This window comes from Nocardioides pini (assembly GCF_026712185.1).
Lineage (GTDB): Bacteria > Actinomycetota > Actinomycetes > Propionibacteriales > Nocardioidaceae > Nocardioides > Nocardioides pini.
This window is the reverse complement of sequence record NZ_JAPPUX010000002.1, coordinates 575546-632137: the sequence shown is the minus strand read 5'-3', so window position 1 is coordinate 632137 and position 56592 is coordinate 575546. Positions and strand designations below refer to the sequence as shown.

General features: G+C 72.2%; 55 protein-coding genes and 1 pseudogene (2 of these 56 only partly in view). 32 read left to right on the top strand and 24 right to left on the bottom strand.

Annotated elements, in window-relative coordinates; all coding sequences use genetic code 11:
* The 8 genes and pseudogenes from NYO98_RS09140 to NYO98_RS09105 all read left to right on the top strand — a co-directional run.
* Positions 1-793: the 3' end of a sensor histidine kinase gene (locus tag NYO98_RS09140; RefSeq protein ID WP_268111310.1), read on the top strand. The gene continues 1277 nt to the left of window position 1, outside the view; the window shows 793 of its 2070 coding nt (coding positions 1278-2070); its start codon lies off the left edge, out of view; its stop codon occupies positions 791-793.
* Entirely contained in the window at positions 790-1470 is a 681-nt protein-coding gene (locus NYO98_RS09135) for a response regulator transcription factor (protein ID WP_268111309.1), read from the top strand. The genes NYO98_RS09140 and NYO98_RS09135 overlap by 4 nt, the downstream gene beginning before the upstream one ends.
* A gap of 668 nt (positions 1471-2138) precedes the next feature.
* Positions 2139-2405, top strand: a complete 267-nt coding sequence (locus NYO98_RS09130) for a hypothetical protein (protein WP_268111308.1) — start codon at positions 2139-2141, stop codon at positions 2403-2405.
* Positions 2406-2619: 214 nt separating this feature from the next.
* Positions 2620-3865 (top strand): annotated as a pseudogene (locus NYO98_RS09125) (IS256 family transposase).
* A gap of 489 nt (positions 3866-4354) precedes the next feature.
* The gene (locus tag NYO98_RS09120) at positions 4355-4660 is read left to right on the top strand and encodes a hypothetical protein (RefSeq protein ID WP_268111307.1); all 306 of its coding nucleotides are present in this window, start codon (positions 4355-4357) and stop codon (positions 4658-4660) included.
* Complete coding sequence (locus tag NYO98_RS09115) at positions 4657-5781, top strand: adenylate/guanylate cyclase domain-containing protein (protein WP_268111306.1); 1125 nt, start codon at positions 4657-4659, stop codon at positions 5779-5781. Before NYO98_RS09120 ends, NYO98_RS09115 begins: the two co-directional genes overlap by 4 nt.
* A 4-nt stretch (positions 5782-5785) precedes the next feature.
* On the top strand, positions 5786-7348 hold the full coding sequence (locus NYO98_RS09110; protein ID WP_268111305.1) for a peptide ligase PGM1-related protein: 1563 nt from the start codon (positions 5786-5788) through the stop codon (positions 7346-7348).
* A 209-nt stretch (positions 7349-7557) separates the two neighbouring features.
* Positions 7558-7959, top strand: a complete 402-nt coding sequence (locus tag NYO98_RS09105; RefSeq protein ID WP_268111304.1) for a hypothetical protein — start codon at positions 7558-7560, stop codon at positions 7957-7959.
* 460 nt (positions 7960-8419) lie between these two features.
* On the opposite strand, the gene NYO98_RS09100 is transcribed toward NYO98_RS09105, so the two are convergent.
* From NYO98_RS09100 to NYO98_RS09080, 5 genes are all read right to left on the bottom strand, one after another.
* Entirely contained in the window at positions 8420-8611 is a 192-nt protein-coding gene (locus tag NYO98_RS09100; RefSeq protein WP_268111303.1) for a hypothetical protein, read from the bottom strand.
* Positions 8612-8705: 94 nt separating this feature from the next.
* Positions 8706-9356: a Crp/Fnr family transcriptional regulator gene (locus tag NYO98_RS09095; protein WP_268111302.1), complete on the bottom strand. Its 651-nt coding sequence runs from the start codon at positions 9354-9356 to the stop codon at positions 8706-8708.
* A gap of 33 nt (positions 9357-9389) precedes the next feature.
* Positions 9390-9776, bottom strand: coding sequence for a response regulator (locus NYO98_RS09090; RefSeq protein ID WP_268111301.1), 387 nt, complete (start codon positions 9774-9776; stop codon positions 9390-9392).
* Positions 9777-9780: 4 nt separating this feature from the next.
* Entirely contained in the window at positions 9781-11916 is a 2136-nt protein-coding gene (locus NYO98_RS09085; protein ID WP_268111300.1) for a hybrid sensor histidine kinase/response regulator, read from the bottom strand.
* 461 nt (positions 11917-12377) lie between these two features.
* A complete protein-coding gene (locus tag NYO98_RS09080; protein WP_268111299.1) occupies positions 12378-12527 on the bottom strand; it encodes a hypothetical protein in 150 nt (49 codons plus the stop codon).
* Positions 12528-12661: 134 nt separating this feature from the next.
* Here NYO98_RS09080 and NYO98_RS09075 point away from each other — a divergent pair, with 134 nt between their 5' ends.
* Positions 12662-13882: an RNA polymerase sigma factor gene (locus NYO98_RS09075; RefSeq protein ID WP_268111298.1), complete on the top strand. Its 1221-nt coding sequence runs from the start codon at positions 12662-12664 to the stop codon at positions 13880-13882.
* A gap of 4 nt (positions 13883-13886) precedes the next feature.
* Here NYO98_RS09075 and NYO98_RS09070 read toward each other — a convergent pair whose 3' ends face one another.
* Positions 13887-15392 (bottom strand): response regulator transcription factor, encoded by a 1506-nt coding sequence (locus tag NYO98_RS09070; protein WP_268111297.1) that lies wholly within the window; start codon positions 15390-15392, stop codon positions 13887-13889.
* A gap of 149 nt (positions 15393-15541) precedes the next feature.
* On the opposite strand from NYO98_RS09070, the gene NYO98_RS09065 reads away from it, so the two are divergent.
* On the top strand, positions 15542-16201 hold the full coding sequence (locus NYO98_RS09065; protein ID WP_268111296.1) for a hypothetical protein: 660 nt from the start codon (positions 15542-15544) through the stop codon (positions 16199-16201).
* On the top strand, positions 16198-16653 hold the full coding sequence (locus tag NYO98_RS09060) for a hypothetical protein (RefSeq protein WP_268111295.1): 456 nt from the start codon (positions 16198-16200) through the stop codon (positions 16651-16653). The genes NYO98_RS09065 and NYO98_RS09060 overlap by 4 nt, the downstream gene beginning before the upstream one ends.
* 107 nt (positions 16654-16760) lie before the next feature.
* Here NYO98_RS09060 and NYO98_RS09055 read toward each other — a convergent pair whose 3' ends face one another.
* A complete protein-coding gene (locus NYO98_RS09055; protein WP_268111294.1) occupies positions 16761-18227 on the bottom strand; it encodes a serine hydrolase domain-containing protein in 1467 nt (488 codons plus the stop codon).
* On the opposite strand from NYO98_RS09055, the gene NYO98_RS09050 reads away from it, so the two are divergent.
* The gene (locus NYO98_RS09050; RefSeq protein ID WP_268111293.1) at positions 18226-19185 is read left to right on the top strand and encodes a CPBP family intramembrane glutamic endopeptidase; all 960 of its coding nucleotides are present in this window, start codon (positions 18226-18228) and stop codon (positions 19183-19185) included. The genes NYO98_RS09055 and NYO98_RS09050 overlap by 2 nt on opposite strands.
* Before the next feature lie 282 nt (positions 19186-19467).
* Positions 19468-19911 (top strand): CPBP family intramembrane glutamic endopeptidase, encoded by a 444-nt coding sequence (locus NYO98_RS09045; protein WP_268111292.1) that lies wholly within the window; start codon positions 19468-19470, stop codon positions 19909-19911.
* 298 nt (positions 19912-20209) lie between these two features.
* Here the strand turns inward: NYO98_RS09045 and NYO98_RS09040 are convergent, their stop codons facing one another.
* Positions 20210-20809: a GNAT family N-acetyltransferase gene (locus tag NYO98_RS09040; protein WP_268111291.1), complete on the bottom strand. Its 600-nt coding sequence runs from the start codon at positions 20807-20809 to the stop codon at positions 20210-20212.
* A 447-nt stretch (positions 20810-21256) separates the two neighbouring features.
* Between NYO98_RS09040 and NYO98_RS09035 the strand changes: the two genes are divergently transcribed.
* The 4 genes from NYO98_RS09035 (at position 21257) to NYO98_RS09020 (ending at position 25751) form a co-directional block, all read left to right on the top strand.
* Positions 21257-22783 carry a calcium-binding protein gene (locus NYO98_RS09035; protein WP_268111289.1) on the top strand — a complete coding sequence of 509 codons (1527 nt, stop codon included), beginning with the start codon at positions 21257-21259 and terminating at the stop codon, positions 22781-22783.
* Positions 22784-22847: 64 nt separating this feature from the next.
* On the top strand, positions 22848-23438 hold the full coding sequence (locus NYO98_RS09030) for an AAA family ATPase (protein ID WP_268111288.1): 591 nt from the start codon (positions 22848-22850) through the stop codon (positions 23436-23438).
* Positions 23439-23760: 322 nt separating this feature from the next.
* A complete protein-coding gene (locus NYO98_RS09025) occupies positions 23761-25179 on the top strand; it encodes an HNH endonuclease signature motif containing protein (RefSeq protein ID WP_268111287.1) in 1419 nt (472 codons plus the stop codon).
* Between the two features lie 74 nt (positions 25180-25253).
* Positions 25254-25751, top strand: coding sequence for a GNAT family N-acetyltransferase (locus NYO98_RS09020; protein WP_268111286.1), 498 nt, complete (start codon positions 25254-25256; stop codon positions 25749-25751).
* 117 nt (positions 25752-25868) lie between these two features.
* Here NYO98_RS09020 and NYO98_RS09015 read toward each other — a convergent pair whose 3' ends face one another.
* Complete coding sequence (locus NYO98_RS09015) at positions 25869-26534, bottom strand: AMIN-like domain-containing (lipo)protein (RefSeq protein WP_268111285.1); 666 nt, start codon at positions 26532-26534, stop codon at positions 25869-25871.
* Between the two features lie 82 nt (positions 26535-26616).
* Positions 26617-27594, bottom strand: a complete 978-nt coding sequence (locus NYO98_RS09010; RefSeq protein ID WP_268111284.1) for a zinc-binding dehydrogenase — start codon at positions 27592-27594, stop codon at positions 26617-26619.
* Positions 27595-27739: 145 nt separating this feature from the next.
* On the opposite strand from NYO98_RS09010, the gene NYO98_RS09005 reads away from it, so the two are divergent.
* Positions 27740-28108: a DUF2256 and DUF3253 domain-containing protein gene (locus NYO98_RS09005; protein ID WP_268111283.1), complete on the top strand. Its 369-nt coding sequence runs from the start codon at positions 27740-27742 to the stop codon at positions 28106-28108.
* Between the two features lie 24 nt (positions 28109-28132).
* Here NYO98_RS09005 and NYO98_RS09000 read toward each other — a convergent pair whose 3' ends face one another.
* Together NYO98_RS09000 and NYO98_RS08995 are read right to left on the bottom strand one after the other, a co-directional pair.
* A complete protein-coding gene (locus NYO98_RS09000) occupies positions 28133-28762 on the bottom strand; it encodes a hypothetical protein (protein WP_268111282.1) in 630 nt (209 codons plus the stop codon).
* Between the two features lie 88 nt (positions 28763-28850).
* Positions 28851-29144 carry a hypothetical protein gene (locus tag NYO98_RS08995; RefSeq protein ID WP_268111281.1) on the bottom strand — a complete coding sequence of 98 codons (294 nt, stop codon included), beginning with the start codon at positions 29142-29144 and terminating at the stop codon, positions 28851-28853.
* A gap of 117 nt (positions 29145-29261) precedes the next feature.
* Between NYO98_RS08995 and NYO98_RS08990 the strand changes: the two genes are divergently transcribed.
* The 3 genes from NYO98_RS08990 to NYO98_RS08980 all read left to right on the top strand — a co-directional run bounded on the left by NYO98_RS08990 (position 29262) and on the right by NYO98_RS08980 (position 30968).
* Positions 29262-29669 (top strand): YybH family protein, encoded by a 408-nt coding sequence (locus tag NYO98_RS08990; protein WP_268111280.1) that lies wholly within the window; start codon positions 29262-29264, stop codon positions 29667-29669.
* A gap of 85 nt (positions 29670-29754) precedes the next feature.
* Positions 29755-30369 (top strand): ClpP family protease, encoded by a 615-nt coding sequence (locus tag NYO98_RS08985; protein ID WP_268111279.1) that lies wholly within the window; start codon positions 29755-29757, stop codon positions 30367-30369.
* Positions 30366-30968, top strand: a complete 603-nt coding sequence (locus tag NYO98_RS08980) for a ClpP family protease (RefSeq protein WP_268111277.1) — start codon at positions 30366-30368, stop codon at positions 30966-30968. The genes NYO98_RS08985 and NYO98_RS08980 overlap by 4 nt, the downstream gene beginning before the upstream one ends.
* Positions 30969-30981: 13 nt before the next feature.
* On the opposite strand, the gene NYO98_RS08975 is transcribed toward NYO98_RS08980, so the two are convergent.
* The 7 genes from NYO98_RS08975 to NYO98_RS08945 all read right to left on the bottom strand — a co-directional run bounded on the left by NYO98_RS08975 (position 30982) and on the right by NYO98_RS08945 (position 38034).
* On the bottom strand, positions 30982-31278 hold the full coding sequence (locus tag NYO98_RS08975; RefSeq protein ID WP_268111276.1) for a helix-turn-helix domain-containing protein: 297 nt from the start codon (positions 31276-31278) through the stop codon (positions 30982-30984).
* An 84-nt stretch (positions 31279-31362) separates the two neighbouring features.
* Positions 31363-31965, bottom strand: coding sequence for a hypothetical protein (locus NYO98_RS08970; RefSeq protein ID WP_268111275.1), 603 nt, complete (start codon positions 31963-31965; stop codon positions 31363-31365).
* Between the two features lie 105 nt (positions 31966-32070).
* A complete protein-coding gene (locus NYO98_RS08965) occupies positions 32071-33525 on the bottom strand; it encodes a protein adenylyltransferase SelO (protein WP_268111274.1) in 1455 nt (484 codons plus the stop codon).
* Positions 33526-33564: 39 nt separating this feature from the next.
* Positions 33565-35130 carry a peptide chain release factor 3 gene (locus NYO98_RS08960; RefSeq protein WP_268111273.1) on the bottom strand — a complete coding sequence of 522 codons (1566 nt, stop codon included), beginning with the start codon at positions 35128-35130 and terminating at the stop codon, positions 33565-33567.
* A gap of 67 nt (positions 35131-35197) precedes the next feature.
* A complete protein-coding gene (locus NYO98_RS08955; RefSeq protein WP_268111272.1) occupies positions 35198-35899 on the bottom strand; it encodes an ANTAR domain-containing protein in 702 nt (233 codons plus the stop codon).
* A 55-nt stretch (positions 35900-35954) separates the two neighbouring features.
* Positions 35955-36704 carry a GAF and ANTAR domain-containing protein gene (locus NYO98_RS08950; protein WP_268111270.1) on the bottom strand — a complete coding sequence of 250 codons (750 nt, stop codon included), beginning with the start codon at positions 36702-36704 and terminating at the stop codon, positions 35955-35957.
* 103 nt (positions 36705-36807) lie between these two features.
* A complete protein-coding gene (locus NYO98_RS08945; RefSeq protein ID WP_268111269.1) occupies positions 36808-38034 on the bottom strand; it encodes an ROK family transcriptional regulator in 1227 nt (408 codons plus the stop codon).
* A gap of 88 nt (positions 38035-38122) precedes the next feature.
* Here NYO98_RS08945 and zwf point away from each other — a divergent pair, with 88 nt between their 5' ends.
* Genes zwf through NYO98_RS08925 form a run of 4 tightly spaced genes read left to right on the top strand, consistent with a single transcriptional unit; the run spans position 38123 to position 43398 of the window.
* Positions 38123-39601 (top strand): glucose-6-phosphate dehydrogenase, encoded by a 1479-nt coding sequence (zwf, locus tag NYO98_RS08940; RefSeq protein ID WP_268111267.1) that lies wholly within the window; start codon positions 38123-38125, stop codon positions 39599-39601.
* Positions 39598-41484 (top strand): phosphogluconate dehydratase, encoded by a 1887-nt coding sequence (edd, locus tag NYO98_RS08935; RefSeq protein ID WP_268111266.1) that lies wholly within the window; start codon positions 39598-39600, stop codon positions 41482-41484. Before zwf ends, edd begins: the two co-directional genes overlap by 4 nt.
* On the top strand, positions 41468-42136 hold the full coding sequence (gene eda / locus NYO98_RS08930) for a bifunctional 4-hydroxy-2-oxoglutarate aldolase/2-dehydro-3-deoxy-phosphogluconate aldolase (protein WP_268111265.1): 669 nt from the start codon (positions 41468-41470) through the stop codon (positions 42134-42136). The genes edd and eda overlap by 17 nt, the downstream gene beginning before the upstream one ends.
* A 38-nt stretch (positions 42137-42174) precedes the next feature.
* Entirely contained in the window at positions 42175-43398 is a 1224-nt protein-coding gene (locus NYO98_RS08925) for a glycoside hydrolase family 16 protein (protein ID WP_268111264.1), read from the top strand.
* A gap of 1 nt (position 43399) precedes the next feature.
* Here the strand turns inward: NYO98_RS08925 and NYO98_RS08920 are convergent, their stop codons facing one another.
* Together NYO98_RS08920 and NYO98_RS08915 are read right to left on the bottom strand one after the other, a co-directional pair.
* A complete protein-coding gene (locus NYO98_RS08920) occupies positions 43400-43657 on the bottom strand; it encodes a hypothetical protein (RefSeq protein ID WP_268111262.1) in 258 nt (85 codons plus the stop codon).
* Positions 43658-43721: 64 nt separating this feature from the next.
* Positions 43722-44990, bottom strand: a complete 1269-nt coding sequence (locus tag NYO98_RS08915) for an MFS transporter (protein WP_268111260.1) — start codon at positions 44988-44990, stop codon at positions 43722-43724.
* Positions 44991-45175: 185 nt separating this feature from the next.
* Between NYO98_RS08915 and NYO98_RS08910 the strand changes: the two genes are divergently transcribed.
* From NYO98_RS08910 to NYO98_RS08880, 7 genes are all read left to right on the top strand, one after another.
* Positions 45176-46912, top strand: coding sequence for a sensor histidine kinase (locus NYO98_RS08910; protein ID WP_268111259.1), 1737 nt, complete (start codon positions 45176-45178; stop codon positions 46910-46912).
* Positions 46913-47185: 273 nt separating this feature from the next.
* Positions 47186-47497: a hypothetical protein gene (locus tag NYO98_RS08905; RefSeq protein WP_268111258.1), complete on the top strand. Its 312-nt coding sequence runs from the start codon at positions 47186-47188 to the stop codon at positions 47495-47497.
* A 224-nt stretch (positions 47498-47721) separates the two neighbouring features.
* Positions 47722-48420: a response regulator gene (locus NYO98_RS08900; protein WP_268111257.1), complete on the top strand. Its 699-nt coding sequence runs from the start codon at positions 47722-47724 to the stop codon at positions 48418-48420.
* 124 nt (positions 48421-48544) lie between these two features.
* Positions 48545-49480 (top strand): ABC transporter ATP-binding protein, encoded by a 936-nt coding sequence (locus tag NYO98_RS08895; protein WP_268111255.1) that lies wholly within the window; start codon positions 48545-48547, stop codon positions 49478-49480.
* A gap of 5 nt (positions 49481-49485) precedes the next feature.
* Entirely contained in the window at positions 49486-51102 is a 1617-nt protein-coding gene (locus NYO98_RS08890) for an ABC transporter permease (protein WP_268111254.1), read from the top strand.
* A gap of 35 nt (positions 51103-51137) precedes the next feature.
* Positions 51138-52709, top strand: coding sequence for a hypothetical protein (locus NYO98_RS08885; RefSeq protein ID WP_268111253.1), 1572 nt, complete (start codon positions 51138-51140; stop codon positions 52707-52709).
* On the top strand, positions 52706-53923 hold the full coding sequence (locus tag NYO98_RS08880) for a polysaccharide biosynthesis protein (protein ID WP_268111252.1): 1218 nt from the start codon (positions 52706-52708) through the stop codon (positions 53921-53923). The genes NYO98_RS08885 and NYO98_RS08880 overlap by 4 nt, the downstream gene beginning before the upstream one ends.
* Here NYO98_RS08880 and NYO98_RS08875 read toward each other — a convergent pair.
* The 3 genes in view from NYO98_RS08875 to NYO98_RS08865 are tightly spaced (at most 38 nt apart) and all read right to left on the bottom strand, a layout consistent with a single transcriptional unit that may run on beyond the window.
* A complete protein-coding gene (locus NYO98_RS08875) occupies positions 53898-54620 on the bottom strand; it encodes a class I SAM-dependent methyltransferase (protein WP_268111250.1) in 723 nt (240 codons plus the stop codon). The genes NYO98_RS08880 and NYO98_RS08875 overlap by 26 nt on opposite strands.
* Positions 54617-55813, bottom strand: a complete 1197-nt coding sequence (rffA, locus tag NYO98_RS08870; protein ID WP_268111249.1) for a dTDP-4-amino-4,6-dideoxygalactose transaminase — start codon at positions 55811-55813, stop codon at positions 54617-54619. Before rffA ends, NYO98_RS08875 begins: the two co-directional genes overlap by 4 nt.
* A gap of 38 nt (positions 55814-55851) precedes the next feature.
* On the bottom strand, positions 55852-56592 hold the 3' portion of the coding sequence (locus NYO98_RS08865) for a sulfotransferase family protein (protein WP_268111248.1). The gene runs 9 nt beyond the window's last position; 741 of the gene's 750 nt are visible here — the last part of the coding sequence; the start codon falls outside the window, past its right edge — the gene reads right to left on this strand; the stop codon is at positions 55852-55854.

Below are 56592 nucleotides of genomic sequence, written 5' to 3'. Positions count from 1 at the left end.
CCGCACCGGCGAACGGAGCGCGCGGCCCGGCGACCTCAGGCTGCTCCAGGAGCTGGCCCGACCGGTGGCCGTCGCGGCACATGCGGCACAGCTGCGCGACGCGCTGCAGGTGTCGCGCGAGCGGATCGTGGTCGCGCGGGAGGAGGAACGCCGCCGGCTCCGGCACGACCTGCACGACGACCTCGGCCCGCTGCTCGCCGCGGTCGCGCTGCACCTCGGCGAGGTCCGATCCCAGCTCGAGGAGCACCCGGCTGCGGCCATGGCGGGGCGCGCGGAGAGACTGATGACCGACTCCGTGGCGACCCTGCGCGGCATCGTCGACGGCCTTCGTCCCGCGGCGCTCGACGACCTGGGGCTCACCGAGGCGCTCAAGGCCGTGGGCGAGCGGTTCCGGGTCTCCGGGCTTGAGGTGGACGTCGCCCTCCGGGGGGATCTCGGCGGCCTCCCGGCCGCCGTCGAGGTCGCCACGCTACGGATCGCGACCGAAGCACTGTCGAACGCGGCGAGGCACGCCGGCGCGCACCGACTGAGGCTGGGCGTCGAGCGACTCGACCGGTCGGTCGAGGTGACGGTCGCCGACGACGGCACCGGGCTGGGTCCGGCTCGCGCTGCAGGCGTGGGGCTGCAGTCCATGCGGGAGCGCGCCGAGGAGATCGGCGGCTCGTGCACCGTGATCTCGGGCGCGTCCGGCGGCACCGTCGTGGCGGCCCGACTGCCCGTGCCGGTGGCGGAGCCGGCAGCCGTCGCGAACGCGACACCAGAGCGGGTGTCGGATGAGAAGGTGCTGCCATGAGCGAGCAGGACCGTCCGCTGCGTGTCGTAGTGGCCGACGACCACCCCGTCTACCGCGAAGGTCTCGCGATGGTTCTGGGGTCGCTGCCGGGCGTCGACGTGGTCGGTGAGGCCTCGGACGGCATCGAGGCCGTCAGGCTCGCCGGGCTCCTCAGCCCGGACGTGGTGCTGATGGACCTCTCCATGCCGGGGATGGGCGGGGTCGAGGCCACGCGGGCCATCGCCGCGGAGCACCCCGGGGTGGCGGTGCTGGTGCTCTCGATGCACGAAGGGGCCGACAGCGTCGTCGCCGCACTGCGAGCCGGCGCACGCGGCTACGTGGTGAAGGGTGCGACGAAGGACGAGATCGCGCGCGCCATGCACGAGGTGGCGTCGGGCGGCGCGGTCTTCGGCGGCCCGGTGGCCCAGCAGGTGCTCCTGCGTGTGCAGGACTCACCGCGGCCCGCCCGTCGGGGTGCCGAGGCGTTCCCGGACCTGACCGACCGCGAGCTCGAGGTCCTCGACCTCGTCGCGGGCGGTCTCTCCAACGCGGCGATCGGTTCCCGACTACACCTCTCCGACAAGACCGTGCGCAACGTCGTTTCCAACGCGGTGGCCAAAATCGGCGCTAGTGACCGGACCGATGCAATCCTGCTGGCCCGCAGGGCCGGCCTGGGAGAGCCCGTCAGTCGACCCTAGCCGGCGCTCGTAGGCTCAGCTGTTCTGCCGACCTCGAGACGCGCTCGCCGTTGGCTGGCGGGAGCCAACCCGTCGGGCTCGTCGAGACCGGGCGATCCTTGTGACCATCGGAGAGCCGGCTCTCGGCGCCCCGCGCGGAGGTCTCATGGCAAGTCCTAGCGGCCGCGACTCGAGAGGTAGCAAGTCGCCCACATTGCGAGCCGGAGCCGTCGGCGAAGTCCCACGGCGCTCGCATCCGGACATCGGCATGAGCGGATGCTCGTAGCCGACGCTACGCCGACCACCCGTGGGCAGGAAGACCCTCGCCCCAGCCGCTCCTTGACACAGAGGGGCGGCAGATCCGGTCGTTCGCCGCGCTCTCGGCGGGGCAGATCCGCGGTCTTGCGAGACAAGACCAGTCGACCATTGGCCGCAAGAGATCAGCCAGAACCTCCCAGTTGATGTGAGACAGTGCGCGGACATCCACCACCCGGGGGAGTGCGATGGTCCTCAACACAGATCGGCGAGCGCGACGCTTCGCCAACTGGATCTCCGGAGCCACGCTTGGGGTGGCTCTCGTGCTGGGCGGATGCTCCGACGAAGGAGGTTTGTCCACGCCGACGGCACAGGACGAAGCATCACCCGGGAAGGCGGGCAACCCCTCGGCGACAGCGTCTTCGACCCCAGGCATGCAGGTCATCGAACTTGATCTCTCAAGCGACACAACGGAGACGGACGACGGGGCCGTCGAGGTGCGGGCGGGCGAGACGTTTGCACTGCCGGTCACCGCGGGCGCCTCGATGAAGGGCTCGATCTGCGTGCGCTCTTCTCCCGAGCAGACGTTCAACTACCAAGGTGGCACGTCAGCTTTCGTGACGAGTATCGACCAACCGGGTCTGGTCGATGTGGTGGCGGACAACTCGGACGAAGTGATCGTCCAACTCAAGGTCGTTTGACGTCGTCCTTGATCGCTCCCACGAGCGACCCGGTCGAGAACGGATAGCCCTCATGTCGACAGATCCGGATGTCCGGTGCTACCCGGCCATCGGCAGAAGTTGCGTCCAGCAGAGTGGTGTACGAGGTGGTGACGGCCAGGGCGTAGACGTTGGCGCGGTCACCGCGTGATTCTTCGAGGAATCTCCTACAACCCACTCGAAGAGAGGCACAGCGATAACCGCTGGTCCCACTATCGACCCCGCCGAGTTCCTGCACGAGCACCTCGCCCAAGCCAGCCCGGACCTGCTGCGTGAGCTGATGCAGGGCTTCATCAACACCCTGCTCTCCGCCGATGCCGACAGTGTCTGCGGTGCCTCCTACGGCACGCGTGACCCCGAGCGGTCCAACCCGCCGCAACGGCTACCGCCACCGCGACCTCCACACCCGGATCGGGACCCTCGACGTCGCGATCCCGAAGCTCCGTGAGGGCTCGTACTTCCCCGAGTGGCTCCTCGAGCGACGCCGCCGCGCCGAAGCAGTCCTGACGTCGGTGGTCGCGACCTGCTACCTGCTCGGCGTCAGCACCCGACGCATGGACCGCCTCGTGCAGTCCCTGGGCATCACCGGACTGTCGAAGTCCCAAGTCAGCGTGATGGCCCGCGACCTCGACGAGCTGGTCCGCGACTTCCGCGAACGCCCCCTCGACGCCGGCCCCTACACGTTCGTCGCCGCCGACGCACTGACCATGAAGGTCCGCGAAGGTGGCCGGGTCATCAAGATCGCGGTCATGGTCGCCACCGGCGTCAACGCCGACGGGTTCCGCGAGATCCTCGGCGTCGCCACCAGTACGGCGGAGTCCGGTGCGGGATGGAACACCTTCTTCAAGGGCCTCGTCGCCCGCGGCCTGTCCGGGGTCGCGCTGGTCACCAGCGACGCCCACGCCGGACTGGTCGACGCAATCGGCGCCGCCCTGCCCGGCGCGTCGTGGCAACGCTGCCGCACCCACTACACCGCAAACCTGATGTCGATCTGTCCCAAGCACGCCTGGGGCGGAGTCAAAGCGATGCTGCACTCGGTGTTCGACCAGATCGACGCCGACGCCGTGCAGCACCAGTACGACAAGCTCTTGGACCAGATCGAGACCTCTCTGCCCGAGGTCCACACGCACCTCGACCAGCACCGTGCCGACGTCCTCGCGTTCACCTCGTTCCCCAAGGCGGTGTGGCGCCAGATCTGGTCCAACAACCCCAACGAGCGCCTCAACCGCGAGATCCGCCGCCGCACCGACGTCGTCGGGATCTCCCCAGACCGGACCTCCATCATCCGGCTCGTCGGCGCCGTCCTGGCCGAGCAGAACGACGAATGGGCCGACGGACGCCGCTACCTCGGACTCGACGTCCTCGCCAAGAGCCGACTCACCCTCATCACCAGCAACGACCCCGAGGAGGACACCATCCCAGCCGGCGCAATCAGCGCCTGAACAACATCAACGAGGAATCACCGTCGTACACCACGCCTGGGGACTTGACCTCGGCAGATCCCCGCACCATCAGCGGCAGACCCGGATGTCGGAAGCGCATAGGCAGGTCCCCGGCCATCCCGGCAGGTGAGAGGGAGAGTCGGGTTCGACCGCAGGGTGGAAAAGGTGCCGAGAAGTAGACCCCGCCTCCCCGCCAACCATGGACTCATCGCGGTTAACGAGGGGACGCTTCGGGTGTCTGGCCCCCCGACTCGTGGCGCACCGCGGCGCGGTCCCGCGGTTGCTGCGTATGGAGCTTCAGGACGAGCCTCCGTCCAAGCGACCATTCCGTTACGCCGAGTTGTCGTCCAATGAGCCGCGCTGGAGCGCGATGCGCTTCGCGGCGCCGCGCCGCGCGCAGGTTCCTGGCTGACCTTCCCCAACTCGGGGCTTGCCGCTCCCGCACAGCGGGAGCAGACTCGAAGCGCGGGGGGCTGCAGGGACGGTGCTATGGAGGAGAGCCCGACGACGGGAACCGGCGGCGGTGCGGCCGTGCACCGTCGGCTCGGCGGCGTCCAGGAGCAGGCGGCCGCGGCGCCCGAGATCCTCGACCCGCTGGGAGGAGCAGGCGCCGAGCCAGGTGACACCTTGGGCACGGTCGTCGACCGTGCCGCAAGGATTCCCCGGGCCCACGCCGGTCAGCTCTACCTTGCCGGCGGCGATGCGTTCGAATTGCGCCGCGTTTCCGGGATGGTCTCGGCCGCCTTCGTCCACTACGTCCAGGTGGCGCGGTTCTTCGACGCGGGTGCACCGTGAACGGGCAGACGGGGACGCGCCAGACCGTGCTCGCGGTGGACGACCAGTCGGCGAACCTCCGCCTCCTGGACGCGGTGCTCTCGCCTCGCGGTTACGACGTCCTGGTGGCGACGAGCGGGCCCGAGGCGCTCGACCTCCTCGGGTCGTCCCAGGTCGACGTCGTCCTCCTCGACGTCCAGATGCCCGGAATGGACGGTTGCGAGGTGTGCCGCCGTATCCGGCACGATCCCCGCACCGAGTTCCTCCCGGTCGTGATGATCACCGCCGGCGGTGGCGCCCAGCGGCTGGAGGGGCTCGAGGCCGGGGCGGACGACTTCATCACCAAGCCCTTCGACCAGTCCGAGCTGCTGGCCAGGGTCCGGTCCCTCGCGCGGATCAAGGGCTATCACGACACCGTGCGCAGGCAGGCCGCCGAGCTTGCCGCATGGAACCGTGAGCTCGAGGGACGGGTGACCGCGCAGGTGGAGGAGATCGAGCGCATGGGTCGGCTGCGCCGGTTCCTGTCGCCGCAGCTGGCCGACGTCGTCGTCAACGACGAAGGACTCCTCGCCAGCCATCGCCGCGAGATCGTCGTGGTCTTCTGCGACTTCCGCGGCTTCACGCCCTTCGCCGAAGCGTCCGAGCCGGAAGAGGTGATGCACGTACTCGGAGAGTTCCACCTGGCACTCGGGGCACGCATCGAGGAGCACGGCGGCACGCTCGAGCGCTTCACCGGCGACGGCGTGATGGTCTTCTTCAACGACCCCGTCCCCGTGCCCGACCCGGCCGGAGCGGCGATCGCGATGTCGCTGGCCGTCCGCGAGGACGTACGCAGCCTCGCCGCTGGCTGGGTACGCCGGGGCCACGACCTGTCGTTGGGCATCGGCGTCGCGCAGGGTTTCGCAACATTGGGCCGGATCGGTTACCCCGGTCGCTCGGACTACGCGGCGATCGGGAGCGTCACCAACCTCGCGGCGCGCCTCTGCTCCGACGCGGGCCCGTGGCAGGTGCTGGTCACCGACCGCGTGCTGGCGCAGGTCGAGGAGCAGGTGGCGGCGGACGTGGTGGGCGACGTGCAGCCGAAGGGGTTCAGCCGGCCCGTACGCGTGCACGACGTGCTGCCAGGGACGGTCGGTAGGTAGGCGGATGGACGCGTCGACGACGCTGGCGGACCTGGACGAGGAGCAGCGCTACGCCGCCTTCGACCTCCTCCAGCAACAGCTGCCGCGGGTGTGGGAGGCCATGCGGCGTGACCGGCCCGAGGAGTCGGCGGTCGTCGTGCCGTCGGTCAGCCTCGAGGGAACGACGGCGACGAGCGGGACGCTCATGCAGGCGATGGAGGAGCGCGCGCTGTTCCAGCTGCTGCTGCTGCGACAACCGATGCTGCGGCTCGTCTACGTCACGTCCTCACCCATCGCCGACGAGATCGTCGACTACTACCTCAGCCTGCTGCCCGGGGTGATCCCCAGCAACGCCCGCCGGCGGCTCTTCCTGGTGTCGGTCGGCGACGCGTCGGCGCGGCCGCTGAGCCTGAAGGTGCTGGAGCGGCCCCGCGTGCTGCACCGGATCCGCGACCTCATCCCTGACCGGTCCGTCAGCCACCTGATTCCCTACACGACCACGGAGCTCGAGCGCGACGTCGCGATCAGCCTCGGCATCCCGATGTACGGTGCGGACCCGCGCCTCGCGCCGCTGGGCAGCAAGTCCGGGTGCCGCCGGCTGTTCAGTGACGTCGGCGTCCGCGCGCCGGCTGGGGCCGAGGGCCTCCATTCGGTGGACGACCTCGCTAACGCGGTGTCGTCGATGCGGGCCCACCTGCCGTCCTTGACGGAGGTGATCGTGAAGATCAACGAGGGTGTGTCCGGGTCGGGCAACGCGCTCGTCGACCTGTCGGGACTGCCGGCGCCCGGCGACCCCGACGAGGCGTCCGCGGTGCGCGCCCGGATCCACAGCTTGCAGCCCGAGGCTCCCGGCCTCGGAGTAAGCGAGTTCCTTGCAACGTTCGAGCGTCTCGGGGGTGTGGTGGAGGAGCGGATCACCGGGACGGCGCTGACCAGCCCCAGCGTGCAGATGCGCGTCCTGCCGGGTCGCACCGTCGAGCTGTTGTCGACCCACGACCAGCTGCTGGGCGGAGCGAGCGGCCAGCAGTACCTGGGGTGCGTGTTCCCAGCCGACCCGGCGTATTCCCGCCTGATCTCTGAGCCCGCGTTGGCCGTCGGGCGCGACCTCGCCGAGCGTGGCGTGCTGGGTCGCTTCGCCGTCGACTTCGTCACGGTTCGCGACGACGCGGACGACTGGACGGCCTACGCGATCGAGCTCAACCTGCGCAAGGGCGGGACCACCCACCCCTTCCTCAACCTGCAGTACCTGGTCGGCGGCGCGTACCACGGTGACGAGGGGCTCTACCGCGCGGCGTCGGGGTCCGCGAAGTTCCTCGTGGCGACCGACCATCTCGAGGACGAGCGCCTGATGGCGCTCACCCCGCGCGACGTGTTCGACGTGGTAGCACGCCGGCGACTCCACTTCGACAACTCACGCCAGACCGGTGTCGTCTTCCACATGATCAGCTGCGTGACCGAGTGCGGTCGGCTCGGCATGACGGCGATAGGGGACGACCCCGAACAGGCGCGGGAGACCTACCAGGACGCCACCGAGGCGCTGCTCGAGGAGGCAGAGCTGGCGTGCACACCGGGAACGCTGCCCAGGTGACGGGCAGCGGGGCCCTCGTCTGGTACGTCGCCTACGGGACGAACCTGTCGACTGCGCGGCTGGGCTGCTACCTCTCCGGTGGACGTCCGCCGGGAGCGGACCGCCGATACGACGGCTGCCGCGACCCGTCGCCACCCCGGGACGTCCGACCCGTCGAGCTACGTGGCCGCCTGTCCTTCGCCGGTGAGTCGAGCGTGTGGGGAGGTGGCATGGCGTTTTTCACCTGCGACACCGGCGGAGTGGTTCATGCCCGTGCCTATCTGCTGCGCCTCGAGCAGCTCGGCGACCTCGTCGCGCAGGAGGCAAGGCGGCCAGTTGGCGCGGCGCTCGTGCTCGAGACCGACGGGCACCCGACCCGTCACGGGCTCTCCCGGACGTACGACGTCCTGCTCGACGTCGGTGATCTCGACGGGCACCGCATGCTCACTCTCACCGGCTCGCGCGTCCCGCCGGCCCGCACCCCGTCGGCGTCGTACGTCCGCACGATGCTCGAGGGACTCGCGGACGGGTTCGGGCTCGACGCCGACAACCTCATCGCCTACCTCGCGGCCGCCGACGGGGTCGCGCCGCACTGGACCGTTGACGCACTGCGACGGATGTTGCCAGCATGAGTTGACCGCCCGGGCAGGTTCTTCGGTGCCTAGCGCCGACGCCGTGAAGGGACGAGTCGAGGTTCACGACGTCCCATTCGTATTGAGGCGTCGACTGCGGAAAGGTGGCACGTCGGGGCAACCCCGCCGTGGTCGCCGATGGTGGCGCCGTCTTGGGGACTGGGGCGAAGAGGCGCCTCACGTACTCGCCGCTGCTGGTCCTGTCCCGCCCGTTCCTGGACGGCGACAGTGTGGAAGGAGCTCATCAGCGGCGTCGCGCAGGACTGCGGCACACTGTCGGTGGACGACCACGGTGACAGGAGTGGGTTCCCAGTACTGCACGAGTGCCGCCTCCCGGCTGGCAGCGTCGTCTTCGCGCCTGGCCAAACGCAGCAGCTCCTCACGCAGCGCGTCGTGGAGGAGGTCGCCCCGGGTCGCGGTCCGGGCGGCGGACTGGGTGGACATGGTCGGATCCGTCCGGTCAGCCGTAGGCGTGCGAGAGGTGGACGAGCCTCCAGAGGCGCGAGTGCCGGTCGGCGGGTGCGGTCGCGGTGCTGACGTCGTTGCGACGCTTGTACTGCTTCACCTCGCGGGCGAGGCGCTGGTGTTCTGTCTCGCGGATGCGGTCGGCGATGATGGCTCGAGTGAGTGCGTCGGCTTCATAGGGGTGCATGTCGGGCTCCTTCGCTGGGATCTGGGTGATGACCCCGATCCTGAGCCGCGGATGAGGAAAGTTCTGTTCGCCAGGAGACACTCGGACAGATCACTCATGTACTGCGTCGGCGCAGCTCCGCCCGGTCCAGGACCTCGATCCGCGAGCGACCGAGCCTGACGACGTTGCGGTCCGCGAGCCGCTTGAGGACTTGATTGACGGGCGGCCGTGTCGCCCCCACCAGGTCTGCGAGCTGGGCTTGGCTGAGAGGGATCGTGACAGCGCCGTCGCTCCCGCCGTAGGCATCGGCGAGGTCCAGGAGACGACGGTGGACCCGACGGTCCAGGGTCTCGTACAGAGTCTCGAGGAGTCGCCGGCTGAGGAGGTCGATCCGGTCGGCCAGGAGCGTGGACAGGAGTCGTTCGATGTCCGGGTTGTTCTGGCAGAGCCGGTTGAATGCCGTTCCGGCGACCGCGAGTGTCTGGCTTTCCTCCAACGCCGTCACCGTTGCCGTGCGGCGTCTGTCGGTGCGCATGAGGGCGAGCTCGCCGAAGTAGTCCCCGGGTGAGAGGACCGTGAAGGTGGCGGCGGCGCCCGACGGCAATGTGCCGCGCACGGCCAGGTGGCCGCGTTCGACCAGGTGCAGCGAGTCCGCCGGGTCACCCTCGTGGCACAGAACCTCGTCACGCGCGAACGTGCGGCGGTGAGTAAGGGCGAGGAACGCCTCCCGGTCCTCGGGTCGAAGAGGTTCGAGCAGCCGCCACACGGCGTCAGTGGCCCGCGGCGCGAGGCCGGGGGGTCATCGCGCGTCTCCGAGGCCGAGGAAGTCCTCCACCTGTTGGGGCAGGGCCCGCACACTGATCGGCTTCTCGACGTAGCCGTCGAACCCGGAGGCGAGCGCCCGCTCGCGGTCGTCGTCCATGGCGAAGGCGGTGACGGCCACGACCGGTACCGAACGGGTGCTCTCGGCCTCCCGGAGTCGCCGCAGCGCCTCTGTGCCATCGATGCCGGGCAGCTGCAGGTCCATCAGGACGAGGTCGGGGGCGACCTGTGCGGCGAGGCGCACTCCCTCCTCGCCTGTGGTCGCCTCGACGACGTCATACCCGTAGTGGGTCAGCACGTCCCGGACGAGTTTGAGGTTCTTGGGGTTGTCCTCGACGACGAGGACCCGTCTGCCGGTCGTCACGCCCTCACTCCTCTCCTGCCACGCCGGGGTCTTGCAGGGAGGGCACAACCCGGGCAAGGGCGTCGAGCAGTGCGCCGCGTCCGATCGGCTTCACAAGGTATGCCGCGGCCCCCAGTGCGGCGCCGCGTTGCTGCTCGTCCACGATCGACACCACGATCACGGGGATGTCGCGGGTGTCGGGGTCCTGCTTGAGGCTGCTCAGGACCTCCCAGCCGTCCATGCCCGGCAGCCTGATGTCGAGCAGCACCGCGCTCGGCCTGTTCTGGCGCACGGCCTCGAGCCCGGCCTGGCCGTCGCGCGCGGTGATGACCCGCATCGAGTCGCCGTCGAGGAAGGCCGTGAAGAGATCAAGCGAGGGCCGGTCGTCCTCGATCACCACGACCTCGCACATCCCGGAGGTCGATGTCGGAGCGGCGGCGTTGTCGCTGGTGCGCGACGGGAGCATGAAGCCGAAGGTGCTGCCAACGCCCACCTCGCTCTCCAGCCACATCCGGCCCCCGAGCAGCTCGACGATGCGGCGCGACAGGGTCAGCCCGAGTCCGGTGCCCTCTTCGCGTGAGGCACCTCGGCCGCCCTGCTGGAAGGACTCGAAGATGCGCTCACGGTCGGCTTCCGGGATCCCGACCCCGGTGTCGGTCACCGTGACCTCGATGTCGATCGGCGTCCGACGCGCCCGGACCACGACCGAGCCACCGTCGCCGGTGAACTTGACGGCGTTCGTCACGAGATTCAGCACGACTTGCTTGAGCCGAAGCTGGTCGGAGTACGCCTGCACCAGGCCCGGCTCGACGTCGACGCTGAGGTCGATGCGGCGAGCGGTCGCCCGCTCGCGGAGCATGGCCATCGCCTCCTCAAGGAGCACGCGCAGGTCGAAGCCGGTGTAGTCGATCTCCATCCGCCCGGCTTCCACCTTCGACAGGTCGAGGATCTCGTTCAGCAACTCCAGCAGGTGCTTCCCAGAGCTGTGGATGTCGCGCAGGTATTCCTCCTGCCGGTCGTTGATGTCGCCGAACATGCGCTCGAGCAGCACCTCGGAGAAGCCGAGCACAGCGTTGAGCGGGGTGCGCAGCTCGTGCGACATGCTCGCCAGGAACTCCGTCTTGTGCCGGCTCGCCAGCTCGAGGGCGAGGCTCTGGTCCTTCAGCTCCCGGAAGAGCTGGGCGTTCAACAGCGCCAGCGCCGACTGGCTGGCGAAGGTCTCCAGGAGGTCGACGACCTCGGGGGTGAAGTCGCCGGTGCGCTTACGCCGAACGATCAGCGAGCCGACGATCGTGTCCTCGCGAAGCAGGGGGACGGCGACGAGGGAGGACCACCCGGCGCTGTGCAGGATCGCCAGGTGCGGGTCGAGCTCGACGGCCGCGAGGTCAGGAACGACGATCGGGCGCCGCTCCAGCGCGGCTCTCCCGACGAGCGTCCGGTCGAGGTCGATCCTCACCGAGCGCAGCTGCTCGACGACCTCGGGGGCCGTGCGGTAGACGCTGCGAACGACGAACCGGCGGTCCCGCTCGGCGTACTCCATGATCGAGCCACCGTCGGTGCCGGACAGAACGACCGCGTGCTCGGCAATCGTGTCGAGGACATCCTCGACGTCGAGGGTCGAGCTGACTGCCTCGCCGACCGCGCGGAGCGCCTCCAGCTCGTCGACCTTGCGGGCCAGCTCCGCGCTTCGAGTCTCCAGTTGCTGGACCAGCCCGACGCCGTTGACGGCGATGGCCGCCTGAACAGCGAACGCGCTGACGATGCCCACCTCGCGGTCGTCGAACGGGCGGACCTCGTTGCGCCACACGTTGAGGGCCCCGACGACCGCGTCATCGACGATCAGCGGGGCTGCGATCACAGTGCGGAAGCCCGCCGCTCGCTGAAGGTCGTAACGGCCGTAGTCCGGGTCGGCCAGCACGTCCCGGATCTGGAGCGTTCTCCGCTCCAGGCCGACGCGTCCGGTGAGGGTCTCCCGGTCCATCGTGATCGGGTGCTCGGTCAGCACCTGCCGGGACGCCTCGGAGAGCCCGACCGTCATCCTGAGGCGGAAAGTGTCGCCCTCCACGAGGTAGAGGTGCGCGGCCTCCGACCGGCACAGCCGTCGCGCGTTCTCGACGATGGTGGTGAGCACCGCCTCCGGGTCGGCAGTCGACCGGCCCATTGCCTCAAGCACTTCAGACGTGGCGCCGAACTGGTCAGCTAGGGCGTCGTAGTCCCGGCGGAGCTGCTGGTGCTCCGCGGCGCTGATGGAACCCCGGTTTGGGAACGGCGCAGCTTCGACCACGGGCGAGTCCTCCCTGCGGTCGGGCACGCTTGACCGCATCAACCAGTGTCCACCCGCGTCGTCGGGGTCGGCAACCACCGGCAGGGCGCACCTGAACGCCTCACCCGTGAGAAGGTGTTTCAGATGTAGAAGCGGCACCTTCGTAGGCGACCATTCGCTCATCGGCAGCTCCGGTTGTTCTACTGAGCAGTCCTCATCGATCTCAGACAGGGCGAGCTGCTCTTTGGAGCGCCTGCCGCCTCTTCGACGGCCCTGTCTCCGAAGTTATGGGCGTCCTGCGGCAGACGCTTCAGCGGTAGGTCGTCGCGCCGGCGGCCGTCGATGCCGCCCGGGCAGCGTCACGGCAAGGTCGTGGTGACGTCAATGCGTTGCTCGGTGGTGGTGCGCAGCCGCCGACCCTCCGCCTCCAGGACCGCCTCGGTGGTCCCGCGTACGGTCGAGCGCAAAGGCAGCAGAGCCTGCGTCGAGCCGCGGATCAGTCCGCGCATGGACCCCTCGCCTGAGATGACCTCGACGCCCCGTTCTGAGCACTCGCAGCGACGAGCAGCCGACCGCGTCCGCCGTTCAGGCGGACGCGGTCGCAGCCGCGCTCGCGGAGGCCCACCTTTCCGAGTGGGCGTTCGTGCTGTCCGCCACGGTCCGCGTCGCGGGCGACCTCGACGTCGCGGAGGAGTGCGCGCAGGAGGCGTACGTCAGCGCGCTCCGGGCCTGGGCCCGCGATGGCATCCCGGAACGGCCCGGCGCGTGGCTGACCACCGCGGCGCGGAACAAGGCGCTGGACCGGTTGCGGCGCGAGGCCACCCTCCGGCGCAAGCTCCCGCTGCTGGTGGAGCCGGCGACTCCCGATCCGGACGACCAGAACCTTCCGGACGGTCGGGACACGGCCGTGCCGGACGACCGGCTCCGGCTGGTGTTCACCTGCTGCCACCCCACCCTTGCCCCCGAGGCCCGCGTCGCCCTCACCCTGCGCCTGGTCTGCGGCGTTCCCACCCCCGACGTCGCCCGAGCCTTCTTGGTGTCCGAGTCCACGATGGCGGCACGGATCACCCGCGCCAAGAAGAAGATCACCGAAGCGCGCATCCCTTACCGGGTCCCGAGCCGCGCTGAGCTGCCCGAGCGCCTGGACAGCGTCCTCACCGCCGTCCACCTGCTCTTCAGCACCGGCCACACGGCCGGCGAAGGGGACGCGCTCGTCCGCGAGGACCTCAGCGACCGAGCCCTGCACCTCGCGCGCACCCTCGCCGCGCTGCTCCCCGAGCAGCTCGAGGCACGCGGGCTGCTCGGCCTGCTGCTCCTCACCGACGCCCGCCGGGCCACCCGGACCGATGACCAGGGCCGGCTGCTCCTGCTCGCCGACCAGGACCGGACCCGTTGGGACCAGCGCGCCACCGTGGAGGGCCTCACCGTGACGGCCGGGGCACTCGCGGCCGGCCCACCGGGGCGGTTCACCCTCCAGGCGGCGATCGCCGGCGTCCATGCGGTGGCGCCGTCCTTCGAGGAAACCGACTGGCCACGCGTCGTGCACCTCTACGACATGCTGCTGGCGGTCTGGGACACCCCAGTGGTCGCACTCAATCGGGCCGCCGCCGTGGCATTCGCAAACGGACCAGCCGCCGCGCTGCCACTCCTCGACGAGTTGGCGACCGACCCCCGACTCGCCGACTACCCCTACCTTCCCGCCACACGGGCCGACCTGCTGCGGCGCCTTGGCGACGCCGCCGGCGCGGCTCAGTCGTACCGGCGCGCGATGGAGCTCACGGCGAACGCCGCCGAGCGCGCCTTCCTCGAGCAGCGCCTCGCCGAGATCAGCCGCGGCGCCGACGCCGAGCCCGCGCCCGACTGAGCTGCTAGCGACGCTCGTACCAGAGGGCCAGGGCGGTGCGCGAGGTCAGGTCCAGCTTGGCCAGGATCCTGCTGACGTGGTTCTCGACGGTCCGCTCCGACAACGTGAACTGCCGTGCGATCGCTGCATTGCTCATCCCTCGGGCGACCAGCGCCGCCACCTCGGCCTCGCGAGGAGTGAGCACCGGGTCTTGCTCACCTGTACCGAGCAGTGCGTCGAGCTGGTCGACCAGCGGTGCCATGTCGAGTCGCCGCGCCAGCTCGAGCGCGCAGTGGGCGTGCGCGCGGCCAGCGCGCGAGCGGATCGCCTCGACGGCGGCGAGCTCGGCAAGCACGTACGCCTTTGCCGGGAGGGCGTGGATCTCCTCGGCCGTGGCCAAGGTGGACCGCAGATGCTCATCTGCCGCCGTCAGGTCGCCGAGCACTCTGGCCAGACGGCCGAGTATCAATCCCACGGGACCCTGGTAGGGCGCGTGGGCGTGAGCGATGACGTGGTGGTGCTCGTAGGGCAGGAGCGCGGCGTACAGCGTCGCCGCGTTGTCCTCGTCACCCAGCGAGGCGCAGACCTCCGCGGCGTCGGCGATCGTCATCAAGAACTCCGGAGCCTCGACCGGCACTGCCGCGATGTGGGCTGCGAGCGCTCGCCACTCGTCGGCGGCCTCCGCGCGGAGGCCGGCACTCTCGAGCGCCACGCACAGCCAGGTCCGTGCGACGAACGGCAGCTGCTCGACCTGCTCACGCACCGCTTCGAGCAGAGGCTTCACCGTGCCCTGATGGCGCGCCGCCTCAAAGGTGAACGGCAACCGCAGGAACGCCGCGTCGCTGTGCTCGCCGCCGATCCTGGCTGCGTCCTCGGCAAGGCGAACGACGTCGTCGAACCGGCCATCCACGAGCGCCTGTGAGGCTCGCACCAGGAGCACCCGCGACTGCCAGGCCGGACCCAACCGCTCGGCGAGCGTGGTCAGTGCTGCTAGCTCGCCCAACAGCTCCACCCGCTGACCGTTCGCGGCGTGGACGTCCATCGACCACAGATGGCCCCACGCCTGCATCTCTCGATCGCCGACGGCCAGTCCCAGCGCGACCGCGCGGCGTGCGAGCGCCAGGCGGTCAGCCGCCCGCAGTGGGTCCTGCAGAGCCGCGACGCGCGCCTGGATCTCGACGAACTCGAGCTCCGCGTCGATCCCCGCCTCGACGTCGATTGGATCCTGTGCGCGGAACACGTCCCGGGTCGCCTCCACCTGGGCCACCACCCGCGCCGCTTGCTCCTGCCCTGCTGGTCCGACGCTCTTCAGCAGCGCGAGCGCCTCGCTGGCCAACCCGTGCACACGCGCGCGCAGCAGCGGGTCGAGTGGCCGGCGGACCAGGGTGGCTGCAGCCGCCACCAGCGACGGGTCCGTGCTCCTGGTGCAGCTCTCGACTATGGCTACGCAGCTGCGCACGGCCTCCGCCACGGCGCCCGCGGCGTACTGCTCACGAGCCCGGTTGAGCTTCTCGTGGAGATCGTCCTCCATGTCCACCACGGTAGAACTCGCGAAGCCGAGCTGTCGCCGCCCATGTTGAGGGCTCGTTTGAGTGGTTCCCCTCATGTGCACCCGGCACCGGTCTCCCTAGCGTCGCACCACTCGGCAGCACTCTGCAGCGTCGATCCAGGAGGACCACCATGACGACCCACTCCGTCCAGCCGACTCCCACAACCCAGCCGCTGCGAGCCGATCTGCGCGCCGCCCTGGCTCCGGGCTTGCTCACCGTCATCGCGGGTGCTGTGCAGGGCGACGGCGCGCTCATCACAGCTGCCTACCGCAACGCCTCGCCGGTCTCCGACGAACAGCTGTCCTACCCGTGGGAGGGGGCCACCGCGATCACCACGTCGCTGATCTGGGGCATCACCCAGGTGCTGATCGTGGTCGGCCTCATGGCCTTCGCTCGCAGCGGCGCGGCGCCCACCACAGCCGGCCGAGTCGGAGGACGGCTCGCCGTGGCGGGAGCCCTGCTGTACGTCATTGCCCACGCGCTGTCGCTGGTCGCCTACGACGCTCCTCTGGACGACCCGCTCGCCGTCGCCGTGCTGTCGTCCTTCGGCGTCGGCACGCTGCTCACCGCGGTCGGCCTCGTCATCGCCGGCATTGCAACACTGCGGTCGGGCGCCTGGTCGGGCTGGCGCCGGTACACACCGCTCGTCCTCGGAGCCTGGATGGTCGCGATGATGCCGCTGCAGCTCACTCCGGCGCTCCCGCTCGCCGTCGGCATCTACGCGCTCGCCGTCATGGGCCTGGGTCTGGCGTTGATCGTGGAGGGCCTGGCGCGGGAGGCACGTCCGTGACGAGTACGCCGCGACAACGCTCTGCAGCAGCGCTCGCTGCTGCGGCAGGGCTCGGGTTCGGCATCCCCGGCATCTTCGGGATGCGTCACTTCGTCGAGACCGGGGACATCTGGACATTCGCCGGCTTCCCCACCTACGGCGAGGGACCGTTCGAGAACATCGGCCTCGAGACCAGCACTCCGCTGCTGGCCGGGTTCGTCGTGGTCTGCCTGGCCGAGGTCGGGCTCGCAGCGGCTCTGTGGCGAGGCGAGCCGAAGTCGACGACCTTGAGCCATTCACTGCTCCCGATGGAGGTGGCCTACTGGTCGGGCTTCGCGCTGCCCTTCGGCTTCTTGTTGGGGATCGGCCGCACCGCGCTGTTGCTGACCCGCCCCAGACCTTTCTTCGGCAGCTTGACCACTCAGCCGCTTCCTCCAGTGCGGCATACGGCCCGGGCGGCCGGTGTGGCGTAACGGCGCTGCCGGCGAGGGCCCACCACCATGGCCGCCGCACGTCGCTCCCGGGGGTTTCCGACCAGCACTCATTTGCCGGATCCGGAAGCCCCGAGCGGGCCCGGTCGTCAGCTGCACAGGGCCGCGTCGACCAGGATGCGGGCAACGTCGGAGAGCTGATCGTTGACGAGGACGACGGTTGATCGGTCATTGCCGTCGAGACTCCACGCTTCGGTGCTGATCCCCTTCAGCCGCCCGGAGTGTCCCATCGCTGGACCGCACGAGAAGCGTTCCCGGGCCAAGCCGAGACCGTAGTCCGAGAACTCGCCGACATTTCCTCGGGTGGTTCGCATCTGTCGTAAGGCCTCCGGCCCCACGAGGTTGCCGGACCACAGCGCCTGGTAGAACGCATCAACGTCTGCGGCCGTCGCGACGACGCTGCCGGCCGGCGGGATCCACTTCAGGAAGAACTGCTCAGAGACGTCGGTCCCGTCGTCGTAGCCGCGCACGTCCCACGGGCCGAAGAGGTTGGCGGAGGTCATTCCGGCTGGGTCGAAGACGCGGGTCTGGAGGACGTCACCGTACGACGCATCCAGGATTCGTTCGGCTGCGAGGCCGAGAGCCACGTACCCCTCGTTCGAGTAGCTGCCGCTCGTGCCGGGCCGGAACTCCAGCGGGTGCTCTCCAATTGCTCGGAGCAGCCGGCTGGAGTCGCTGCCCCAGCGGCGTAGCTCTGCATCGGTGGCGTGCGGGAGCCCCGACCGGTGGGACAGAAGCTGCCCGACGGTGATGGGCTGCGCGACGCTGCCGAGCTCTGGGACCCACTGGTCGATCGGGTCGTCCAAGGCCAGGCGGCCGCCCTCGACGAGCTGCATGACGACTGTCGCGGTCATCGACTTCGTGATGCTGGCGAGGGGGAAGCGCATGTCGGCCTGCATGGCTATTCGCGGGCGCAACCTGGCCTCGCCGTCGGTGAGGACCTGAACCTGCCCACCCGCGCGCACCAGAGCAATGACGCCGGTCGTGAGCTCCTCGTACGCGTCGACGCGCTGCTCGAGTGTGGCGACAGCCGAGAGGAAGCCGCCGTCAGTCTCCGGCGTGTGGGGTGTGGCGCCGGGTTCGTCCGACGAGCACCCGGCGGCAAGAACCCCTGCCGTGACGACCAGCGCCCACAGAGCGCGCATATCGCTAGTGTGACTCCGGCCGGTCGGCACCGCTACGGATGTCTGGACACCTTCGACCGGCCGTGAGAGGACCGTCGATCCCAGCGCGCCTCCGCTTGCGCCCACATCCGGACATCGGGCGCCGAGTCCCAGGGCTGTGAGCCGGCCGGCGCGGAGGCGGCCGGCGTTCGGTCGGCGCTGTCGGTGGGCCTGAGGGTCCTTCGCCTCTGCCGCCGGCCGCGAACCGGTCGTAGCGTCGAGGGTGACAACGGACCACGCGTCGCCGCACGACGCTCGGGCGACCACCACGGCGAGGCCATCTCCGAACCACCCCACGATGAGCGCCGGCCCCAGCCGCCGCCCGGCTCTGCCCTGCGTTGCCGTCCCTGCGACTCCGTCGAGCGTCATCGCCGCCCCGAGGACGTGCGCCATGGCCACCACCGATCGACCGACCGACATCGCGTCGGCCCCCCGACCCCACGCCCGGCGCGGGGAGCTCACCACCCGCTCCGCGTGGCGCTTCTTCGCCGCCACGTTCGTCCTCAGCTGGGGCCTCGGTGCGCTGGTGGTCACCTTCATGGACCAGGTCGAAGCCTGGTTCGGCCCGATGGGCTACACCAACCCGGCATTCATCCTCATGGTCTACGCCCCGGGCTTCCTCGGCATCTTCATGGTGTGGCGCCACTACGGCCTCGCCGGGCTGCGCGCGTTCTTCCGCCGCCTGACCATGTGGCGGATGAGCACCGGCTGGTGGCTGCTGCTGGTCCTCGGCATGCCGGCCGTCTTCTACGCCGGCGCCGTCATCACCGGCACCATCGGCGACTTCCCGTTCGACCCCTGGTACGGCGTCCTGCCGGCCCTGCTGCCGGCGTTCCTCATCGGACCGATCGAGGAGTTCGGGTGGCGCGGCGTGGCCCTCCCGCTGCTTCAGCGCCGCTACGCCCCGTTGTGGGCGGGACTCATCCTCGGAGTCGTGTCCGCGACCTGGCACGCCCCGGCGTTCCTGATGTCCGGCACCAAGCAGTCCGCGTGGAGCTTCTGGCCCTACTTCTTCGGCGTCATCGCCATCGGCGTCATCCTCACCGCGATGTTCAACGCCGCGGGCGGCAGCCTTCTCATCGCGTTCCTCTTCCACGCCCAGATGAACGGCCCCGCCTGGCCCGACGCCCAGCCCTGGGACATGATCGGCTTCGTCCTCGTCGCCCTCGTCGTCGTGTGGGTGAACCGGGCGGCGATGCTGCGCACCGGCAGCGGATCCACCGACGTGCTGCTGACCGATGACCCGGCTCCGGAGTCCGAGGAGCCGGACATGTCCAGCACGCCTGAGACCCGAAGCACGTCGAACGCGCGCCGTCACGCCGGCGTGGAAGGGGCCGTTGACGGGTCATGACCACTCCGCGAACGACCGCCTGGGACGGGTCGGGCCGCGACGTACGACCCGTCGCGGGGCAGGGGCGCGCACCGCGCAGCGATGCCTGGTGGCGCTGGATGGCCGGCGTTGAGGTCGGCGCTGTCGTGGTTGCAGTCCTCACCGACTGGGCCATTCCCGCCGTCGTCATCGTCGTGCTTGCCGCCTTGTCGTTGCTGCTGCGACGCCGCGGCCCCAGCAGTCTGGGCTTTCCACCGCGAGTCGCACCCATGGCGACTGGTCGCGCAGATGGCCGTGTTCTCCGTGGGGTGGACACTTGTCAACGTCGCGGCCCTCATCCCGGTCACCAACCACCTCAGCGGCACCCGCCAAGACGTCAGCGCCTTCGCCGACCTCGAAGGCGATCTGGGGCTGCTCGCGCTGTACCTGATCGCCTCGTGGGTGCTGGCCGCGTTCTGCGAGGAGGTCGCGTTCCGCGGTTACCTCCTGACCAGGCTCACGGACATCCTCGGACCCGGCCGGCTGCGACAGCTCACCGGCGTGCTCGGCTCCTCGCTGCTGTTCGGGATGCTCCACACCGAACAAGGCATCGTCGGGGTCGTCGCGGCGGCCATGGCCGGGGCGGTCTTCTGCTTGCTGCGCTACCGGTGCCGAACGCTGTGGGCACCCATCCTGGCCCACGGCTTCGACGACACCATCGGGTTCACCTGGTTCTACTTCTTCGGCCCCTTCTACGGACTGTGGTGAGCACCATGTCGAACGAGACCGATCGGTGAGCCGGCCGTGAACCCGGGCGCGGTCTGCGAGTGGCCGGGGTCCCCATGGTCGGGTTGTTCACGCCCGCCGTGCTGCTCTGCTATCCGATTGGGGCGATTGCGTACTTGTTCTACGGCACGCGGAAGGCTGGAGGCCGTGCGGCCATCCCCTGGTCGTGGATCCTGAGTGTCGCGCTGGTCGTCATTCATCCGGCTTTCATCCCGACCTGAGGCACCAGCACGAGTTGGTGTGCGCATCGGCAGGTCCGGACATCGGCGGGTTGATGCGCTCAACGCGGCTTGGGCGGGCGCGTGACGTGGTCTGATCGGTGCATGTCGTACTCGACGTCGAGCGGGCCGTCGCTGTGGTCATCGAGTGACCGGAACGTCCGCACGTACTCCATGCCGATGGATTCGAGGAGACGACGAGACCTCACGTTGTCCGATCGGGTCTGCGCGATGACGCGGTCCAGTCCGACAGTCGTGAACGCGTGCTCGAGCAGCCTGACGGCGGCATCCCGTCCGTAACCGTTACCCCAGGCGGACCGCGCCAGCCGGTAACCCAGGTCGGCGACGCCGGGTTCGTCTGGTTGGTCCGGCCCGTGCGCTGGCGGCAGCATCATCAGCCCTATGAACGCACCGGGTCGAGGGACCGTCGGGCCGGTCGGGTCGGTGCGCGTGAACGTCATCCAGAAGCCCAGACCGTCGGCCCAGGATGCGAGCTCCATGCGTCGCGCGTGAGAACGCTCGACGTCGGCGCGCGAGCCAGCGGGGCCGCCCACGTGCGCCATGACGTCGGCATCGAGGTCGAGCTGGACCTCCAGCTCCAGATGCTCGGACGTGAGCGGCCGCATGACGAGCCGTTCGGTCGTCAGGACGGGATGAGTCATGAGCGCCACCCTGACATCGGCACGCGACGACCGCGAGCGCCTTTCCGGGGCCCCTGTCCGGGCCGGCTGGGCGAAGGGGTGGCGGCAGAGGGGGCGCCCGGCGCCGATCTCAGGCGGTAGACGGGTGGGCACCGCGCCAATCGTTCGACGGACGACGACCACCTGCTCGGCGACCGGGGCCGCGACCGGGCCGGTGGCTCGCGGGGCGCAACAGCTGCGTCGCCGCGCGCGCGCCGCTGCGAGCGCTGAGGCGCTACCGAACAGTCCGATCGTGACTCGCCGAACTGGGCACGACGCAGACGTCCGGTAACGGCACACACCGACTTTCGGCTCATCGGCTACCGCTTAAGGACCTTGGACCCTTACCCCACACCTGCCGCGCGAGCCAGGGTGGTGTGGTGGATGCTGCCGATCAGGGACGGCGCCGCGAGCGTTAGGGGTTGCGGGATGCGGCGTACGACTGCACTGGCTGCGGCCGGAACGCTGTGCCTGGTCCTGAGCGCGCCTTTCGCGTCCACCCCCACCGCAGCTAGTGCGGCGACTGGGACCTGTCGCGGCGAGCCCGCGACCATCGTCGGCATCGGTGGGCGCGACATCCTGGGCACGGAGGGGCGCGACGTCGTCATCACCAACCGCAGCCAGGTCGTGGACACCCGCGACGGAGACGACCTCATCTGTGTGACCGGTCCGGACGACCCGGACCGGGGGTCGTACCACCCGGTCGACCTGTCGGCGGGCCCCGGCAACGACGTCGTAGACGGCACCGCCGCCCGGAGCTGGCCGGTCCAAGGCGAGCTCGGGCTCGGAGCGGACTTGTTCTACGGCGGGGCCGGGAGAGACGACGTCGAGGGCGGCACGTCCCGCACGCCCGACTACACCCATCAGGACTCCGAGGTGGACGTCATGCGGCCCGGAGGCGGCTATGACGTGATCACCAGCGGAACCGCCGGTCTGCCCAACTCGGACGTGGTCGATCTCGGTGGCGGCAACGACTTCCTGAGGTGGTCGGGCACGTGGTCGGCGACCGCGTCGGTGACCGGGGGCGCAGGCTCAGACGCCGTCTACCCCGCGGCGACGACCCCGGGGAGCACGGAGCTCGACTTCGTCGCGGGCACGCTCGAGCGCGACGGTGCGAACGTGCTCACCTTCAACTCGCTCGAGGCCTTCACGCTGGGCTCCATCGAGACGCCCAACATGTCCGTGACGGTCCGCGGCAGTGACGCATCCGAGGGGGTCAACCTCTGGGGTGGTCAGGCCCGCGCGGTGACGGCCGACCTCGGGGGCGGCGACGACGTCCTGTCGATCATCCAGGCTCCCGTGGAAGCAGCGCTGACAGGTGGTGCCGGCCGCGACCTGCTGGAGGCGGGGTCCGGCAATCTCGGGCTTGCCTTCGACCTGGCCGCAGGCACCCTCCGTGTCGGAGACGCCACACTCGCCGCCCAGGGGTGGGAGGACGCCCTGCTCATGGCGCCGGACGTCAGCATGACCGGCACCGCCCCGGACAATGAGCTCAGGTCGGTCGCGTGCCGGTCCACCGTCCGGGGGCTTGCCGGTGACGACAAGCTCTCGTTCGCCACCGACGAGGATCACTGGGACACCTACTTCTTTTCCTGCCCCCAGCGGCTCACCGCTTTCGGGGGCCCCGGCGACGATGAGTTCAGCGGAAGCCTCGGCGACGACCGGCTGATCGGCGGCGCGGGCCGTGACCTGTTCCGCGGAAACCCGGGTGACGACACCATCGCCGGCGGCCGCGGCGACGACGTGGCCGACGGTGCGGGCAGCTACGACTACAGCGGCGACCTCTACGGCGGTGGGCCAGGGAAGGACACGATGACCGGTGGCCCCGGGTCCGACACCCTTGACGGCGACAGCGGCGACGACGTGATCGTGGGCGGTAACGGTCGCGACAGCGTGGACGGTGCGCGAGGGCGCGACCGCTGCGTCGCGGAGCGCGAGCTCCGGTGCGAGCGCTGAACCGGGCCAGGGTCGTCCCATGGCGTGGAGGGGGCATACGTCGCCCGGGCGGATAGGTTCAAGTGTGCTTGTTCAACTCTCCGGTGTGCCGGGGTCAGGCAAGACCAGGCTCGCGAGATCCATCGCGGAGGCCACAGGCTTCGTGGTTGTCGACACAGACGTCTTGAAGAGTTCGATCGTCGGTTCTGGCGTACCGGTAGCAGCCGCAGGACCCGTGACGTACGACGCGGCATTGGCGCTCGCCCAGGACCTGTTGGAGCAAGGTCGGACGGTTGTCCTGGACTCACCGTGCAGGTATCAGCAACTGCTGGATTCCGGTCGCCGAAAGGCTGGCGCCCTCGGGGTTCGCTACGCGTTCATCGAGCTGTGGGTTCGAGACTGGTCGGTCGTGCTCGGTCGCCTCGACGAACGGTCGCCCAGAGTTTCGCAAGTGGCATCGGCAACAACCCCCGTTCCCGGAACTGACTGGGAGTTCGGCACGCCCAAGGCGACGCTTGAAGCTTGGCAGAAGCAGCTGGTCCATCCCGAGCATGACTGGCTCCGACTCGACGCTGAAGGTGCGGCGGAGGACAACCTGCGCACGGCCCTTCGATACCTCGGTCCCGAAGCGTCCGGGCCGGACGGCGGCGTCGAACGTGCGGATCTTCTTCGATGAGTGCGGCCCCAGGTCGACCTACGCGATGCCGTCAGTACATCCACCGGGGTGTCACACGGGGTACGCCATCGGCGGGCCACAAGCGCAGGTGACGTGGGCAGGTCCGACGACGTCCGGCGTGAAGCTGGCAACGTGATCGCCGTCGTCGACGCGGCGCGGTATCTCGCGCTCGGTGGGCGTTCGGCTGAGGGGGATGCAGGGCAGCCGCGCCCGCGTTCTCTGGAAACACGGTGGGTATCCAGCTCTCTCGTCGCCATCTTGGCACTCCGCCCCTGGACCGTCGCACGGGGCGTTGTCGGTGGTCGTCGATAGACTCGAACACATGATCGAGACGCTGGCAGAGCGCGAAGCAGGTGGGGTCGAGGACCTCACCGCCTCCAACCTGCTGCGCGCGATCCACGACCGTCGCGCCGAGGAGGAGCGCGCGGCGGCCGACCAGCTGGTGCTCGCGGCTCAGTGGGCGGACCTGCACCCGCCGGAGTCGATCCACTCGGCCGCGGCCTTCACGGTGCCAGGGTCCGAGCACGAGGAGCCCATCGCGGGTGAGGGCGCGCCACTGGTGGCGGAGTTCTGCCTCGCCGAGCTCGGTGGCGTGCTGGGCGTGTCGACGACGGCGGCGAAGAAGCTCGTCGGCCACGCCCTCGAGCTGCGCCACCGGCTTCCGCGGTTGTGGGCGCTGGTCCAGGCCGGGCGTGTGCCGGCGTGGCGGGCCCGGTCGGTCGCGGAGGTCACGATCCACGCGACGCCCGCGCTGACCCAGGAGGCGGCGGGGTTCGTGGACGCGCAGGTGGCCGCCGTGGCGGGGAAGGTCGGGGCGACGCAGCTCGACCGGCTCGTCGCCGAGGCGATCAAACGCTTCGACCTCGCCGAAGCGGATCCGGCCGCGGACCCGGAGGACGGCTACCTGTCGGTTGACCCGCGGCACGTGACGATCCATGACGAGGACGTGCACTTCGCCGGGACGATGCGGCTGGAGGCCGAGCTCGACATCGCCGACGCCGTCGACCTCGACCGGGCACTCGCCCACGGCGCCGCCACGTTGAAGGCCCTCGGCTCCCAGGCGCCGCTCGGGGCCCGCCGCTCCGCAGCCCTCGGCGACCTGGCCAGGACGCAGACCGCCCTCGACCTCCACGCGAGCGGTCAGGGCAGCGCCCGCGCCGCTGACGGGCTTCCCGTCGCCCGCGAGGTCGTCCTCCACGCGCACTTCGACGCCGGCTTCTCGGGCGAGGCGACCGTGTTCGGTCCGACCGGGCGGATGGAGGAGGGCCAGCGCCTCGTGCTGCTGGAGCAGGTCAAGGACTGGTGCGCCGACTCCCGCACCAAGGTCACCGTCAAGCCCGTCATCGACCTCAACGCCCAGCTGTTCACTCCCGCGTACGAGGTCCCCGACCGGATCCGCGAGCAGGTCATTCTCCGGGACCGCACCTGCGTGTTCCCGTGGTGCACCCGTCCCGCACGCGGTTGCGACGTCGACCACGTGATCGAGTACGACCACGACGCGGAGGCCGAGGGCCGTCCCCAACCCGGACCCACCGCGACGTGGAACCTCGCCTGCCTGTGCCGGTTCCACCACCGCCTGAAGACCCACACCGCCTGGACCTACCGGATGGTCGAGCCAGGCTGCTTCAAGTGGACCAGCCCCCACGGCCATCGCTACCGACGCGACCGGACCGGCACCAGCCCGATCGATCCTGCCGAGCCGCCCGACCCGCCCGCTATCCCGCGACCTCGCCGACCATGACCCCGCCCCACACCCCGCCACCCACCAGGTTGGCGGGGCCACAGGCACGTCCGGGCCTCGATACCGTCGGGCCCGTGGACCAGCACCGACCGTTCCCGCACGCCGTCGAGGCTGCCGCGGGGGTGCGTCTGCGGCTCGCACAGGACGATGATGCCGAGACCATCGCCGGGTGGACGCAGGCACCCGAGGTGCATCGGCGGTGGGGTGGGCGGGCCATCGACGTCGACGAGGTCCGTGCCTCGTACACGGGCCGTCGCTCCCCGCAGGTGGTCGCCTACGTCGTCTGCGACCGCGGGGGCCCCGTCGGGTACGCCCAAGCATGGCAGCGGTCCGACCGGTGCGGCATCGACATGTTCATCGCTGCCCACGCCCAAGGTCGAGGAGTGGGCTCGGCTGCGGGCCGAGCGCTCGCCGAGGAGCTGACCGCCGCCGGATGGGTGCCGCTCACCGTTGACCCGGCGCTGGACAACACGCGGGCGATCGACGCATGGCGGGCGGCGGGTTTCGTGGAGACCGGTGATCCGGCGTACGACGGCGGGGAACTCGTGCAGCTCATGACCTTCGTCCCCTGACCAGACCTGGATCAGTGGGTGTTGTGCCACCCGAACAGCAGGTGCGGGCCCTGGACGCGGTGGTCGGCCAGGTCGCGCGCCCACCTCGGGACCTACCTGAAGACCCCCGCACCTCGCCTAGTCGGCGGCGTCGGCGATGTCGACGACGAGGCGCGGCGGGTCGGTCAGCGTGAAGACCCGGAACGGTCGCTCGGCGCCCTCGACGCCCGCGAAGACCTGGGTGTAGCCCTCGAACCAGCCGGTGACCTGCACCTCGGCCACGGACCCGGCCGGCCCGAGCCGTGCCGGGACCTCGAACGAGCCGGGCTCGGGCATGGCGGTGCCGGACGCGCTGATGGTCAGCACGCGGTCGCCCTCCAGCGGGACGACGTCGCCGCTGCCGTCTGCGACGGCCTCCTTGCTCCAGGCCACGCCCCAGCCGGGGACGGTGGTGCCGCTGAGCTCCAGCACGACGCGGTCGAAGCCGTCGTGCTCGCCCAGGCGTACGTCGACCAGCTGGAGGTCCCAGTCGCCCTCCGGCTCCGCCGTCTGCGGGTCGGTCGACTCCGGGAACGGGGGACCGTCGGGTGCGGGCGGCGGCGCGGCCGGCGTCGCGGGCGCCGTCTCCGCTGACGCGGACGCCGAGGGGGTGTCCGACGGGGTCGAGGCCGCGTTCCCGGAGGATGCCGACCGGTCGGGCGACGTCGTGGACGCGTCGCTCGCCGCGGTGGGGGAGGCGTCGGTCCCGCAGGCCGTCAGCAGCAGCACCGCAGCCGCGAGTGAACCGCCCAGCGCTCGACCCATCGTTCTCCCTCGGTAGTGCCGTCGACCGGCCGGCCCAGCCTAGGGGCCGGGGCGGCCGGTCCCGGGGATCACGGCCGGTGCGTCACGGGCGCAGCAGGATCTTGCCGCGACGGCCGGGCTCGCCGTTCGCGCGCGCGGCGTCGGCGATCTCGTCGAGGCCGTAGACCTTCTCGACCGGGAGCGTGAGCGCTCCCGACCCGATGCCGGAGACCAGCTCGCCCATCAGGGTGCCGCGCTTCTCGCGCGACATCGCGGCGAAGACCTTGCTGCCCCAGAAGCCCTTGATCACGACCTGCTTGAAGATCACGTCGCCCGACCCGATCTCCATCGTCGGCGAGGCCATCGCGCCGAAGACCACGAGCACGCCGTCCTCGGCCAGGAGCGAGACGACGTCGCCGGCGGACGAGCCGCCGACGGAGTCCACGCCCGCGACGATCGGGGCGTCGCCCACGATCTCTCTCACGCGGTCGCGCCAGCCGTCGTCGTCCGTCGCGACGACCTGCTCGATGCCCTGCTCCGCCAGCTCGGCGACGCCGTCGGCGCGGCGTACGAGACCCAGGACGTGGACGCCGCGGGCCTCGGCCAGCTGCGACAGGAGGCGGCCGACGGCGCCGTTGGCGGCGTTCTGGACGATCCAGTCACCCTCGGACACCTCGAGGAAGTCGAGCAGGGCGATGGCGCTGAACGGCATCGACACCAGCTGGGAGGCGGCCTCGTCGCTCATGCCGTCCGGCACGGGGACGAGCCCGGCGGCCGGGGCGACGATCAGCTCCGCCCACGCCCCGAAGCTGCCGCCGGTGGCGACCCGCTGGCCGACCTCGAGGCCCTCGACGCCCTCGCCGAGCGCCTCGACGACACCGACCGCCTCGGTGCCGGCGCGGGCAGGCATCTCCGGCTTGAAGCCATAGCTGCCGCGGGCGGTCCACAGGTCGTGGTTGTGGATCGGCGAGAGCAGCACCCGCACGAGGACCTGGCCGGGACCGGGCTCCGGGTCCGGCACCTCCTGGACCGAGAGGACCTCGGCCGGGTCGCCGAACCTGGGCTGGACGAGTGCGCGCATGGGACTTCCTTCCGTCGCTGTTCTGCCTGTTGCCTGTGGGACGTACGCCGGGCACAACCACCGGACGGGCCCGGCTATGCCGCGCGAGAACCCGCTGAGGGAAGGGTCACAGGGCCGGCTGGTGCGGCGCGGCACACTGGGGAGCATGCCCCCCGAGTCGAAGACCTGCCAGTCGTGCGGTCGCACCATCGAGTGGCGCAAGAAGTGGGAGCGCAGCTGGGACGACGTGCGCTACTGCTCGACGGCCTGCCGCCGGCGGGGCGTGTCGGACGTCGACCGCAAGCTGGAGGACACGATCCTCGACCTGCTCGCCCAGAGGGCGCGTACGTCGACGATCTGCCCGTCCGACGCCGCGCGGGCGGTGGGCGAGGAGGACTCGTGGCGCGAGCTGATGGAGCCCGCGCGACGCGCGGCGAGGCGGCTCGTGGACCGGGGCGAGGTCGAGATCACCCAGGGTGGCCACGTCGTCGACCCCTCGACCGCCAAGGGGCCGATCCGCATCCGGCGCCGGTGAGGCGGGTGCCGGGGGCGCGCCCGGTCAGAAGCAGTAGCCGAACCGCTCCAGGTCCTCGGCATGGGCCTCGGCGACCAGGCGTCGGCTCGTGACGGAGTACGAGCGCCAGTAGGCGCGCTCGCGGTCGGTGACGTTGGTGCGCGGCACGGCCAGCTCGAGGCCGAGGTGCTCGGCGAGGTCGGCCTCGAGGTGCTCCATGCGCAGCACCACGTCCGCCTCGACGACGTGGCCCCGGTTGATCCTCGACGGCCGGACCGGGGTGCCGACGGCACGCTCGAGCCACGCGTCGAAGTCGAGCGTCACCGCGTCGACGATGCGGTCGACGGCGCCCGGCACGTCGTGGACCCACGAGTCGGGACGACGCAGCTCGTGCACCCACCGCGTCCGGGTGCGGGTGTGCTCGGCGACGTAGAAGTCGAAGGGGTTGCGGGTGGTCGTCACGATCCGCATCCCGTGCCCGGCGTCCACGGCACCGGCGTCGACGAGCTGCCGCACGGTCGCGTGCTTCGCGTCCACGCCGAGCTCGCGGGCCTGCTCCCGTCCCACCACCTCGGTCGCCCCGCGCTGGGAGACCAGGGCATCGATGAGGGCGGTGCTGCCGGTGCCGGGGGCGGCGGTGACGAGGAGGCCGGCGCAGCGGTCGAGCAGCGCCATCAGCCGGCGTGGTGACAGGGAGGGCCTGGGTGCATGCAGGTATTGCAGCAGACGCCCGGTCGAGGGCCGGGGTCGCCCGCGTCGGCGGTCAGTCGCCGAAGAGGTGGTCCTCGGCCTCGACGGACGTGATCTCGAGCCGCAGGGCCATGACCTTCTCCGACGGCAGCCCGAGGCGCGACAGGATGACCTGCACCTGCGGCAGCACCCAGCTGTAGGACTGCACCGCCACGCGGCCCGCCTCGCTCTGCACCCGGATCCACACGACGGGGTCGCCCCCTCGGTCAGGCAGCCAGTGGGCGTCGAGGACGCCCGCGGGCGCCAGCGACGTCACGATCGGCAGCATCGCCGCGTCGGCGGCGCGACGGAGCTCGTCGTCGGTCACCCGCCCACGCTAGCCCTGCCGGCGTGTGCGGGTTGACGCGCACGCCTCCCGGGCTGTGCGATGGGTCGATCCCGGGCCCGACCCAGCAGGGTCCGGACGACCCGCGAGGGAGGTCCAGTGCCGGACGACGAGCAGGTCCGCGAGCTGGTCCGGCGGTGGGCCGCCGCCGTCCACGGGGGAGACCTCGGCACCGTCGTGGCCGACCATGCCGACGACATCGTCATGTTCGACGTGCCGCCACCGCACCGCGGCGTCCGTGGCATCGAGGCCTACAAGGAGACGTGGCCGCCGTTCTTCGAGTGGCAGCGCTCGGGTGCGGTGTTCGAGATCGACGAGCTCGAGGTCGAGGCGGGCGACGACGTCGCGTACGCCTTCGCGCTGCTCCGCTGCGGGACGCCCGAGGAGCTCGCCGAGCGGCCCGAGCAGCGGCTGCGGCTGACCTTGGGCCTGCGGCGCGAGGGCGGACGGTGGGTCGTCGCCCACGAGCACCACTCGTTCTGCGACACCTCGGGCGCGGGGGGCTGAGTCGCTCGCCGCGGTCCGCCGTCAGCGGATCCGCCCCCGGCAGAACGCCCTGTGGTGACGCCCCACGGCGCGCCACGCTGGCGGCATGACCACCCACACCACCTCCGAACGCATCGAGGACGAGCTCGTCCGGCGGCTGATGCACCAGCGCATCGTCGTCCTCGGCGAGGAGCTCGGCGAGCGCAACGGCAACCGCCTGATGCACCAGCTCCTGCTCCTGTCCGCCGAGGACCCGCGCGCCGACATCAGCCTCTGGATCAACTCACCCGGCGGCTCGGTGTCGTCGATGCTCGCCATCCACGACGTCATGCGGCTGATCCCCAACGACGTCAGCACCCTCGCCATGGGCATGGCCGCGAGCGCCGGGCAGTTCCTGCTCTCGGCCGGCACCCCCGGCAAGAGGTACGCGCTGCCGCACTCCCGCGTGCTGCTCCACCAGGGCTCCGCCGGCATCGGCGGCACCGCCGTCGACATCGAGATCCAGGCCGACGACCTGCGCCACACCCGCGACACCGTCCTCGGCCTGATCGCCGAGCACACCGGCCAGGACCGTGCGACCGTCGAGCGCGACTCGCGGCGCGACCGATGGTTCAGCGCCGAGGACGCCCGGGCGTACGGCTTCGTCGACCAGGTGATCAGCTCGGTCGACCACGTGACACCGGCGCGCACGCGCGCGGTGGGACTGGCAGGTGCGCGATGAGCAGCTACACGATCCCGTACGTCGTCCAGCAGACGCCGCGCGGCGAGCGCACCCTCGACCTCTACTCGCGGCTGCTCTCGGAGCGGATCATCTACCTCGGCACCGAGATCGACGACGGCGTCGCCAACGCGGTCATCGCGCAGATGCTCCACCTCTCCTCGGAGAACCCCGAGGTCCCGATGAGCCTGTACGTCAACTCACCCGGCGGCTCGATCACCGCGATGCTCGCGATCTACGACGCGATGCAGTTCGTGAAGCCACCGGTGGAGACCGTGTGCGTCGGGCAGGCCGCGTGGACCGCGGCGGTCCTGCTCGCCGGGGGAGCGCCCGGTCGGCGCGCGATCCTCCCGCACGGACGGGTGGTGCTGCACCAGCCCGCCACCCAGGGCCGCGGCACCATCCCCGACCTGATCCTCGAGGCCGACGAGGTGGCGCGCGTGCGGCTGCTGCTCGAGGAGGTGCTCGCCCAGCACACCGGGCGCACGCCCGAGCAGATCCGGCAGGACACCGACCGCACCCTCGTGCTGCCGGGCGAGGCCGCGGTGGACTACGGGCTCGTCGACACGGTCCTGCGCGAGCAGGCGCCGGCGCTCAGCTGAGGGGCCTGAGGCGTCAGGCGGCCAGGGCCAGGGCGTCCGGACGCCCGGCCCGCACCGCGAGTCGCCGGACACTCAGGTCGAGGGCACCGGCGATGGCCTGCAGCATCTCCGACGAGGGGTCCTTGAGCCCGCGCTCGACCTCGGAGAGGTACTGCACGGACACCCCGGCGCGGTCTGCCACGTCCTTGAGCCGTTCCCCGCGGGCCGCTCGCTCGCGATGGAGCTCCTCGCCGACCAGCTCGCGCCACAGGCGCTCGGGCGCCGGGGGCGCGTCTGCCTGCTGGACCGGGAACCGCACGACCTCACCCATGCCGTCGACAGTAACCACGCCTCCGGTCCGGTGGCACGGCGTTCCGCTGACAGCAGAACGGCGTCCTCGGTCGAGGACCGGAGGTCAGCCCTTGAGGTCCTGGCACGAGGTCGTGCCGGCGAAGGCGTCCTCGAGCTCCTGGGCGCCGTCCAAGGCGCGGAGGTCGGCGATGGCGGACTGTGCGTCCGCGATCATCTGCGCCACGGCGCCGCTGACGGTGGAGACGCGGGTGAGCAGCTCGCTCATGCCCTGCGGTGGGTCGCCCGACGCGTCCTGCACGATGTCAGCCTGCTCGTGCATCTGGTCGGACAGTGACTCGATCCGCTTCTGCGCCTCGTCACCCGCCTCGGTGTCGGGCGCGCCGAGGTCGCCGAGCTCGTCCACCAGCGTCGAGGTGGCGCTGCGGACCTCGGCGAAGGTCGACTCGATCTCGTCGACGCTGAGGTCGCGCGGGGTGCTCAGCGTCGTCCGGGCGTCCGTGATCGTGGTGGTCCAGGCGCCGACGGTCGAGCACACGTCGGCGGCCCACGACTCGGCCGCGGTGGGCTCGCTGCCCGAGTCGTCGTCGGAGGCGCCGCACCCTGACGCGACCACCGGCAGCCCGACGACCAACGCGGCCAGGGCGAGCCCGGGTCGCCTCCGCCGCCGTGGCGGGCGGGTGACGTCTCGTCCCGTTCGAGGTCGCATGTCCGGACTCCTCCCGGGGTGGCGTACTGATGACCCCTCCGATGCTGCGCCCGGGAAGGCGGATGCACCCCACCCGCGGCGGGTGTTCCCGAGCGCTTCGACGCGCTAGGTGCCGCAGAAGGTCGTGTAGGCGCCGAACGAGTCGGGCGCGGGCTCGGCGTGGCGCTCGAGGCCGGGGCGTTCGTCGTACGGCGCCGAGACCGCCTCGAGCAACCGGGTGAGCGGCGCGAGGTCGCCGTCCGTGGCCGCGTCGAGCGCCTCCTCGACGAGGTGGTTGCGAGGCACGTAGACCGGGTTGGTGCGGTCCATCGCGTCGGCGTCCGGCGACAGGGCGAGCCAGCGGGCGGTCCACGCGTCGAAGCCGGCGAGGTCGAGGAACATCCCGCGCGCGGGCTCCGCGTCGCCGCGCGCGGCGGCACCGAGGGCCCGGAAGAACGACGTGTGGTCGACGTGGTCGGCCTGGAGGAGCCCGACGAGGTCGCCGACGAGGGACGGCGCCTCGGCGCGGTCGACGTCGTCGGCAAGGCCGAGCTTGGTGCGCATGCCGGCCGACCAGGCGGAGGAGTAGAGGTCGCGGAAGGCGCCGAGCGACTCGACCGCGACGGCCACCGCCGCGTCCTGGTCGTCGGCCAGGAGCGGGAGGATCGCCTCGGCGAGGCGGGCCAGGTTCCACTCCGCGACGACGGGCTGGTTGCCGAAGGCGTAGCGGCCGCCGGTGTCGATGGAGCTGTAGACCGTCGCCGGGTCGAAGGCGTCCATGAACGCGCACGGCCCGTAGTCGATGGTCTCGCCGGAGATGGTCATGTTGTCGGTGTTCATCACGCCGTGGACGAAGCCGACGAGCATCCACCGCGCGACCAGCGCGGCCTGGGCGGCGACCACGGACTCGAACAGCGCGAGGTGGGGGTGCTCCGCCTCGGCGGCCGCGGGGTGGTGGCGCGCGATCGCGTGGTCGGCGAGGCGCCGGAGCAGGTCGAGGTCGTCGGTGGCGCGGGCGTACTGGAAGGTCCCGACGCGGAGGTGGCTGCTCGCGACCCGGGCCAGCACGGCCCCGGGCAGCACGGTCTCGCGCTGCACCGGTCGGCCGGTCGCGACGACGGCGAGGCTGCGGGTGGTCGGGATGCCGAGGGCGTGCATCGCCTCGCTGACGACGTACTCGCGCAGCATCGGCCCGACCGCGGCCAGGCCGTCACCGCCGCGGGAGAACGGCGTGCGCCCGGAGCCCTTGAGGTGCAGGTCGCGCAGCTGCCCGGAGTCGTCGACGAGCTCCCCGAGCAGCAGGGCGCGGCCGTCGCCGAGTCGCGGGGAGTAGCCGCCGAACTGGTGGCCGGCGTAGGCCTGCGCGACCGGCGTCGCCCCCTCGGGAAGCCGGGTGCCGGTGAGCAGCCCCACGCCGTCGCCGCGCAGCCAGCCCGGGTCGAGGCCGAGCTCGGAGGCCAGCGGCTCGTTGAGGGCGAGGACCCGCGGCTCCGGGGTCTCGGCGGCCTGCCAGGGCAGGGCCAGCTCGGGCAGCTCGCGGGCGAAGCGGCCGTCGAGGACGAGGGTGGGTGCCGAGGTCACTCCTTCGACGATACGCGGCGGTCGGGGACGACCGGACCGTCAGCCTCCACCGGCGGGCAGCGCCTCGAGCATGATGTCCGGGTTGTCGCGGGCGGTGACCTGCGCGCGCCACTGGTCCACGAAGAGGGCCATGCGCGTGCCGTCGCTGCGCTCGAGCACCTCGACGCCGCGCTTGCCCGCGAGGGCGGCCGCCCCGTCCGCGTCGGTGCGCCGGGCGACCTGGTAGTCGAGCCGCGAGAAGCGGATCGGCGCGTTGAACTCGTTGGTCATCCGGTCCTCGACGACCTCGAACTGCATGGGGCCGACGGCGGCGAGGACCGGGTTCTGGTCGCCGCGGAGGTCCGAGCGCAGCACCTGCACCACGCCCTCCTGGTCCAGCTGCTCGATGCCCCGGCGGAACTGCTTGTAGCGGCCGATGTCGCCGGCGCTGGCGGTGACGAAGTGCTCGGGCGCGAAGCTCGGGACGGGCGGGTACTCGATCGGGTCACCGACGTAGACGGTGTCGCCGACACGCAGGGCCTGGGCGTTGACGAAGCCGATGATGTCGCCGGGCTCGGCGCTTTCCACGGCGGCGGTGTCGCGGCCGAAGACCGACTGCGCGAACTTCGTCGCGAACGGCCGTCCGCTGCCGGCGTGGGTCACGACCATCCCGCGCTCGAAGGTGCCCGACACGACCCGGGCGTACGCGAGCCGGTCGCGGTGGGCGTTGTTCATGCCCGACTGCACCTTGAAGACGAACGCGCTGAAGTCGTCGCCCGTCCGGCGCACCGAGCCGTCGATCCCCTCGGTGGGGCTGGGGTCGGGCGCGATGTCGAGGAGCAGGTCGAGCAGCTGGGCGACGCCGAAGTTCTGGAGGGCGGAGGCGAACATCACCGGCGTCGTCTCGCCGGCGAGGAAGCGCTCCTGGTCGTGGTCGGCCTCGTCGAGCTCGAGCAGCTCGTGCTCCTCGACCGCTGTCGCCCAGGCGACGGCGTCGGCCTCCTCGACCTCGTCGGCCGCCATCCGCCGCTCGGGAGCGCGGGTGGCACCGCCGGCGGTGCGGGTGTACTTCACGAACTCGCCCGTGCGCCGGTCCAGCACGCCGCGGAAGTCCCCGGCCTCGCCCACCGGCCAGGTGAGCGGGGTCGGCCGCAGCCGGATCTTGTCCTGGATGAGGTCCATCAGCTCGAGCGCCGACAGGCCCGGCCGGTCCCACTTGTTGATGACCGTCATCACCGGGATGCCGCGCAGCGCGCAGACCTTGAAGAGCTTGAGCGTCTGGGGCTCCAGCCCCTTTCCCGCGTCGACCAGCATCACCGCGGAGTCGACGGCGGAGAGCACGCGGTAGGTGTCCTCGGAGAAGTCGCTGTGGCCGGGGGTGTCGACGAGGTTGATCACGTGGTCGCGGTAGACGAACTGCAGCGCCGCCGACGTGATCGAGATGCCGCGCGCCTTCTCCATCGCCATCCAGTCCGACACGGTCGCCCGCCGGTCGCCCTTGCCGTGCACCGCGCCGGCCTCGGTGATCACCCGCGCGTGCAGGGCGAGGGCCTCGGTGAGGGTGGACTTGCCGGCGTCGGGGTGGCTGATGACGGCGAAGGTACGGCGGGGGCGGGTGTCGGGCACCGCGCGAATCTACCGGCCGACCGGGCCGATCCCCGTTTCGCCGGCCGCCACCCGGGCGAGCCCGCCGTCACTCGTCGTGGAGCCCCACGACGACGCGGGCCAGCCGGGTGACCGGGATGCCGGCCCGCCGCGCCGCTTCCTCGAGCTGCGCCCGGGCCTGGTCGACCGGGATGCGGCGCTGGGCCGCGATGATGCCCGTGGCGGCGTCCACGATCGCCGCTTCCCGGAGCAGGCCCGGCGCCTCCTCCGCCGCGCGTCGGGTCGAGAACGACAGGTCGGCATTGGTGACCGCCCCCGGCGCCCATGCGCCGAACGCGTCGGCCAGCTGCTGGTGCCTGCCCTCGAAGGAGTCGGCCGTGCGGCCGTAGAGGTTGACGGTCGCCACGACCTCTCCGTCGGCCGCCACGACGGGGAGCGTCAGGGTGCTGTGCACCCCTGCCGCAGCGCTCGCCCGGGCGAAGTCCCGCCAGCGCGACTCGCTGAGCAGCCCTGCGGGCGACGTCGCGATGCCGTGCCCGAGGTCGATGGCGTCGACGCACGGACCGCTGCTGACGTACTGCACCGCGTCGAGGGCCGCGATCTCGTCGTCGGTGGCCACGAGGGTGAAGGTGACGTCGAGCCGGCGGGAGGCGACGCTGACCCCGACCAGCCCGGGAGCCACCTTGCGCGCGCTGTCGGCGGTGGCGACGAGGCCGGGGACCAGGGTGGAGTCGTCCAGCTGTGCACCGAGCTCGTCGAGGGCGGCGATGGTCTCGGGGATGGGCTCCACCGACCGGCGGTACCCGGGGGCGGGCGACGGCATGCCCGGGACAGGGCAGGGACGCTCAGGGGGTGGGGACCTCGGCGGCGGTCCCCGACGCCACGTCCAGTCCCGCGGGGACGGGCTCGGCGCGGCCTGGGGTCGTCCCGACGGAGTCGACGACGTCGAGGGCGACGACGCGCACCTTCCGGTTCTGGGTGCTGGCCAGGCGGGTCAGGTAGCCGAAGGCCGCCTGCTGGCTCATGCCGTAGCGCTCCATGACGATGCCGACGGCGGCGCCGATCAGCGTCCGGGTGCCGATCGCGGTGGCGAGGTGCTCGGTCTCGAGCACGTGGCCGAGCGCCAGCCCTGCGTGGATGCCGAAGTGCTCGGCCACGCCGATCGACCCCGGGTCGACCCCGGGCGAGGAGGTGGAGTGCAGGTTGAGGCACAGGACGCCCTTGGCGTCGCTGTGCAGCCGCACGCCGATCTGCGACAGCAGCCCCAGCCGGGCGGCCTTCGCGATGTAGGTCGGCCAGCGCTGCTCGTGCCGCGCGTCGCGCACCACGACGAGCTCGTCCTCCGACGCGTCGACGCACGGTCCCTCGTGCGAGCTCGACTGGACCTCGTCGAAGGCGCGCGCCAGGTCCGAGCCGGCGGCGAGGGTCTCCAGGGATCCGTCACCGTGGATCCTCGACACGCTCACGTGCTCGAACTCCGGCAGGCACCGCTGGGCCTGGAGCACGATCTCCTCCAGCGTCGCCGCGGCGCCGCTCTGTGCGTGGACGGACGCGGTGGCGCCCGCGACAGTGTCGACGTCTCGGTCACCGGGCATGCTCGTACTCCTACGCTGGTCACGGCCCAACGGGGGCGGCATGGTTCGTCCGCGACAGCGTACGCCCCTCAGGTGCGCCGGGGGCCGCGAACGACCACGTGCGTCACGCCCGGAAGGACTGCCGGGCGAGCGCGGTGTCGACCGCGCGGGGCGAGAGCACCGAGTCCAGGGCGAGCCGCACGCAGCCGACCAGGCCGGCCCGGTCGCCGTACGCCGCGGGGACGACCTGCAGGTCGCGCCCGGCGAGGGCCGTGGTGGCGCTGAAGACGCCCTCCCGCAGCCCGGCGGAGAACGTGTCGAAGGCACCGGCCATGTCGCCGCCCACGACCACGGTGCGCGGGTTGAGCACGGTGACGGTCGCCGCCAACGCCTCGCCGATGTGGCGGCCGGAGTCGCGCACGACGGCGCGCGCCCGCCCGTTGCCCCGCCCCGCGGCGGCGACCAGGTCGCGCACGTGGTGGACGTCGTCGCCCGCTGCACGCAGCTGCTCGACGAGCGCCCAGCCGCTCGCCACCGTCTCCAGGCAGCCGGTCTCGCCGCAGCGGCAGCGCAGCCCCTCCGCCGCCGGGACCTTGACGTGGCCGAGCTGGCCGGCGGCGTTGCGGTGGCCGCGCACCAGGCGTCCGTCGGCGACGATCGCGAGGCCGATGCCCGTCGACGCCTTGAGGACGAGCGCCTCGTCGTGCTCGTGGACCGTCGGAGCGACATCGGCCCCCGCCGTCGGCATCTGCGAGAGCGCCATGACCCGCATGTCGTCGTCCAGGGTGAGCGGCGCGCCGGTGACCTCCCGCAGGTAGGGCGTTAGCGGGACGCCGTCCCACCCGGTCAGGGCGGGGGAGTCGACGCTCATCGCCTGCGCCGGGTCGACCGTGCCGGCGAGGGACATGCCGACCCCGCGCACGTCGTCCCCGCTCCGGCCGAGCTCGTCGAGCATCCGGTCGAGGTGGTGGACCACCAGCGGCATGAGGACGTCGGGTCCCTGGCCGGTCTCCTGGTCCAGGCTCACCGAGGCGAGCTCGGTGCCGTCCAGCGCGCACACCGAGAGCTGGGAGCGGCTGCGGCCGACGGCGACCCCGAGCACCAGCCCGGCCGCGCTGTTGAGGACGAGCGTCGTGGCGGGGCGCCCGCCGGTCGCCGACTCCTCCGCGCCCTCGAGCACGAGGCCGGCGTCGGCGAGCGCGGTGAGGCGGGCGTTGACGGCGGTGCGGGAGAGCCCCGTCGCCCGGGCGAGCGCGCCGCGGGTGGCCGCCTGGCCGGAGCGGATCAGCGCGAGGACCTCGCCGGCGGTCGCCGCCGGCAGGACCGGCGGGGGAGGCGAGGTCTGCGACATGGTGCGCCGATTGTGACAGGAGAAATATGTCTTGAAAAGACGTAAGTTGCGTTGCATCGAGGCGGAAGCGTCCGTACGGTGAGTCGCCATGGACTCGATCACTCCCGTCGACGCCTGCGACTTCACCGTCTTCGGTGGCACCGGCGACCTCGCCCTGCGCAAGCTCCTCCCGGCGCTGTACCTGCGCGACCGCGACGGGCAGCTGCCCGAGGGCTTCCGCGTCATCGGCGTCTCGCGCGCCGACGTCGACGACGACGGCTACCGCGCCCTGGTGGCCGACGCGCTGCGCGAGCACGTCGTGGCCGAGGACCTCGACGCCGCGGTCGTCGAGCGGCTGCTCGACCGGCTGCACCACGTCACGCTCGACGTCGCCGACGTCGCGGCCTGGCACCAGCTGCACGACCGCCTCAAGGACGGCGCCGCCTCCGACGACGTCATCCGCGTCTTCTACCTCGCGGTCGCCCCCGGGCTGTTCGGGACGATCTGTGAGCACCTCGACGAGGCCGGCCTGGTCACGGAGCGCTCGCGCGTGGTGCTGGAGAAGCCGATGGGCACCGACCTGGCGACCGCCCAGCAGGTCAACGCCTCGGTCGGCCGCGTCTTCGAGGAGTCGAGCATCTTCCGCATCGACCACTACCTCGGCAAGGAGAGCGTGCAGAACCTGCTCGTCACGCGGTTCGCCAACACCTTCCTCGAGCCCCTCTGGAACAGCCGGTGGGTCGACCACGTGCAGATCACCGTGTCCGAGTCGATCGGCGTGGGCGAGCGCGGCTCCTACTACGACCGCTCCGGCGCGCTGCGCGACATGGTGCAGAACCACCTCCTGCAGCTGCTGTGCCTGGTCGCGATGGAGCCGCCCACCTACGTCGACCGCGAGACCGTGCGCGACGAGAAGCTCAAGGTGCTCCAGGCGCTCCGGCCGATGACGCCCGAGCTCGTCGACCGCGACACCGTCGCCGGGCAGTACACCGCCGGGCTGTGCGACGGCAGCCCCGCGTCGTCGTACGCCGACGAGGTGGGCCACGCCAGCAGCACGGAGACGTTCGTCGCGCTGCGCACCGAGGTGCAGAACTGGCGCTGGGCCGGTGTCCCGTTCTACCTGCGCACCGGCAAGCGGATGCCCGAGCGCGTCTCGGAGATCGTGGTGGTCTTCAAGGAGCCGCCGCACGCGATGTTCCCGCACAGCGAGGGCCCGACCGAGCCCAACCGGCTGCACATCCGCGTCCAACCGGACGAGGGCATGCGCCTGCACATGACGGCCAAGGAGCCCGGCCCGGGCGGCATCCGTCTTCGCCCGGTCTCGCTCGACCTCAGCTATGCCACCGCCTTCGGCGGCCGATCGCCCGACGCCTACGAGCGGCTGCTCATGGACGTCGTGCGCGGCAACACCACCCTCTTCATGCGCCGCGACGAGGTCGAGGCCGCCTGGACGTGGGTGGCCCCCATCCTCGAGCGCTGGTCCCAGCCCTCGCACCGGCCCCGGAAGTACCCGGCCGGCACGCACGGTCCCGTTGCCGCCGTCACGCTCATCGAGCGCGACGGCCGATCCTGGCAGGAGACAGAATGAGTACCAGCCCGCGCAAGGTCCCCGTCAACCCCGTGGTCGCGGAGGTCACCGACCGCATCGCCCGGCGCAGCGCCGCGACGCGCGCCGCCTACCTCGCCCGCACCGACGCCGCGATCCGCACGGGCCCGGCGCGCGGCCGGCTGGCCTGCGCCAACCTGGCCCACGGCTTCGCCGCGGCCGACGAGCCCGTGAAGTCGGGGCTGAGGTCGGGCCGCAAGCCCAACGTCGCGATCGTCTCGTCCTACAACGACATGCTCTCGGCCCACCAGCCCTTCCGCGACGTCCCCGAGGTGCTGAAGAAGTCGATCGTGCGGGCCGGCGGGCTCGCGCAGTTCGCCGGGGGAGTGCCCGCGATGTGCGACGGCATCACCCAGGGCCGCGCGGGCATGGAGCTCTCGCTGTTCAGCCGCGACCTCATCGCCATGTCGACCGCGGTCGCGCTCTCCCACGACATGTTCGACGCCGCGATGATGCTCGGCGTCTGCGACAAGATCGTGCCGGGCCTGCTGATCGGCGCGCTGTCCTTCGGCCACCTGCCCACGGTCTTCGTGCCGGCCGGACCGATGACGTCCGGCCTGCCGAACGGCGAGAAGGCGCGGGTCCGCCAGCTCTACGCCGAGGGCAAGGTCGGGCGCGAGGAGCTGCTCGAGGCCGAGGCGGCGTCGTACCACTCGAAGGGCACGTGCACGTTCTACGGCACCGCCAACAGCAACCAGATGCTGATGGAGGTGATGGGCCTGCACCTCCCGGACGCGACGTTCGTCAACCCGGGCACCCCGCTGCGCGCGGCCCTCGACCGGGCGGCGGGCGCCCGCGCCGTCGCGATCACCCACGCCGGCGGCGAGCCCACCCCGGTCGGGCACCTCGTCGACGAGAGGGCCGTCGTCAACGCCTGCGTCGCGCTGCTCGCGACCGGCGGGTCGACCAACCACACCATGCACCTCGTCGCGATCGCCGCGGCCGCCGGCATCACCCTCACGTGGGACGACCTGTCGGACCTGTCGGCCGCGGTGCCGCTGCTGACCCGGATCTACCCCAACGGCTCGGCGGACATCAACCACTTCGTCGCCGCCGGCGGTACGCCGTTCCTGGTGCACACGCTGCTCGAGCACGGCTACCTCCACGACGACGTCCTCACGGTCTCCGGCCGCGGCCTGTGGCGCCACACCCGTGAGGCGCGGCTCGACGTCGAGCAGGTCACCTGGGAGGAGGGGCCCAAGTCCTCCCTCGACACCGACGTGCTGCGCCCGGCCGACGACCCGTTCGCGCCGGACGGCGGCCTGCGGATGCTGTCGGGACGGCTCGGTCGTGCCGTCGTCAAGACGTCCGCGGTCAAGCCGGAGCACCGTGTCGTCACGGCGCCGGCGATGGTCTTCGACGACCAGGCCGACTTCCTCGCCGCCTTCGCGGAGGGCCGGCTCGACGGGCGCGACCTCGTCGCCGTCGTCCGCTACCAGGGGCCGGCCGCCAACGGCATGCCCGAGCTCCACAAGCTGATGCCCGCGCTCGGGGTGCTGCAGGACCGCGGCCAGCGGGTCGCGGTCGTCACCGACGGCCGGATGTCCGGCGCGTCGGGCAAGGTGCCGGCCGCCATCCACGTCACGCCGGAGGCGGCCCTCGGTGGGCCGCTCGCGCGCCTGCGCGACGGCGACCTGGTGACCGTCGACGCCGACGCGGGGGTGCTCGAGGTCGAGATCCCGGACGTCGAGTTCGAGCACCGCGAGACCACCGGCCGCGCGCCGCACGACGTCGAGTGGGCCGGCACGGGCCGCGAGCTGTTCTCGGGCTTCCGCGCCATCGTCGGCACCGCCGAGACCGGCGCCAGCGTCATCCGTCCCCTGCCCGCCCCCACCGAGGAGGCCCCCGTTGTCCAGCCCGTCTGACGTCCAGTCCCCGCCCAGCCCGCTCCGTGAGGGCGTCGGGTCGCTGCTGTCGCTCGTGCCCGTCGTTCCCGTCGTCGTGCTCGACGACCTGGACCACGCGGTGCCCGTCGCGCGGGCACTCGTCGCCGGCGGCCTGCCCGTCATCGAGCTGACCCTCCGTACACCGGTCGCGCTCGACGCGATCGCCGCCATCGCCGCGGACGTGCCCGAGATCCTCGTGGGCGCCGGCACGATCACCTCGCCCGAGCTCGTCGCGCGTGCGGTGGAGGCCGGGGCGCAGTTCCTCGTCTCTCCCGGCACGACGCCGGGGCTGCTCGGGGAGATGGCCGGGTCCGGGGTCCCGTTCCTCCCGGGCACCGCCACCGTCTCCGAGGCGATGGCCGTCCTCGAGGCGGGTTTCTCGGAGATGAAGTTCTTCCCCGCGGAGGCCTCGGGCGGAGCGGCGTACCTGAGGTCGCTGGCCTCACCGCTCCCGGCGGCCCGGTTCTGCCCGACCGGGGGCATCACCGCCGCCAGCGCGCCGTCGTACCTCGCCCTGCCCAACGTGGGCTGCGTCGGCGGCTCGTGGCTGACCCCGGCCGCCGCGCTGCGCGACGGCGACTGGGACCGCGTCTCCGCGCTGGCCCGGGAGGCGGCCGCGCTGGGGGCCTGACCCGACAACAAACCGGGGTCCGGCGGCGTCACAGTCGCGTGCCGAACCTCCGCCTCTGCGCCGCGACCGCCCTGCTGCTGCCCGCCTCCCTCCTGGCCTGGGCACAGCCCGGGTCCGCGACCGGCTCGACGTCGGACGAGCAGGTCGTCGCCGACGAGGTGCCCGCCCACGTCTCGGTGCGCGCCACCGGGCACCAGCGGATCCGCCTCGAGGCCCTGCCCCAGGTCGTCCAGCAGGGCAGCGCGGTCGCCAGCCCCGACGCGGCGCGCGCCGCCGTGGTCGCCACGCTCCGGCCGGTCCGCCCGGGCCGACGGGTGCAGCTGCAGGTGCGGGACGGCGATTCGTGGCGGGCCGTCGCGTCGAGGCGCCAGGACCGGCTCGGGCGGGTGCAGTTCGCTGCGGCGGCCGCGGTGGACGGCACGGCCCTGACCTACCGGGTCAAGGCGATGGCGTCGTCGTCGACCAGCCCCCTCAAGAGCGCGCCCGTCAGCACCGCCCGGTGGCTCGACCCGACCTGGACCGACGAGTTCGAGGGCTCGCAGCTCGACCCGGTCTGGAACCACCGCGGCCGGGAGTACGCCCACGGCAGCCGCCGCTCGTGCGCCAAGGGCGACCCGCGCGCGGTGAGCGTGGCCGGCGGCGCCGTCCGGCTCAGCGTGATCAGGGACCCGGACGCGACGACGCGCTGCCGGATCCAGGGGCGCGATGCGCGCGCCGGACGGTTCGCCTACCGCCTCAACGGGCACATCGGCACCCAGCACTCCTTCGCCTTCCGCTACGGCGTCGCCGCGGCGCGCGTGAAGTTCCACCGCCTCCGCGGGCAGCACGGCGCCTTCTGGCTGCAGCCGGTCGACGGCATGCAGGCCGGGGCGCTCGGCACGGAGATCGACGTCGCGGAGTACTTCGGCGACCACCACCCGCAGGGCGGGCTGGCCTCCTTCATGCACCGCTACGAGGGCAAGCGACGCATCGCCTCCGGTGGCTGGATCCCGAACTCCCGGTCCTTCCTCGCCGGCCGCGGCGACGGGTGGTCGAGGAACTACCACGTCTTCTCGGTGGAGTGGACGCCCCGCATGCTCGTCTTCCGGATCGACGGCCAGGAGACCGGACGGCTGAGGGGCAAGGTCTCCGGGGTGCCGCAGTTCCCCATCCTCAGCCTCATCGCCGCCAACTACGAGATCCCGAAGATCGAGGAGGAGCGACTGCCCCAGCACATGTACGTCGACTGGGTGCGGGTCTGGGAGACCGGCGGGGGCGCCTAGCTCACCCGCGCCCGCCCAGGCCCCGGTAGAGGTCGATCTCCGTCCGCAGCCGCGGGGGCAGCGGGGCTCCCACCAGGGCCAGGGCGTCGGCGTAGGCCTCGAGGGCGTCGAGCAGCTGCTTGCGGAGCACCTGCTGCTCCACGAGCCGTTGGTCGTGCCGGGCCCGCTCGAGCTGGCGACGCGCCGCCAGGACGTCGCTGAGCAGAGACGTCAGTCTCTGGTGTCGCCCGGGATCGAACTCCGGTCCTGCTTCCAGCATGAGGCACCCGACCCGTCCAGCGGGGCAGTGGCGCGGTGCCGCGGCGTCGTGGACATGCCCCAACCTACCGGCTGGCCCGTACCGGCGTCGGCGTACGCACGTCCGTCGGCGTCGTGGACGGCGGCAGGTCGGCGACCGACGCGGTGCGCAACCGGCGCTGCTGGGTGGACATCAGCGCGACCGCGAGCACCGTCGCGCCGACGGTCACACCGAACGCAGCCGTCGCTCCGGACGCGTCGGCGAGGCGGCCGGCGACGCTCGAGCCGAGCGCGTAGCCGAGACCGGTCGCGCTGGCCAGCGTCGTCATCGCGGCGCCGACGCGGGCGGGGGGCACCACGCGCTCGGCGAGCGAGAAGACGGCGATCATGTAGGGCGCGACGGCGAACCCGAGGAACAGCACGGTCGCGGCGGTGCCGGCCAGGGAGTCGACGACGAGGAGGGGCAGGGACAGCACCAGCAGCGCCCATGCGGCCACGAGCGCGCGTCGCTCGTGCCCGATGCGCTCGGGGACGTACGCCGTCGCGAGCCCGGCGAGCGCGCTGCCGACGCCGAGGGTGGCATGCACCAGCCCGGCCACGCCGGGCGTGCCCGCGTCGGTGGCGAGGACGGTGGCGCCGGTCTGGGTGGCGCCGAAGAGCATGCCGATGGAGACCTGCGCGCCGACCAGCACGACGAAGGCGGCGCCCAGCAGGCGACCGGTCCCGACCGGGTGGTCGGCGTCGTGGGCGAGGCGAGCGGACGGGTCGAGGGCGAAGGCGGACCCGAACACCGCCAGGAGCACCGCAGCGAGCAGGAGCGCGCCGGACGGCGAGACGAGCGCGACGGACAGCCCGACCAGCGCGGGACCGATCGCGAACGACGCCTCGTCGGCCGCCCCCTCGTAGGAGAACGCGGCGTCGACCAGCCGACGCTGGTGCGCGCCGGTCGCACGGGTCATCGGCCGCCAGCGGACGCGCGCGAGCGGCCCGACCTGCGGGAGGACCAGACCGGTCGCCGCGGCGGTGACCACGACCAGGGCGTCCGCGGACCCGCTGCCGACGACGGCCACGAGCGCGGCCAGCCCGGTGGCGCCGAGCAGCGACTGGACGAGGACGACGGGGCGCTGGCCGACCCGGTCGGCCAGCGAGCCGGCCACGGGCGCGCCGACGGCGTTGGCGACGGCGAGGGCGCCGGCGCTGAGGCCGCCGAGGCCGTAGCTGCCGGTCGCGGTGGAGACGAGGAGGAGGGTCCCGAGCTGGCTCATGGCCAGCGGGAGGCGCCCGACGAACGCCACGAGGACGTAGGTGGGGCCGGCGATCAACAGGAGTCGTCGGTAGGAGGCGAGGGGAGTCACGAGGGTCCTTCGGGTGCGTCGGTACGACGCGCCGAACCCACCTCCAAGGACGCGTTGAACCCTCTGCGCGACCCATCCTAGGAGGGCCGGCGACCCCCGGCGGAATCGCGGCCCGCGGGGGTTCCGGCGCACAGGTGCCGGCACTACGCTCGAGGGTCGCGGGCCGCAACGTCGGGGGAGGGCGATTGGACGCGAGCGACGAGGGCGGTGACGCGCCGTCCGACGATGAGCTGGCGGAGGTCGACCTCGATCTTCTCCACCGGGAGGACCTCGCGCGCCTGCAGGGAGTGCTCGACGAGCAGGCCAGGCTCCGGAACCTCCTCGACGCGGTGGTCGCCATCGCCTCCGAGATCACCCTCGACGGGGTGCCGACGCGCATCGTCCGCGCCGCCGGCAGCCTCGTCGGCGCGAGGTACGCAGCACTCGGGATCCTGTCGGAAGGACCCGAACGAGCGCTGCGCACGTTCGTGCACGACGGGATGGACAGCGACGTGGTCGCGCAGATCGGGGACTGGCCGACCGGACACGGTGTGCTGGGTCTGCTCGTCGACGAGCCGCGTCCGCTCCGGCTGCGGGACGTCGCCGAGCACCCGGCGTCGTACGGGTTCCCCGAGCACCACCCGGCGATGACGTCGTTCCTCGGCGTGCCCGTCCGGACGCGCGATCACGTGTACGGCTACCTCTACCTCACCGACAAGGAGGGCGGGCAGGACTTCACCGAGGTCGACGAGTCGGTCGCGGTGGCGCTGGCCGCCGCCGCGGGCGTCGCGATCGAGAACGCCAGCCTGTACGAGGAGGCCGAGCGACGCCAGGCCTGGCTGAGCGCCACCGTCGAGATCACGTCCCTGATCTCCGACGACACCCCCACGGACCGCGCGCTGCAGGCGATCGCCGACCGGGCCCGGTCGGTGTCCGGCGCCGATGTCGCCTGGGTCGTCAGCGGGTCGGATCCGCGTGAGCTCCACCTCGAGGTGGTGGCGGGCGCGCCCGTCGACCGGGAGGCCATGCACGCCCTGCCCATGGAGAAGTCGCTGGCGAGCCTGGTGGTGCGCACGGGCGTGCCGGTCTCCGTCGACGACCTCGCCACGGACCCGCGCGCCGTCGACCCCTCGTCCCTGCCCGGCTGGCCCCGGCTCGGTCCGATGATGGCCCTCCCGCTCCGGTCCGGCTCGGGGATCGAGGGCGTGATCTCACTCGCCTGGACCCCCGAGCGCATCGACGCCTTCCGCCGCCTCGACCCGGCCCTGCCCACCAGCTTCGCCGAGCAGGCCGCCCTGGCCCTGCGCGTCGCGAGGAGCCGGGAGGACCGGAAGCGGATGTCCCTGCTGGAGGACCGCGACCGCATCGCCCGGGACCTGCACGACCTCGTCATCCAGCGACTGTTCGGCGTCGGTCTCGGGCTGGAGACCACGGCGCGGCTCGTGCCGGACGACGAGTCGGCGCACCGGGTGCGGCAGGCCATCGTCGACATCGACGACACGATCAAGGACATCCGCCGGACGATCTTCGCGCTCGGGACGCTCGAGGGGTCCACCGACCTGCAGACCGAGGTCGAGAAGCTCGTCGAGCGGGCGGCCGCGACGATGAAGCTGAGGCCGAGGCTGCGGCTCGAGGGGCCCGTCCGCAGCACCGTGCCGACCGCGCTCGCCCCGGACCTCCTCGCGGTCGTGGGCGAGGCGCTGACCAACGTCAGCCGGCACGCGCACGCCTCGACGGTGGAGGTGCGGGTGGTCGTCGACCACGACACGCTCGAGGTGAGCGTCGCCGACGACGGCGTCGGGATGCCGTCGGAGGTCCTGGAGAGCGGGCTGCACAACCTGCGCGAGCGGGCCGCCTGCCACGGAGGCGAGCTGAGGGTCGACTCCGGGTCCGGCGCGGGCACGACCGTCACCTGGCGGGTCCCCCTCGTCGAGCGCGACTGACCCGGTCGACGGCCCCGCCTCCCGGAATCCCTCCGGCGGCCGCGTCCCGGGACGACGTCCCGAACGTGCTGGGACTTTGGTCCGTTGCGTGTGTCACAGCCCTGCACTGCTATGGAGGTCGCACCGGGGGTAGCACCCGGGTGCCCCGCCCACCGGCGCTCAGCAGCCGTACGCCGCGCTGCCGAACACGAGGGTCGGACGGGGCGCCCGGGTGCGGCCGGCGCTGGAGGGGGTGGAGGAGAGCATGGTCCCGCAGCAGGGGGAGGAGCGCGCATGACGAACGCGATGGTGGGAGTGGCCGACCTGACGTGGCCAGGCCTGACCAACCAGGACCTGAGGGAGGCGGCGGACCGGCTGGTGCACGACCGCCGGGACGTGCCACCGGGGTCGGTCCTGCGGACGTTCTCACGCTCGGTGCGTGCCGCGCTGCTCGACGGCTTCCTGACCTCGGAGGTCGTCGCGGAGGCGGAGCGCAGGACGCGGGAGCTGCTGGCCCAGCGCCCGGCGTCGGGTGGGCGCGCCCCCCTCCGCGCCTGGGCGGGCGTGCGCGTCCCCGAGGTGCCGCGACCGCGGAGGTCGCGGTGAGCGCGCGCGACCGGCGACGCAGCGGCAGCCACGTCGGTCCCCCCGCGGGACGACGCTCGTGGAGGCGGTGGCGCGCCAGGTCCGCCGTGCGGGTCGCGCGCATCGTCTCCGGCGCGGACAGGCACCGGCTGCCCCCGAGGAGCGTGGCCTAGACCTCTCGAGCACGGGCGAAGACGGGCCACAAGTCCCGGGCCATCCGGTCCGGGCGGGAGTAGGTTGTCCGTATGGACGGACAAGCTCGCGTCCCGGTGGTGGAGGACCCCATCACGGTGTTCCTGCTCGACGACCACGAGCTCGTCCGTCGCGGCGTCCGCACGCTCCTGGAGTCCGAGCCAGGCATCGAGGTGGTCGGCGAGAGCGGGTCGGCCGTGGAGGGCGAGAAGCAGATCTCCGCGCTGCGTCCCCGCGTCGCGATCGTGGACGGTCGGCTGCCGGACGGCTCGGGGATCGAGGTGTGCCGTCAGGTCCGGTCCGCCGACACGCGCATCGAGGTCCTGGTCCTGACGTCGTACGACGACGACGACGCGCTGTTCGCGGCCATCCTCGCCGGCGCCTCGGGCTACGTGCTCAAGCAGATCAGCGGCGGCGACCTCGTGACCGCCGTGAGGCGGGTGGCGGCGGGCCAGTCGATGCTCGACCCCGCGGTGACGACCCGCGTGCTCCACCGGCTGCGGCAGGGGTCCGACAAGGACCCGCTCACCAAGCACCTGACGCCCAAGGAGGAGCAGGTCCTCAGCCTCGTCGCCGAGGGGCTCACGAACCGTCAGATCGCCGAGCGCCTCGGCGTGGCCGAGAAGACGGTGAAGAACTACGTCTCGACGCTGCTGGCCAAGCTCGGGGTCGAGAGCCGGACCCAGGCCGCGGTGATGGCGACCCGCCGCCCGACGGGCGACGACAACCGTCCGGCACACCCCGCCTCGTAGCCGCTCGGGCCCGTCCTGCCCACGGCGTGACGTTCGGCCCTGTCACGCCGGCCGACGCTGCGGTGTGGTGGAGGAAGCAGACGCGCGTTCGGGCTCGCCACAGTCTCGTGGGAGGAGGACGTCGATGACCGCCGCGATCACGCTCTCCGGCCTCGTCAAGGACTTCGGGCCGCGGGTCCGGGCGCTCGACCACCTCGACCTCCGGGTGGAGGCGGGGGAGGTGCACGGCTTCCTCGGGCCCAACGGCGCCGGCAAGACGACCACGATCCGGGTCCTGCTCGGGATGCTCCGCGCCGACGAGGGCCGAGTCTCGCTGCTCGGTGGCGACCCGTGGCGCGACACCGTCCAGCTGCACCGACGTCTGGCGTACGTGCCCGGCGAGGTGAACCTCTGGCCGAACCTCACCGGTGGTGAGGTCATCGACGTGCTCGGGGAGCTCAGGGGAGGCCTCGACCCGCGACGTCGTGACGAGCTGCTCGAGCGGTTCCGGCTGGACCCCACGAAGCGGATCCGTGCCTACTCGAAGGGCAACCGTCAGAAGGTCGCGCTGGTCGCGGCGTTGTCGTCCGACGTCGAGCTCTACCTGCTCGACGAGCCCACCTCGGGGCTGGACCCGCTCATGGAGGCGGTCTTCCAGGACGTCGTCCAGGAGCTGCGGACGCAGGGACGCAGCCTCCTGCTCTCCAGCCACATCCTGTCCGAGGTCGAGGCGCTCTGCGACCGCGTCACCATCATCCGGGCCGGTCGGGCGGCCGAGACCGGGACGTTCGACGAGCTGCGTCACCTGACCCGCACGTCGGTGGTCGTCCAGACGGTCGCACCGCTCGGGCCGGTGGCCGGGTGGCCGGGGGTGCACGACGCCCGCGTCGACGCCGACCGGGGGACCTTCAGCGTCGATCCCGGGGAGCTGAACGGCGTCCTCGCCCGTCTCGTCGACCTCGAGGTGCGGTCGCTGGTCACCTCCCCGCCGACGCTCGAGGAGATCTTCCTCCGCCACTACGACCAGGACGTCCCAGCGGCGTCGAGCGAGCGGGACGCCGAGGTGGGGGCAGGGCGATGAGAAGCGTGACCGGTTGTCTCCGGCTGGTCCGACTGGCGGCTCGGCGCGATCGCGCGACGCTGCCGGCCTGGGTGCTGGGCCTGTCGGTCTTCCTCGCGGCCACGACGGCCATGTTCGAGGCCGCCTACACCGATCACCCGGAGCTTCTCGAGCCCGATACCCGGATCGTGGTCGAGAACCCCGGCATGCGAGTGCTCGGCCTCGTCACCGGGCCCAGCGTCGGCGGCTACGCGCTGCACCGCGACGCCCTGACCCTGGCGGTGCTCGCCGCCATGATGAGCATCCTCGCGGTCGTCCGGCACACCCGGCAGGCCGAGGAGCTCGGCCGGTCCGAGCTGGTGGCCGCGGGCGCGACCGGGCGGCACGCCCCGCTCGCCGCGGCCGTCGTCGTCGCGCTGGCCGCCGACCTCGCCCTGGCGGTCGGCCTCGGTGTCGCCCTGGTCGTGGCAGGGCAGCCCGTGTCGGGCGCATTCGTCGGAGGCGCCTCGATCGCGCTGGTCGGCACGGTCTTCGCCGGCGTCGCCGCGGTCACCGCCCAGCTCGCGTCCACGACCCGCGGCGCGACCGGGATGGCGGTCGCGGTCCTCGCGGTCTCCTTCGCCCTCGCAGCGCTGGGCAACGTGGTGGGGGCCGTGGACTCGGCAGCCCTCCGGGTCACGAGCGCGTGGCCCGCGTGGTTGTCCCCGATCGCCTGGGGCCAGCAGATGCGGCCGTTCGCCGACGACCAGTGGTGGCCGCTCGGGCTCGCCGCGGGCGCGACGACCGTCCTGGTGGCCACGGCGGGCGCCCTCGTCGCACGGCGCGACGTGGGGCGCGGGATGTGGCCCGAGCGGCCCGGGCCTGGCCACGCGCACCCGACGCTGGTCCGACCCGCGGGCCTGGTGTGGCGGCTGCAGCGCGGCGCGCTCCTGGGCTGGGCCGCCGGCCTGCTCGGGGTCGGCCTCGTCTTCGGAGCACTGAGCGAGCGCATCGGGGGGCTCGAGGGAGCCGCCACCGAGTGGTACGACACCTTCGGCGGCGCGGCCGACCTCGTCGGCGCCTACTGGGCCTCCATGCTGCAGATCGCAGGAACAGCGGTCGCGATCTACGTCGTCACCCTGTTGCTGCGGCTGCGGCACGACGAGGCGGGTGGGGTCCTGGAGCCGGTGCTCGGCACCTCCGTGACGCGTCTGCGCTGGCTCGGTGCGTACGCCGTCAACGCCGCGGCCGGCGCCATCCTCCTGATGCTCGTCTTCGCGATGGCGATGGTCGTCACGGGTGGTCAGGTCCTCGGGGGCACCGGCGCGCTCGCGGTCGACCTGGCCGACGCGGCCCTGGTGCAGCTGCCCGCGATCGCGGTCCTCGGCGCCGCGGTCGTCGTCGCGGTGACGGTGGTGCCCCGGTGGACGACCGGGGTGTCGTGGGGGCTGGTCGTCCTGTGCGTGTTCGTCGGACCGATGTTCGGACCCGCCCTCGGACTCCCGACCTGGCTCGTGGACGTCTCACCGTTCAGCCACGTGCCCAACGCGCCAGCCGTCGACGTCACCCGGGAGCCGCTGCTGGCGCTCGGACTCGTGGCGGCACTCCTCGCGGCGGTGTCGGTCGTGGTCCTGCGCCGGCGCAACCTGGTGCTCCCCACCTGAGCCGCGGCCGTGCCCGGACTCCGTAGGGTGTCCGCGTGCCCCCTCGCCCCGACCGGTCCGACGGCGTCCGACCCGGTGGGCTGCAGCGGCTGAGCGCGATCGACCCGCTCGTGCCCCTGGTGGCCGCGGTGTCCCTGGTCGTCTACGTGCTGCACGGCTTCCAGGGGATGCTGACGCGCGACCTCGGCATCTACAGCTATGCCGGCCAGCAGGTGGCCGACGGCGTCCCGCCCTACCTCGGTGTCCTCAACCGGGCGGGGCCGCTGGCGCACGTGCTGCCCGGCGTGGGCGCGCTCGTGGCGCGCGTGGGTGGCTTCGACGACGTCATCACCATGCGCGTGCTCTTCATGCTGATGGCGGTCGCAGCCGTCTGCACGGCCTACCTGCTCGGTCGCGACCTGTTCCGCTCCCGGGGTGCGGGCCTGGTCACCGCGAGCGCGATGCTGGCCATCCACGGCTTCATCCAGTACGCGTCCAACGGGCCGCGCGAGAAGACCCCGATGGTGCTCTTCGTGATCGGGGCCCTGTGGGCGGTGACGCACCGACGGTGGCTCACCGCGGGCGTCCTGACGAGCCTCGCCACGCTGTGCCTGCAGACGGCGTTCTTCAGCACCGTCACGGCCGTCGTCGTCGGCGCGCTCCTGCTCGCGGACGGGGTCGGCGGCCGCCTCCGCGCGCTGGTCCGGGTCGGTGTCGGCGGGCTGGTGCCGGTGGCGGTGCTCGTCGCCTGGTTCGGGCTGGCGGGGTCGCTGGGCGCCGCCTGGGACGCCTTCTACGTCATCAACCGTCGCTACACCGTCCCCAACCCGCTCGACGCCGGTCGCGAGCTGGTGTGGGACGACCTGCAGGCTGCCTACGGGGTGACGACCTGGCTCCTGCTGGCCGGGACCGTGCTGCTCCCGGTGGTCTCCCTGGCCGCCGTCTCCCGCCGTGCGCGCGCCGCCGTGCCGGGGCTGGTCGCCCTGCCCGCCATGGCGGCGGGCCTCCTCGCCGGTCTGGCCTGGATCCTCGAGGAGTACGACGCCTGGGCCGACCTGTTCCCGGTGCTGCCGTTCGCCGCCCTCGGCCTGGGGGCCGGCTTCGCGGTCGCCACCCACGGGCTCGCCACGCGGGGCCGGCACGTGGCGGCGGGGGTGCTGGCCGTCGCCGCGGTGGTCGTCGCGCTGACCTACTCGGTCTCCACCCGGAACGACTTCCTCCAGGAGCAGCGCGACGCGACGGCCGCCGTGCTGGCGGTCCTGCCCGACGGCGCCACCATCACGTCCATCGAGGCGCCGCAGCCGCTCGTGCTGACCGAGCGGACCAACCCCACGCGCTACCAGATGTTCCGCAGCGGGCTCCAGGACTACATGGAGGACACCTGGCCCGGTGGCCTCGACGGCTTCAAGCGCGACCTCGTCGCCGACGGGCCCGACCTGGTCGCGGTGGGGGAGACGGTCTCCCAGCGCTGGCGCGCGTCGATCCAGCCCGACTACGTCTACGTCGGCAGCGCGCCGCTGTGGGACTGGTACGCCCGCGCGTCGCTGGGCGACGACACGATCGCCGAGCTGCGCGCGGCCGCGGGCTACGACGCCGATGACCCCCTGGCCGAGCCGCTCGTGCCATGACCGCTCGCCGCGACCCGCTCCTGCTCGCTTCTGGCTCCGTGGTGAGCGGGGTGCTGGCCTACGTGCTGTTCGCGCTCGTGACCCGCGGCCTGGGCGCCACCGCCGCGGCGCCGGTCTCCGTGCTCTGGACGGTCTGGGCCCTCACGGGTGCCGCGTTCACGTTCCCGCTGCAGCACTGGATCACCCGGTCGATCGCGGCCGGCCGGGAGGGCGACGTCCGCAGCTCGGCGGGCCGCGTCGCCGGCGTGGTGGCGCTCGCCGCGCTCGGCGCCGGCGGAGCGGCCTGGGCGTTCCGGGAGCGGCTCTTCCACCGCGACGACGCGTGGTTCCCCGTGCTCGTCGTGCTCGTGGTGCTGGGCTCGGCAGCGGTCGGCGTCGTCCGGGGGAGCCTGGCGGGACGGGGCCGGATGGGGTCGGTGGCCGCGAGCCTGGTCCTGGAGAACGCGGTGCGGTGCCTGCTCGCCGTCGTGCTGCTGCTGGCGCAGGTCCACGACCCGGTGGCCTACGGCCTGTGCCTGGTGGCGGGGTCGTCGATCGCGCTGTGGCCCGGAGCCTGGCGGTTCGCCGGGGAGGGCGCGGGCCGGGCGGGCTCGCTGTCGTTCCTCGGTGGCGCCGCGACGGCGCAGCTGCTCGCCCAGGGCGTGCTCACCGGGGGAGCGGTCGTGCTGGCGCTGCTGGGCGGCTCGCCCGCGGAGGTCACGGCGATGTTCGCCACGCTGGCCCTGTTCCGCGCGCCCTACATGGTCGTGCTCGGCATGCTGCCGCAGGTCACGCACCACGTCACCGGCCTCGTCGTCGCGGGGGACGTGCGCGCCCTCCGCTCGCTCGCGGCACGCCTGGCGGTGGTCGGGGCCGCGGTCGTGGTGGCGGGTGCCACCATCGGCGGGACCGTGGGTCCCGCGCTCGTGCGAGCGGTCTTCGGCGACACGGTCGACATCGGCCACGGCGACGCGGGGGTCCTCGCGACGGGCTGCGCGCTGGCCCTGGTCAACGTGGTGCTGATGGTCGGCGCCCTCGCGCTGGAGCGCCCGGGTCGCGTGGCCGGGGCCTGGGGCCTCGCCGTCCTCGCCGGCGCCGCCGTGCTGCTCCCCACGACCTGGCTGCTGCCGGTCGAGCGCGTGGCCTTCGCGTTCGTCACGGCCGAGGCGGTCGCCACGGTGCTCCTCGCCGTGGCGGCGTCGTCGGTGCTCAGGACGGCGCGGACGACGGCCTGACGGCCGCGACGAACACCGATGACCCGAACGGCAGGTCGCGCCGCCGCAGGAGGCGCGCCTCGGCCCGGCACACGCCCATGAGCGCGCGGTCCACGGCTGGCGACACCTCGGGCAGACGCGAGTCCGTGCCGGTGGCCGGGCGGAGCCGCCGTCGCAGCCGCTCTGCCGCGAAGAGCGGGAACACCCCACCGAAGGCGTACGTCGCCCGCAGCACCTCCATGCCGGTGCCCTCGACCAGCCCGACGATGCCGGCGCGCGTGTAGCGGCGGTGGTGACCGGCCCGGACGTCGTGGTCCGACCACGCCCACTGGTAGGCCGGGACCGAGAGCAGCATGCGACCCCCGGGTGCGAGCACCCGCCTCAGCTCGGCCACCGCGCGGTCGTCGTCCGCGCAGTGCTCGACCACGTCGAACGCCGACACGACGTCGAAGGTGCCGTCCGCGAAGGGCAGGTCGGTCGCCGACCCGACGACGCCCTCCCCGGGTCGCAGGCCGTCGGGGAACAGGTCCAGGCTGACGTGCTGCTGCTCGCCCCGCATCCACCCCACGCTGGGGGCGTCGGCGCTGCCGACGTCCAGCGTGCGGCGCGGGCCCGCGAGGTGCGGCGTCATGACGGCGCCGAGCAGGTCGGTGCGGGCCCGGTGCCACCAGTAGCCCTCGCGCCCCAGCGACGACGAGCCGGGTTGGGCGAGGCTCACCGCTGAGGGAGGGTGACGGTGCTCGCCTCGAGGAACGCGGCCACCACGCGGTCGAGGTCGCGGTCGGACAGGTTGTTGTGGAAGGGCAGCCGCAGCAGCCGGTCGCTGATGTCCTGCGAGACCGGGCACTCGGTCGTCCGGACCGCGAAGGAACGCCCGGCGTCGGAGGTGTGCAGCGGCTGGTAGTGGAACGTCGCCTGCACGCCCGCCTTGCGCATCAGCTCGAGCACGTCGTTGCGCCGGTCGCGGTGGGACAGCAGGACGTAGAACATGTGGTGGGCCGAGCCCCGGTCCGCGGGCACCCGCATCACCTCGAAGCCCAGCTCGTCGGCGTACGGCGCCAGCGCGGCGGCGTAGCGCTCGCTGACCCGCCGCCGCTTGGCCTGCACCACGTCGCGCTGCTCGAGCTGGCCGAGGAGGTAGGCGGCCAGCACGTCGGAGAGGCCGAACGAGGAGCCGGTGTCCTTCCAGGTGTACTTGTCGACCTGGCCGAGCATGAAGGCGTGGCGGTTCGTGCCCTTGTCGTAGAGCACGCGGGCCCGGTCGACGTCCTCGGGGTCGTTGAGCAACAACGCGCCACCCTCGCCACAGACGAAGTTCTTGGTCTCGTGGAAGCTGAGGGTCGCGAAGCGGCCCAGGCTGCCGAGCGGCTCGCCGCGCCAGGTGCCGAAGAGACCGTGGGCGTTGTCCTCGACCAGCTGCACCTCCGGCCAGTCGGCCAGGACGTCGCGGATCCCCTGCACGTCGCACGCGACACCGGCGTAGTGCACGATCACGACCGCGCGCACGTGCTCGTCGAGCAGGGCGGCGAGGTGTGCGGGGTCCAGGCCCAGCGTGTCCGGCTCGATGTCGCAGAAGAGCAGTCCGGCGCCCTGCCGCGCGAACGCCAGGCCCGTGCTGGTGAAGGTGAACGACGGGACGATGACCGTGTCGCCCTCGCGCAGGTCCATCAGCATCGCCGACAGCTCGAGTGCCGCCGTGCAGGAGGTGGTCATCAGCACCTCGGCGGACCCGGTGTCGGCCGCGAGGAGCTCGGCGGCGCGTCGCGCGAAGTCGCCGCCGGACGACAGGTGCCCGCCCCGGACCACCTCCTGGACGTAGTCGAGCTCGCGCCCCTCCACCGAGGGGACGTTGAACGAGACGTCCGGCAGCTCCGCTGCGGGGCCGTCGTCGAGCTCCAGTGCCTGTGCCACGGCGGGCACCTCCCTCTCGTCGTTCGTCTCGCCCCGGGTCACCACGGCAGTGGCCTCCCCAGCCGTTCGGCCAGGCGTGCGTTGCTGTCCTGGAAGTACCCCTCCAGCATGCGCGCCACTCCTGCATCGAGCACGGGCGCGTCGCCCGGCGCCGCGTTGACCGGCTCGCCGTCGGGGACCGGCGTGCGACCGGGGTCGAGCCCGAGGTCCGCCACCAGGCCGGGCAGCACCGCGGGGTCGCCCAGCAGCTCCTCGGTGAGGAGGACGTGGGTGGTCGCGGGGAACGCCGCGGTCCAGGGCTCGAGCTGCTCGGCGTAGCGGCCGCGCCGGAGGTAGGCGAACGGCGACACGGAGGACCGCTGGGGGTCCCACTGCTGGTGGTCGTCGAGGTCGGCGAGCAACGCGTCGTCGAGGGCGCGGGTCTCGAAGCCGTTGGCGGTGCTGAACCTCCAGTGCGACACGGCCCGGCGCACCGGGTCGCGCAGCAGCACGACCACGTGGGGCTCGCCGAGCATCGCGGCCGCACGACCCGGCGCCTGCGGGTCCTCGAGGTAGCTGGTGCTCTTGTCACCGAGCAGCTCCTCGTCGCCAGCGTGCGCGAACCATGTGCGGTGGTAGGAGTCCAGGCCGCGGGCGGAGAGATCCGCGTCGTTGAAGACCTTGGGCTCGGGGGGAGACGGGCGGGCCATCGTGACGTCGGGGTGGGCGTCGAGTGCCCGGCTGAGGTAGGTGGTGCCGCACCGCTGCGCGCCCACGACCAGCAGGTGCCGGTGCTCGCA

Coding starts and splice junctions, on each gene's coding strand:
- NYO98_RS09135 (WP_268111309.1), top strand. CDS start 790: ATGAGCGAGCAGGACCGTCCGCTGCGTGTCGTAGTGGCCGACGACCAC.
- NYO98_RS09130 (WP_268111308.1), top strand. CDS start 2,139: ATGCAGGTCATCGAACTTGATCTCTCAAGCGACACAACGGAGACGGAC.
- NYO98_RS09120 (WP_268111307.1), top strand. CDS start 4,355: ATGGAGGAGAGCCCGACGACGGGAACCGGCGGCGGTGCGGCCGTGCAC.
- NYO98_RS09110 (WP_268111305.1), top strand. CDS start 5,786: ATGGACGCGTCGACGACGCTGGCGGACCTGGACGAGGAGCAGCGCTAC.
- NYO98_RS09105 (WP_268111304.1), top strand. CDS start 7,558: ATGGCGTTTTTCACCTGCGACACCGGCGGAGTGGTTCATGCCCGTGCC.
- NYO98_RS09100 (WP_268111303.1), bottom strand. CDS start 8,611: ATGCACCCCTATGAAGCCGACGCACTCACTCGAGCCATCATCGCCGAC.
- NYO98_RS09085 (WP_268111300.1), bottom strand. CDS start 11,916: ATGGGCCGGTCGACTGCCGACCCGGAGGCGGTGCTCACCACCATCGTC.
- NYO98_RS09080 (WP_268111299.1), bottom strand. CDS start 12,527: ATGCGCGGACTGATCCGCGGCTCGACGCAGGCTCTGCTGCCTTTGCGC.
- NYO98_RS09070 (WP_268111297.1), bottom strand. CDS start 15,392: ATGGAGGACGATCTCCACGAGAAGCTCAACCGGGCTCGTGAGCAGTAC.
- NYO98_RS09065 (WP_268111296.1), top strand. CDS start 15,542: ATGACGACCCACTCCGTCCAGCCGACTCCCACAACCCAGCCGCTGCGA.
- NYO98_RS09050 (WP_268111293.1), top strand. CDS start 18,226: ATGGCCACCACCGATCGACCGACCGACATCGCGTCGGCCCCCCGACCC.
- NYO98_RS09055 (WP_268111294.1), bottom strand. CDS start 18,227: ATGGCGCACGTCCTCGGGGCGGCGATGACGCTCGACGGAGTCGCAGGG.
- NYO98_RS09040 (WP_268111291.1), bottom strand. CDS start 20,809: ATGACTCATCCCGTCCTGACGACCGAACGGCTCGTCATGCGGCCGCTC.
- NYO98_RS09035 (WP_268111289.1), top strand. CDS start 21,257: ATGCGGCGTACGACTGCACTGGCTGCGGCCGGAACGCTGTGCCTGGTC.
- NYO98_RS09025 (WP_268111287.1), top strand. CDS start 23,761: ATGATCGAGACGCTGGCAGAGCGCGAAGCAGGTGGGGTCGAGGACCTC.
- NYO98_RS09015 (WP_268111285.1), bottom strand. CDS start 26,534: ATGGGTCGAGCGCTGGGCGGTTCACTCGCGGCTGCGGTGCTGCTGCTG.
- NYO98_RS09010 (WP_268111284.1), bottom strand. CDS start 27,594: ATGCGCGCACTCGTCCAGCCCAGGTTCGGCGACCCGGCCGAGGTCCTC.
- NYO98_RS09005 (WP_268111283.1), top strand. CDS start 27,740: ATGCCCCCCGAGTCGAAGACCTGCCAGTCGTGCGGTCGCACCATCGAG.
- NYO98_RS09000 (WP_268111282.1), bottom strand. CDS start 28,762: ATGGCGCTGCTCGACCGCTGCGCCGGCCTCCTCGTCACCGCCGCCCCC.
- NYO98_RS08985 (WP_268111279.1), top strand. CDS start 29,755: ATGACCACCCACACCACCTCCGAACGCATCGAGGACGAGCTCGTCCGG.
- NYO98_RS08980 (WP_268111277.1), top strand. CDS start 30,366: ATGAGCAGCTACACGATCCCGTACGTCGTCCAGCAGACGCCGCGCGGC.
- NYO98_RS08975 (WP_268111276.1), bottom strand. CDS start 31,278: ATGGGTGAGGTCGTGCGGTTCCCGGTCCAGCAGGCAGACGCGCCCCCG.
- NYO98_RS08970 (WP_268111275.1), bottom strand. CDS start 31,965: ATGCGACCTCGAACGGGACGAGACGTCACCCGCCCGCCACGGCGGCGG.
- NYO98_RS08950 (WP_268111270.1), bottom strand. CDS start 36,704: ATGCCCGGTGACCGAGACGTCGACACTGTCGCGGGCGCCACCGCGTCC.
- NYO98_RS08945 (WP_268111269.1), bottom strand. CDS start 38,034: ATGTCGCAGACCTCGCCTCCCCCGCCGGTCCTGCCGGCGGCGACCGCC.
- zwf (WP_268111267.1), top strand. CDS start 38,123: ATGGACTCGATCACTCCCGTCGACGCCTGCGACTTCACCGTCTTCGGT.
- edd (WP_268111266.1), top strand. CDS start 39,598: ATGAGTACCAGCCCGCGCAAGGTCCCCGTCAACCCCGTGGTCGCGGAG.
- NYO98_RS08920 (WP_268111262.1), bottom strand. CDS start 43,657: ATGCTGGAAGCAGGACCGGAGTTCGATCCCGGGCGACACCAGAGACTG.
- NYO98_RS08905 (WP_268111258.1), top strand. CDS start 47,186: ATGACGAACGCGATGGTGGGAGTGGCCGACCTGACGTGGCCAGGCCTG.
- NYO98_RS08900 (WP_268111257.1), top strand. CDS start 47,722: ATGGACGGACAAGCTCGCGTCCCGGTGGTGGAGGACCCCATCACGGTG.
- NYO98_RS08895 (WP_268111255.1), top strand. CDS start 48,545: ATGACCGCCGCGATCACGCTCTCCGGCCTCGTCAAGGACTTCGGGCCG.
- NYO98_RS08880 (WP_268111252.1), top strand. CDS start 52,706: ATGACCGCTCGCCGCGACCCGCTCCTGCTCGCTTCTGGCTCCGTGGTG.